43 protein-coding genes, 2 tRNA genes and 2 pseudogenes (1 of these 47 running past the window's edge) are annotated in these 57,671 nt (G+C 70.1%); 32 read left to right on the forward strand and 15 right to left on the reverse strand.

What is annotated here, in order from left to right; all coding sequences use genetic code 11:
- A pseudogene (locus WAT24_RS08990) lies at positions 1-104 on the forward strand (IS481 family transposase); the annotation flags it as partial.
- Positions 105-224: 120 nt separating this feature from the next.
- The gene (gene pgi, locus WAT24_RS08995) at positions 225-1,853 is read left to right on the forward strand and encodes a glucose-6-phosphate isomerase (protein WP_336807522.1); all 1,629 of its coding nucleotides are present in this window, start codon (positions 225-227) and stop codon (positions 1,851-1,853) included.
- A gap of 34 nt (positions 1,854-1,887) precedes the next feature.
- Here pgi and queG read toward each other — a convergent pair whose 3' ends face one another.
- Positions 1,888-2,964, reverse strand: coding sequence for a tRNA epoxyqueuosine(34) reductase QueG (queG, locus tag WAT24_RS09000; RefSeq protein ID WP_336807523.1), 1,077 nt, complete (start codon positions 2,962-2,964; stop codon positions 1,888-1,890).
- A 41-nt stretch (positions 2,965-3,005) separates the two neighbouring features.
- Here queG and WAT24_RS09005 point away from each other — a divergent pair, with 41 nt between their 5' ends.
- The 5 genes from WAT24_RS09005 (at position 3,006) to WAT24_RS09025 (ending at position 9,540) form a co-directional block, all read left to right on the forward strand.
- On the forward strand, positions 3,006-4,493 hold the full coding sequence (locus tag WAT24_RS09005; RefSeq protein ID WP_336807524.1) for an NAD(P)H-hydrate dehydratase: 1,488 nt from the start codon (positions 3,006-3,008) through the stop codon (positions 4,491-4,493).
- Entirely contained in the window at positions 4,490-4,945 is a 456-nt protein-coding gene (gene tsaE / locus WAT24_RS09010; RefSeq protein ID WP_336807525.1) for a tRNA (adenosine(37)-N6)-threonylcarbamoyltransferase complex ATPase subunit type 1 TsaE, read from the forward strand. Before WAT24_RS09005 ends, tsaE begins: the two co-directional genes overlap by 4 nt.
- 161 nt (positions 4,946-5,106) lie before the next feature.
- A complete protein-coding gene (locus WAT24_RS09015; protein WP_336807526.1) occupies positions 5,107-6,582 on the forward strand; it encodes an N-acetylmuramoyl-L-alanine amidase in 1,476 nt (491 codons plus the stop codon).
- Between the two features lie 148 nt (positions 6,583-6,730).
- On the forward strand, positions 6,731-8,536 hold the full coding sequence (gene mutL, locus WAT24_RS09020; protein WP_336807527.1) for a DNA mismatch repair endonuclease MutL: 1,806 nt from the start codon (positions 6,731-6,733) through the stop codon (positions 8,534-8,536).
- An 86-nt stretch (positions 8,537-8,622) separates the two neighbouring features.
- Positions 8,623-9,540: a DUF1684 domain-containing protein gene (locus tag WAT24_RS09025; protein ID WP_336807528.1), complete on the forward strand. Its 918-nt coding sequence runs from the start codon at positions 8,623-8,625 to the stop codon at positions 9,538-9,540.
- Between the two features lie 16 nt (positions 9,541-9,556).
- On the opposite strand, the gene WAT24_RS09030 is transcribed toward WAT24_RS09025, so the two are convergent.
- Entirely contained in the window at positions 9,557-10,339 is a 783-nt protein-coding gene (locus WAT24_RS09030) for an enoyl-CoA hydratase/isomerase family protein (RefSeq protein ID WP_336807529.1), read from the reverse strand.
- A gap of 148 nt (positions 10,340-10,487) precedes the next feature.
- Here WAT24_RS09030 and bamJ point away from each other — a divergent pair, with 148 nt between their 5' ends.
- The 3 genes and pseudogenes from bamJ to WAT24_RS09045 all read left to right on the forward strand — a co-directional run bounded on the left by bamJ (position 10,488) and on the right by WAT24_RS09045 (position 12,956).
- The gene (gene bamJ / locus WAT24_RS09035) at positions 10,488-11,195 is read left to right on the forward strand and encodes a BamJ family beta-barrel-assembly machinery protein (RefSeq protein WP_336807530.1); all 708 of its coding nucleotides are present in this window, start codon (positions 10,488-10,490) and stop codon (positions 11,193-11,195) included.
- Between the two features lie 71 nt (positions 11,196-11,266).
- A pseudogene (locus WAT24_RS09040) lies at positions 11,267-12,096 on the forward strand (NUDIX hydrolase).
- The gene (locus tag WAT24_RS09045; RefSeq protein ID WP_336807531.1) at positions 12,093-12,956 is read left to right on the forward strand and encodes a sulfurtransferase; all 864 of its coding nucleotides are present in this window, start codon (positions 12,093-12,095) and stop codon (positions 12,954-12,956) included. The pseudogene WAT24_RS09040 and the gene WAT24_RS09045 overlap by 4 nt, the downstream one beginning before the upstream one ends.
- Positions 12,957-13,054: 98 nt before the next feature.
- Here the strand turns inward: WAT24_RS09045 and WAT24_RS09050 are convergent, their stop codons facing one another.
- The 4 genes from WAT24_RS09050 to uvrA all read right to left on the reverse strand — a co-directional run bounded on the left by WAT24_RS09050 (position 13,055) and on the right by uvrA (position 18,797).
- Complete coding sequence (locus WAT24_RS09050; protein ID WP_336807532.1) at positions 13,055-13,819, reverse strand: enoyl-CoA hydratase/isomerase family protein; 765 nt, start codon at positions 13,817-13,819, stop codon at positions 13,055-13,057.
- Positions 13,820-13,833: 14 nt separating this feature from the next.
- Positions 13,834-15,291 (reverse strand): DUF4139 domain-containing protein, encoded by a 1,458-nt coding sequence (locus tag WAT24_RS09055; RefSeq protein WP_336807533.1) that lies wholly within the window; start codon positions 15,289-15,291, stop codon positions 13,834-13,836.
- Between the two features lie 84 nt (positions 15,292-15,375).
- Complete coding sequence (locus tag WAT24_RS09060) at positions 15,376-15,861, reverse strand: acyl-CoA thioesterase (RefSeq protein WP_425605284.1); 486 nt, start codon at positions 15,859-15,861, stop codon at positions 15,376-15,378.
- On the reverse strand, positions 15,858-18,797 hold the full coding sequence (uvrA, locus tag WAT24_RS09065; RefSeq protein WP_336807534.1) for an excinuclease ABC subunit UvrA: 2,940 nt from the start codon (positions 18,795-18,797) through the stop codon (positions 15,858-15,860). The genes WAT24_RS09060 and uvrA overlap by 4 nt, the downstream gene beginning before the upstream one ends.
- 133 nt (positions 18,798-18,930) lie before the next feature.
- On the opposite strand from uvrA, the gene WAT24_RS09070 reads away from it, so the two are divergent.
- The 6 genes from WAT24_RS09070 to WAT24_RS09095 all read left to right on the forward strand — a co-directional run bounded on the left by WAT24_RS09070 (position 18,931) and on the right by WAT24_RS09095 (position 23,273).
- Positions 18,931-19,443, forward strand: coding sequence for a DUF2059 domain-containing protein (locus WAT24_RS09070; protein WP_336807535.1), 513 nt, complete (start codon positions 18,931-18,933; stop codon positions 19,441-19,443).
- Between the two features lie 115 nt (positions 19,444-19,558).
- A complete protein-coding gene (gene rplU / locus WAT24_RS09075) occupies positions 19,559-19,873 on the forward strand; it encodes a 50S ribosomal protein L21 (protein ID WP_327479506.1) in 315 nt (104 codons plus the stop codon).
- 24 nt (positions 19,874-19,897) lie between these two features.
- Entirely contained in the window at positions 19,898-20,155 is a 258-nt protein-coding gene (rpmA, locus tag WAT24_RS09080) for a 50S ribosomal protein L27 (RefSeq protein ID WP_336807536.1), read from the forward strand.
- 164 nt (positions 20,156-20,319) lie between these two features.
- Positions 20,320-21,399 (forward strand): Obg family GTPase CgtA, encoded by a 1,080-nt coding sequence (gene cgtA, locus WAT24_RS09085; RefSeq protein ID WP_336807537.1) that lies wholly within the window; start codon positions 20,320-20,322, stop codon positions 21,397-21,399.
- Between the two features lie 105 nt (positions 21,400-21,504).
- On the forward strand, positions 21,505-22,545 hold the full coding sequence (locus tag WAT24_RS09090; RefSeq protein WP_336807538.1) for a glycosylasparaginase: 1,041 nt from the start codon (positions 21,505-21,507) through the stop codon (positions 22,543-22,545).
- Positions 22,545-23,273, forward strand: coding sequence for a copper homeostasis protein CutC (locus tag WAT24_RS09095; RefSeq protein ID WP_336807539.1), 729 nt, complete (start codon positions 22,545-22,547; stop codon positions 23,271-23,273). Before WAT24_RS09090 ends, WAT24_RS09095 begins: the two co-directional genes overlap by 1 nt.
- 176 nt (positions 23,274-23,449) lie before the next feature.
- Here WAT24_RS09095 and rpsT read toward each other — a convergent pair whose 3' ends face one another.
- Positions 23,450-23,713, reverse strand: coding sequence for a 30S ribosomal protein S20 (gene rpsT / locus WAT24_RS09100; RefSeq protein ID WP_336807540.1), 264 nt, complete (start codon positions 23,711-23,713; stop codon positions 23,450-23,452).
- A gap of 249 nt (positions 23,714-23,962) precedes the next feature.
- On the opposite strand from rpsT, the gene murJ reads away from it, so the two are divergent.
- The 5 genes from murJ to ispH all read left to right on the forward strand — a co-directional run bounded on the left by murJ (position 23,963) and on the right by ispH (position 31,299).
- The gene (gene murJ / locus WAT24_RS09105; protein WP_336807541.1) at positions 23,963-25,570 is read left to right on the forward strand and encodes a murein biosynthesis integral membrane protein MurJ; all 1,608 of its coding nucleotides are present in this window, start codon (positions 23,963-23,965) and stop codon (positions 25,568-25,570) included.
- A gap of 172 nt (positions 25,571-25,742) precedes the next feature.
- The gene (locus WAT24_RS09110; protein ID WP_425605285.1) at positions 25,743-26,660 is read left to right on the forward strand and encodes a bifunctional riboflavin kinase/FAD synthetase; all 918 of its coding nucleotides are present in this window, start codon (positions 25,743-25,745) and stop codon (positions 26,658-26,660) included.
- 111 nt (positions 26,661-26,771) lie between these two features.
- Positions 26,772-29,633, forward strand: a complete 2,862-nt coding sequence (gene ileS, locus WAT24_RS09115) for an isoleucine--tRNA ligase (RefSeq protein ID WP_336807543.1) — start codon at positions 26,772-26,774, stop codon at positions 29,631-29,633.
- Positions 29,634-29,773: 140 nt separating this feature from the next.
- A complete protein-coding gene (gene lspA / locus WAT24_RS09120; RefSeq protein WP_336807544.1) occupies positions 29,774-30,277 on the forward strand; it encodes a signal peptidase II in 504 nt (167 codons plus the stop codon).
- Between the two features lie 59 nt (positions 30,278-30,336).
- Positions 30,337-31,299 (forward strand): 4-hydroxy-3-methylbut-2-enyl diphosphate reductase, encoded by a 963-nt coding sequence (gene ispH, locus WAT24_RS09125; RefSeq protein WP_336807545.1) that lies wholly within the window; start codon positions 30,337-30,339, stop codon positions 31,297-31,299.
- Positions 31,300-31,352: 53 nt separating this feature from the next.
- Here ispH and WAT24_RS09130 read toward each other — a convergent pair.
- Positions 31,353-31,428 (reverse strand) — tRNA-Thr (locus tag WAT24_RS09130).
- A 212-nt stretch (positions 31,429-31,640) separates the two neighbouring features.
- Between WAT24_RS09130 and WAT24_RS09135 the strand changes: the two genes are divergently transcribed.
- The 8 genes from WAT24_RS09135 to WAT24_RS09170 all read left to right on the forward strand — a co-directional run bounded on the left by WAT24_RS09135 (position 31,641) and on the right by WAT24_RS09170 (position 42,957).
- Positions 31,641-33,533, forward strand: coding sequence for a diguanylate cyclase (locus WAT24_RS09135; RefSeq protein ID WP_336807546.1), 1,893 nt, complete (start codon positions 31,641-31,643; stop codon positions 33,531-33,533).
- Between the two features lie 128 nt (positions 33,534-33,661).
- The gene (pilV, locus tag WAT24_RS09140) at positions 33,662-34,165 is read left to right on the forward strand and encodes a type IV pilus modification protein PilV (protein WP_336807547.1); all 504 of its coding nucleotides are present in this window, start codon (positions 33,662-33,664) and stop codon (positions 34,163-34,165) included.
- A gap of 11 nt (positions 34,166-34,176) precedes the next feature.
- Positions 34,177-35,256, forward strand: coding sequence for a PilW family protein (locus WAT24_RS09145; RefSeq protein ID WP_336807548.1), 1,080 nt, complete (start codon positions 34,177-34,179; stop codon positions 35,254-35,256).
- The gene (locus WAT24_RS09150; RefSeq protein WP_336807549.1) at positions 35,253-35,930 is read left to right on the forward strand and encodes a PilX N-terminal domain-containing pilus assembly protein; all 678 of its coding nucleotides are present in this window, start codon (positions 35,253-35,255) and stop codon (positions 35,928-35,930) included. The genes WAT24_RS09145 and WAT24_RS09150 overlap by 4 nt, the downstream gene beginning before the upstream one ends.
- Before the next feature lie 20 nt (positions 35,931-35,950).
- On the forward strand, positions 35,951-41,518 hold the full coding sequence (locus WAT24_RS09155; RefSeq protein ID WP_336807668.1) for a pilus assembly protein: 5,568 nt from the start codon (positions 35,951-35,953) through the stop codon (positions 41,516-41,518).
- 10 nt (positions 41,519-41,528) lie between these two features.
- On the forward strand, positions 41,529-41,945 hold the full coding sequence (locus tag WAT24_RS09160) for a type IV pilin protein (RefSeq protein WP_336807550.1): 417 nt from the start codon (positions 41,529-41,531) through the stop codon (positions 41,943-41,945).
- A 14-nt stretch (positions 41,946-41,959) separates the two neighbouring features.
- Positions 41,960-42,373, forward strand: coding sequence for a DUF4124 domain-containing protein (locus WAT24_RS09165; RefSeq protein WP_336807551.1), 414 nt, complete (start codon positions 41,960-41,962; stop codon positions 42,371-42,373).
- Complete coding sequence (locus WAT24_RS09170; RefSeq protein WP_336807552.1) at positions 42,370-42,957, forward strand: GspH/FimT family pseudopilin; 588 nt, start codon at positions 42,370-42,372, stop codon at positions 42,955-42,957. Before WAT24_RS09165 ends, WAT24_RS09170 begins: the two co-directional genes overlap by 4 nt.
- A gap of 57 nt (positions 42,958-43,014) precedes the next feature.
- Here WAT24_RS09170 and WAT24_RS09175 read toward each other — a convergent pair.
- Positions 43,015-43,089, reverse strand: a tRNA-Val gene (locus tag WAT24_RS09175).
- A 117-nt stretch (positions 43,090-43,206) separates the two neighbouring features.
- Here WAT24_RS09175 and WAT24_RS09180 point away from each other — a divergent pair.
- Complete coding sequence (locus WAT24_RS09180) at positions 43,207-43,536, forward strand: lipid-A-disaccharide synthase N-terminal domain-containing protein (protein ID WP_336807553.1); 330 nt, start codon at positions 43,207-43,209, stop codon at positions 43,534-43,536.
- Positions 43,537-43,549: 13 nt separating this feature from the next.
- On the opposite strand, the gene metH is transcribed toward WAT24_RS09180, so the two are convergent.
- From metH to WAT24_RS09195, 3 genes are all read right to left on the reverse strand, one after another.
- Positions 43,550-46,237, reverse strand: a complete 2,688-nt coding sequence (gene metH / locus WAT24_RS09185) for a methionine synthase (RefSeq protein ID WP_425605286.1) — start codon at positions 46,235-46,237, stop codon at positions 43,550-43,552.
- Positions 46,238-46,403: 166 nt separating this feature from the next.
- A complete protein-coding gene (locus WAT24_RS09190; protein ID WP_336807555.1) occupies positions 46,404-47,477 on the reverse strand; it encodes a homocysteine S-methyltransferase family protein in 1,074 nt (357 codons plus the stop codon).
- A 28-nt stretch (positions 47,478-47,505) separates the two neighbouring features.
- Positions 47,506-48,432, reverse strand: coding sequence for an ArsR/SmtB family transcription factor (locus WAT24_RS09195; RefSeq protein WP_336807556.1), 927 nt, complete (start codon positions 48,430-48,432; stop codon positions 47,506-47,508).
- Positions 48,433-48,667: 235 nt separating this feature from the next.
- On the opposite strand from WAT24_RS09195, the gene WAT24_RS09200 reads away from it, so the two are divergent.
- On the forward strand, positions 48,668-49,828 hold the full coding sequence (locus WAT24_RS09200) for an acyl-CoA dehydrogenase family protein (RefSeq protein ID WP_336807557.1): 1,161 nt from the start codon (positions 48,668-48,670) through the stop codon (positions 49,826-49,828).
- 163 nt (positions 49,829-49,991) lie between these two features.
- On the opposite strand, the gene WAT24_RS09205 is transcribed toward WAT24_RS09200, so the two are convergent.
- From WAT24_RS09205 to WAT24_RS09215, 3 genes are all read right to left on the reverse strand, one after another.
- Positions 49,992-50,600 (reverse strand): ZIP family metal transporter, encoded by a 609-nt coding sequence (locus WAT24_RS09205; RefSeq protein WP_336807558.1) that lies wholly within the window; start codon positions 50,598-50,600, stop codon positions 49,992-49,994.
- Positions 50,601-51,079: 479 nt separating this feature from the next.
- The gene (locus tag WAT24_RS09210; RefSeq protein WP_336807559.1) at positions 51,080-54,253 is read right to left on the reverse strand and encodes a multidrug efflux RND transporter permease subunit; all 3,174 of its coding nucleotides are present in this window, start codon (positions 54,251-54,253) and stop codon (positions 51,080-51,082) included.
- Positions 54,254-54,265: 12 nt separating this feature from the next.
- Positions 54,266-55,447: an efflux RND transporter periplasmic adaptor subunit gene (locus WAT24_RS09215; RefSeq protein WP_336807560.1), complete on the reverse strand. Its 1,182-nt coding sequence runs from the start codon at positions 55,445-55,447 to the stop codon at positions 54,266-54,268.
- Between the two features lie 352 nt (positions 55,448-55,799).
- Between WAT24_RS09215 and WAT24_RS09220 the strand changes: the two genes are divergently transcribed.
- Positions 55,800-57,671 carry the beginning of an NAD-glutamate dehydrogenase gene (locus WAT24_RS09220; protein WP_336807561.1) on the forward strand. The gene runs 3,057 nt beyond the window's last position, so the window shows 1,872 of its 4,929 coding nt (coding positions 1-1,872); its start codon is at positions 55,800-55,802; the stop codon falls past the right edge of the window.

Raw genomic sequence — 57,671 nt, forward strand, 5'->3', positions numbered from 1 at the left:
CCTGGCTGCATCAATACAACTGGCACCGTCCGCATGCCAGCGTTGACTACCAGCCTCCTATCACCCGCATTGCCATGAACAACCTGGTGGGTTTACACAGCTAGACGGCCCTCACCCGGCCGTCCCTCCCGCGCGGGGAGTTCGGCGAGGCGCCGATCGTCCCACGTGCCGCTCACGTGCACTCGGCTAAGATGCAAGGCTTGTCCAAGTCAGCGCGTCTGCCCATGCCCGTCAACGTTCCGACGTACGCCTCGCTGTTCGCCGAGCACGCCCGCCGCCTTTCGCAGACCCACCTGCGCACGCTGATCCCCGACCCGGCGCGTGGCGCGCGCCTGCGCCACCGCGACGGCCCGCTGCTGCTCGACCTCAGCCGGCAGAAGCTGGACGTGCCGGCACTCGATGCGCTCGGCGCGCAACTGGAGGCCAGCGGCTGGCAGGCGGCGCGCGATGCGATGTTCGCCGGCGACGCGATCAACACCTCCGAGGGGCGTGCGGTGCTGCACACGGCGCTGCGCGCGGGCGGTTCGGCGATGCCCTCGCCGGCGCCGGTCGGGGCGCGGCGCGACATCGAGGCCACGCTGGAGCGCATCGCCGAACTGGTCGACGCCATCCACGACGGCCGACAGGAGGCGCTGGGCCTGCCCGGAACCGTGACCGACGTGGTCAACATCGGCATCGGCGGTTCCGACCTGGGCCCGCGCCTGGCCGTGGCGGCGCTGGCGCCGTTCCGCACGCCGCGCGTGCGCAGCCATTTCCTCACCAACGTGGACGGCCAGGCGGCCTACGACCTGATCCGCGCACTGGACCCCCGCACCACGCTGGTGGTGATGGTGTCCAAGACCTTCACCACCCAGGAGACCCTGCTCAACGGCAACGTGCTGCGCGGCTGGATCGGCGAGGCCTACGGCGGCGACGAACGCGCGGTGGCGCGGCATTTCCTGGCGGTCAGCGCGAACACCGAGGTGGCCGGCGGCTGGGGCGTGCCGCTGCGGCAGATCTTCCCGATGTGGGACTTCGTCGGCGGGCGCTACTCGCTGTGGTCGGCGGTCGGGCTGTCGCTGGCACTGGCGATCGGCATGCCGGGTTTCCGCGCGGTGCTGGCCGGCGGCGCGCGCATGGACGACCACTTCCGCAGCGCGCCCTGGCAGGAGAACCTGCCCGCGCTGCTGGCGCTCACCGAGATCTGGAACCGCGACGTGCTCGGCTATCCCTCGCGCGCCGTGGTGCCGTACGCGGACCTGCTCGCCGACCTGCCGAGCTACCTGCAGCAGCTGGAAATGGAAAGCCTGGGCAAGTCGGTGACGCCGCAGGGCGCGCCGGTCGGCCAGCCGACCGTGCCGGTGGTGTGGGGCAGCGTCGGCACCAACGCGCAGCATGCGTACTTCCAGGCGCTGCACCAGGGCACCGAGGTGGTGCCGCTGGACCTGATCGGCATCGTCAACCCGGCCCATCCGCTGCACGGCAACCACGACGCGCTGCTGTCGAACCTGCTCGCGCAGGCGGCTGCGCTGGCGTTGGGCAAGACCACCGAGGAGGCGCTCGCCGAGAACCCTGCCGGCGGCCCGGCGCTTGCCGCGCAGCGCACCTTCCCGGGCGACCGCCCGAGCTCGGTGATCCTGCTCGATGCGCTCACGCCCGAGAGCCTGGGCGCGCTGATCGCGCTGTACGAGCACAAGGTGTTCCTGCTCGGCCACCTGTGGGGCATCAACGCGTTCGACCAGTGGGGCGTGGAGCTGGGCAAGAGCATCGCGCGACAGATCCTGCCGGCGCTGCGCGGCGAGGCTTCCGACGTGCCGCCACTGGATGCGGCGACCTGCGCCCTGATCGACGAGATCCGCCAGCGCCGCACCTGACGCAGGGACGGGCGGGTGCGGCGCGAGCTCGCGCCTACGGAGCGGCAGGTTCGCCGTGGCGGGCGAGTGCCCAGGCCACGTGCTCGCGCACGACGGGCGAGGGATGGCGTTCCCGCGCACGCAGCGCCGCGATCACCGCCGGCGTGCCGGGCGCGTTGCCGAGCGCCACCGCGATGTTGCGCAACCAGCCCTCGTAGCCGGCGCGGCGGATCGCCATGCCCTCGGTGCGGTGCAGGAACTCCTCCTCGCTCCAGCCGAACAGCTCGACCAGCCTGGCGCCGTCCAGGCGATGCCGTGGCGCGAAATCCGGCTCGCTGGCGTCCTGCGCGAACTTGTTCCAGGGGCAAACCAGCTGGCAGTCGTCGCAGCCGAAGATGCGGTTGCCCATCGGCGCGCGCAGTTCCTCCGGGATCGAGCCCTTCAGTTCGATGGTGAGGTAGGAGATGCAGCGGCGCGCATCGAGCCGGTAGGGGCCCAGGATCGCCTGCGTCGGGCACACCTCGATGCAGCGGCTGCAGCTGCCGCAATGCGCGGTCGCCGGTGGATCCACCGGCAGCGGCAGGTCGGTGTAGAGCTCGCCCAGGAAGAAGTACGAGCCGGCGCCGCGGTTGATCAGCACCGTGTGCTTGCCGATCCAGCCCAGTCCCGCGTTGCGCGCCAGCGCCTTCTCCAGCACCGGCGCGGAGTCGACGTAGGCGCGGTAGCCGAACTCGCCCACCGAGGCGCGGATCCGTTCGGCCAGTTTCTGCAGCCGGTTGCGCATCAGCTTGTGGTAGTCGCGGCCGAGTGCGTAGCGGGCCACGTAACCGGCCTCGCCGTCGCCGAGCACCTCCCAGGCATGGCGGGTGCCGGGCGGCAGGTAGTCCATGCGCACGGAAACCACCCGCAAGGTGCCCGGTTCCAGTTCGGCCGGACGGCTGCGGCGGGTGCCGTGGCGGGCCATGTATTCCATCTCTCCGTGGTGCCCCGCATCCAGCCAGCGCTGCAGGTGCGCCTCGTCCGTGCCCAGCTCCACGCCGCTGATGCCGGCGTCGGCGAAGCCGAGCTCGCGTGCCCAGCGCTTGATGTCCGCGGCCAGGGCGGCGTAGTCGGTGGAGACGGGTACGGCCATGCCTCCCATTGTAGGCGCCGGCCCGCTCCTATAATCCGCGGATGACCGCGCCACATCGTCACGCCCTCTACACCGTCGCCCAGGTGCGCGCGCTCGACCGCGCGGCGATCGACGGGCTGGGCATTCCCGGCTACGAGCTGATGCGCCGTGCCGCCGCGGCGGCGTTCGCCGCGCTGCGCCGGCACTGGCCGCAGGTGCGGCGCATCGCGGTGCATTGCGGCCCCGGCAACAACGGCGGCGACGGCTTCCTGCTCGCGCTGCAGGCACACGAGGCCGGGTTCGAGGTGCGGGTGCTCGCGCTCGCCGACGCATCCGGCGAGGGCGACGCCGCGCGGGCGCGGGCGGCCTGCGAGCGCGGTGGCGTGGCGGTGCGGCGCTGGCGCGAAGGCGAGCCGCTGCCCGAGGCGGAGCTGCACGTCGACGCGCTGTACGGCACCGGCCTCAGCCGACCGCCGGGAGCGCCCGCATCCGCCCTGATCGAGGCGATCAACGCCAGCGGCGTGCCGATACTGGCGCTCGACGTGCCCTCCGGCCTCGACGCCGACACCGGACACTGCCCGGGTGTCGCGGTGCGGGCCGATCTCACGGTGAGTTTCATCGGTGCCAAGCGCGGCCTGCACACCGGGCAGGCGCCGGCGTGCACCGGGCGCGTGGAGCTGGCCACCTTGGGCCTGCCGGAGACGCTGTGGCAGGCCGCCGTACCGGACGCGCACCTGCTGCAACCGGCGACCTTGCCGCCGCGCCCGCGCGATGCGCACAAGGGGCGCAGCGGCCACGTGCTGGTGATCGGCGGCGACCATGGAACCGCAGGGGCGATCCGCCTGTGCGGCGAGGCGGCGCTGCGCGCCGGCGCGGGGCTGGTCAGCGTGGCGACCCGCGCCGGGCACCTGCCGGCCCTCAACGCGGCGCGCCCCGAGCTGATGGCGCATGCGGCCGACGGACCGCAGGCGCTGGAGCCGCTGCTCGCGCGCGCGACCGTGCTGGCGGTGGGGCCGGGCCTGGGGCAGGGCGCCTGGGGTCATGCGCTGTGGCTCACCGCACTGGACGCGAGCCTGCCGCTGGTGCTCGACGCCGATGGCCTCAACCTGCTGGCGCGCGAGCCGCGTCGCTTCCAGCACGACCGGCCGGTCGTGCTCACGCCGCACCCCGGCGAGGCCGCACGGCTGCTCGGTTGCGACACCGCCACGGTGGGGCGCGATCGTTTCGCCGCCGCGCGTTCGCTGGCGGACCACTTCGGCGCGGTGGTCGTGCTCAAGGGGGCCGGCTCGCTGATCGCCGCCCCGGGCGGGCGTCTGGACGTCTGTCCCTGGGGCAACCCCGGCATGGCCTCCGGTGGCATGGGCGACCTGCTCACCGGCATCATCGCCGCGCTGCTGGCGCAGGGTTGCTCTGCCTGGCAGGCGGCCGGCCTCGGTGTGGGCCTGCATGCCCGCGCGGGCGACCGTGCCGCACGCGAGGGCGAGCGCGGGTTGCTCGCCGGCGACCTGCTGGCGCCGCTGCGCCGCCTGCTGAACGGACTGGACGCATGAGCTGGACCCTTCCCGACGAAACCGCCACCGCCGCCCTGGCCCAGCGCTTCGCCGCGGCGATCCGCGGCGGCCTGGTGCTCTACCTGCATGGCGACCTCGGCGCCGGCAAGACCAGTTTCGCCCGCGCGCTGCTGACCTCCCTGGGCGCCGGCGAGCGCATCAAGAGCCCCACCTACAGCCTGGTCGAGTCCTACCGCGTCGGTGAACGCACGGCCTGGCACCTGGATCTGTACCGCATCGCCGACCCGGCGGAACTGGAGTGGCTGGGCCTGGACGCGCTGGCCGACCCGGATGCGCTGGTGCTGGTGGAATGGCCCGAGCGCGGGGCCGGGGCGCTCCCGCCCGCCGATCTCGTGCTGCACCTGGCCTACGACGGCCACGGCCGCAGCGCGCGGGCCGAGCCCCGCAATGCGCGGGGCGAGGCCGTGCTGGCCGGCCTGGCAGGCGGCTAAGTTACCGTTTCGTAAGGAAAACGTAGGTCGCGAGCTTTGGCCGGCGCCTTCGCGGCTTGGGCCCGACATCTTGAGCCGCTGTGATAAATGCGGCGCAGGTTATGGATATCCAAGGGAAAAACCCTTGCAATCGCGGTTTTGCTGGGTTTCAATGCGGCGCCATGACATGCTCGCTCGCGCGCCTGGGGGGAATCGGCCTGGTGGCTCTCGCCGCCCTGCTGTCGCTGCCCCCCGCGCAGGCGACCGACGTCCGTGCCGCGCGCGTCTGGGCCGGCCCCGACTACACCCGCGTCGTGTTCGACCTGTCCGGCCCGGCCGACTACACGCTCAGCCGCGATGGCGATACCGTGGAGCTCGACCTGCGCGGCGCCGACCTGGCGGCCGGCTTCGACGCGCCGTCCGCGCAAGGCCTCTACAAGGGCCTGGACAGCCGCCGGGCGGGCGGCATCCTGCAACTGGTGGCCCGCACCGACGCCGGCGCGCGGCCCAAGACCTTCGTGCTCAAGCCCGCCGGCGGACACGGCTACCGGCTGGTGCTGGACCTGTATCCCGGCGACGCCAGCGCCACCGCCGCGGTCGCCGACGCGCGCGACCGCAAGGGCAGCGGCACGCTGGCCAAGGTCAGGCCCCTGCACAGCGTGGGCGGGGCGGCGAAGCAGGCCGCGGCGCTGCTCGGCGGCGAGCGCAAGGTCATCGTCGCGGTCGACGCCGGCCACGGCGGCAAGGACCCCGGTTCGCACGGCCCCGGCGGCACGCTGGAGAAGAACGTGACGCTGGCGGTCGCCCGCGCCCTGGCCGACGAGATCAACCGCCAGCCAGGCATGAAGGCCGTGCTGACCCGCGACGGCGACTACTTCATTCCGCTCAAGCGGCGCTACCAGATCGCGCGCGAGCAGAACGCCGACATGTTCGTGTCGATTCACGCCGACGCCTTTACCAGCAGCGACGCGCGCGGTTCCTCGGTGTGGGTGCTCTCGCCCCGCGGCAAGACCTCGGAGGCGGCGCGCTGGCTGGCCGATCGCGAGAACGGCGCCGACCTGATCGGCGGCGTGTCGCTGGACGACAAGGACGACAGCCTGGCGGCGGTGCTGCTCGACCTGCAGCAGGGCTACGCGATGCAGGCCAGCGAGGCGATCGCCGGCAACGTGCTCAAGGCGCTGGCAAAGCTCGGGCCGACCCATCGCGGCTACGTGGAGCGCGCCAACTTCGTGGTGCTGCGCTCGCCGGACGTGCCCTCGATCCTGGTCGAGACCGCCTTCATCAGCAACCCGACCGAGGAGCGCAAGCTGCGCGACCCCGCGCACCAGCGCCAGCTGGCCGAGGCGGTGATGGGCGGCGTGCGCAACTACTTCGAGGCCACCCCGCCGCCGGGCACCTGGTTCGCGGCGCAGGCGATGCGTCGCAACGGCACGCTGGCCGAGGCGGCCGCGCCTTCGGCGACGACGGTGGCCGCGGCCGACGCCGACCAGGCGCGGGCCGACGCCAAGGTGCGCGACCTGCACCGGGTCGAGCGCGGCGAGAGCCTGGGCAGCATCGCGCGCCAGTACGGCGTCAGCGTGCGCGCCCTGAAGAGCGCCAACCGCATGGACAGCGACAGCGTGCAGGCCGGCGCGGTGTTGACCATCCCCGCCGGCTGACCTCCGCGATACGTCAGGAGCGCGCTTTGCTCGCGATGCCTCTGGCTTTCGTGGCACCGGAGTCGAGACGCATCGCCAGCAAGCTTGCTCCTGCAAGGCGTGGCGCCCGGGCATGGGCTTCCGCCCTGGCAGCCTTTAAGCTTGCGCGATGCCTGTCATCCGCCAGCTTCCTCCCGACCTCGTCAACCAGATCGCCGCCGGCGAGGTGATCGAGCGGCCGTCCTCGGTGGTCAAGGAACTGGTCGAGAACAGCCTGGATGCCGGCGCCACCCGCATCGAGGTGGACATCGAGCAGGGTGGGGCGCGGTTGATCCGCGTGCGCGACGACGGCGACGGCATCGCGCCAGACGACCTGCCGCTCGCCGTCGCCTCGCACGCGACCAGCAAGATCGGCAGTTTCGACGATCTCGAACACGTGGCCAGCATGGGCTTCCGCGGCGAGGCGCTGGCCTCGGTCGCCTCGGTGGCGCGCTTCGCGCTCACCTCGCGCACGCGCCAGGGCGAGGCCGCGTGGCGGCTGGAGGTCGACGGCGGCCGCATGCAGGCGCCGCGGCCGGCGCAGCACCCGGTCGGCACCAGCGTCGAGGTGCGCGACCTGTTCTTCAACGTGCCGGCGCGGCGGAAGTTCCTGCGCGCCGAACGCACCGAGTTCGCGCACATCGACGACCTGCTGAAATCCCTGTCGCTGGCGCGGCGCACGGTCGAGTTCCGGCTGAGCCACAACGGGCGGCCACTGCGCCTGTTCAAGGCCTGCGCGGACGACGCGGCTGCGCTGGCGCGCGTGGCCGAGGTGCTCGGCGAGGATTTCCCCTCGCAGAGCCTGCGCATCGAGCACGCGGCGGCCGGCATGCGTCTGTCCGGCTGGGTCGGCCTGCCGACCGCCTCGCGCGCGCAGGCCGACGGCCAGTATTTCTACGTCAACGGCCGGCTGGTACGCGACCGCGTGGTCGCGCACGCGGTGCGCCAGGCCTATGCCGACGTGCTGTTCCACGGCCGCCATCCCGCCTTCGTGCTGTATCTGGAGCTGGATCCGGCGGGCGTGGACGTGAACGTGCACCCGGCCAAGCACGAGGTGCGCTTCCGCGAGCAGCGGCTGGTGCACGATTTCCTGTTCCGCAGCCTGCACGAGGCGCTGGCGCAGACGCGGGCGGGGCAGGGCGTCGCCACCGTGCATGCCGAACCCGAGCCCGCCCTGGCGTCGGCGGCCGGGATGGGCTACGCCGACGCGCCCTCGTCGGCGCGCCCGGCGCAGTTCGCGCAGAGCCGGCTGAGCCTGGGCCTGCGCGACGAGCCGCTGGCCGACTACGCCGCGCTGCTGGGCGAGCCGCGCGCGGCCGCCCTGCCGCTGCCGGCCGCCGATGCCGCCGAGGCACCGCCGCTCGGCTTCGCCATCGCCCAGCTCAAGCAGATCTACATCCTCGCCGAGAATGCGCACGGCCTGGTGCTGGTGGACATGCACGCGGCGCACGAGCGCATCACCTACGAGAAGCTCAAGGCCGGCCGCGCCTGCAGCAACCTGCGTTCGCAGATGCTGCTCGTGCCGCTCAACCTGTCGGTGAGCGCGAAGGAGGCCGCGGCCGCCGAGGAACATGCCGAAGCGCTCGCCGAATGGGGCCTGGAGCTCTCCCGCAGCGGACCCTCCACGGTGGTGGTGCGTCGCATCCCGGCGCTGCTCGAAGGCGCCGACGTGAGCCAGCTCGCCCGCGACGTGCTGGCGGAACTGGCCCAGCACGGCAGCTCGCGCCGGCTGCAGGAACTGGAGAACGAGCTGCTCTCCACCATGGCCTGCCATGGCTCGGTGCGTGCCGGCCGCCGCCTGACCGTGCCGGAAATGAACGCGCTGTTGCGCGAGATGGAAGCCACCGAGCGCTCCGGCCAGTGCAACCACGGCCGCCCGACCTGGGTGCAGCTCTCGCTGGGCGAACTGGACCGGCTGTTCCTGCGCGGCCGCTGATAACCCGCAACGCGCCGCGACTGCACGGAGCAGGACCGTCGCGGGCGTCCTCTATACTCGCCCGCTCGAGCCGCCGGAGAATTTCGATGCTTCGCGCCAGCCTGCTGATCGCCGCCATGACCCTGGGAGCCGCCACCGTGCACGCCGCCGACACCACACCCTACGTCCAGCAGATCGAGCAGTGGCGCGTCGACCGCGCGGCGCGGCTCACCGCGCCGGACGGCTGGCTGAGCCTGATCGGGCTGGAATGGCTGCACGAGGGGGCCAACCGGATCGGCAGCGCGGCGGACAACGACATCGTGCTCAAGGCCGGCCCAGCCCATCTGGGCACCGTGACCGTCGGTGCGGACGGCACGGTGCGCATCGCCCTGGCGCCGCACAGCGGTGCCACCGTCGACGGCCGGGCGGTGACCGAGGCCGTGCTGGTCGACGACATGCACGCTGTGGCGGGTGCCGCGCCGGCCACGGTGCGCTTCGGCAGCGCGAGCTTCTACGTGATCGAGCGCGACGGCCGCAAGGCACTGCGCGTCAAGGACGCCGAGGCCCCCACGCGCGCGCACTTCGCCGGGATCGACTACTTCCCGATCGACCCGTCCTGGCGCATCGAGGCCGACTGGGTGCCGTTCGCGCCGCCACACAAGCTGGAAATCGGCTCGGTGATCGGCACCATCGAGGCGGTGGACGTGCCGGGCAAGGCGGTGTTCCGCCGCGACGGCCACGCCTTCGAGCTGCTGCCCTACCAGGAGGAGCCGGGCGGCGAGCTGTTCTTCGTGATCGCCGACCGCACCTCCGGCAAGGAGACCTACGGCGCCGCGCGCTTCCTGTACGCGGCGCTGCCGGCGGGTGGCCTGGCCCGGCCAGGCAAGGTGGTGCTCGACTTCAACCGCGCCTACAACCCGCCCTGCGCCTTCACGCCGTTTGCCACCTGTCCGCTGGCGCCGCCGGAGAACCGGCTGGACCTGGCGGTGACCGCGGGCGAGAAGAAGTACCGCGGCGGGCATTGAGGGGCGGGCGGCGCGCTCAACGTCCCGTGAACTGCGCCTTGCGCTTCTCCAGGAATGCGCTCGTCCCTTCGCGCATGTCCTCGGTCGCGAACGCCAGCGCGAACGCCTGGGTCTCGAACTCCAGGCCCTGGTCGAGCGGGGTCTCGCCGCCCAGCAGGACGGCATCGAGGACGCCCGCGGCCGCCAGCGGCGCCGCCGCGGCCAGCTGGTCGGCCAGCGCGTCCACGGTCGGGTCCAGCGCCTCGGGCGCGACCACGCGGTTGACCATGCCCATTTCGTAGGCGCGCTGCGCCCCGATCGGCGCCCCGGTCAGGCACAGCTCCAGGGCCGCGCCACGCCCGGCCAGGCGCAGCAGGCGCTGGGTGCCGCCGAAGCCGGGGATCAGGCCGAGGTTGATCTCCGGCTGGCCGAACTTGGCCTTCTCGCTGGCCACGCGCAGGTGGCAGGCCATGGCCAGTTCCATGCCGCCGCCCAGCGCGAAGCCCTGGATGCGCGCGATCACCGGCTTGCCCAGCCGCTCGATCGTGCTCATCAGGCGCTGCCCGGTGCGCGAGAAGGCCTGCGCCTGTACCGGCGTGTAGCCGTTCATCTCGGCGATGTCGGCGCCGGCGACGAACGCCTTCTCGCCGGCGCCGGCCAGCACCACGGCGCGCACCGCGTCGTCCTGCGCGGCCTGGGTGAAGGCCAGGGTCAGCTCGTTGAGCGTGTCGCGGTTCAGCGCGTTGAGCTTGTCGGGACGGTTGACGGTGACGATGCGCACCGCGCCGCGGTTGGCGATCTCCAGGTTGCGATAGGCCATCACGGGCGCTCCGGGAAAGGAAAACGCGCATGGTAACAGCGGGAACCTTTGCCGCCGTGCGGCGTTCTCAGGATGCGCGGTGCCCGCCTGCACGGACGGCGCAAACCGCTTAGCATCCGTCGGGTCGACAGCGAGAGGTGGACGAGGCATGGTACGAGTACGTGGTCTGGCATGGGGCATGCTGCTGGCTTGCGGCATGGCGCACGCGCAGGACCACGCCACGACCTCGGCCCAGCCCGCGCTGGACAAGCACAAGCTGTCCTACGCGATCGGCTACCAGATCGGCAGCCAGTTCGCCGGCGGCGACCCCGCCGTCGACCTGGCCACCGTGCAGAAGGCGATGCAGGACGCCTACGCGCGGCGCCATCCGGCGGTCTCGCTGCAGGAGATGCACGAGCAGTTGCAGCGGCTCGAGCAGAAGATGCACGCCGAGGCGGTGGCCGAGTTCCACCGCATCGCAGAGGCCAACGCGAAGAAGAGCGCCGCCTACCTGGCGAGCAACCGCCAGCAGCCGGGGGTGGTGCAGTTGCCCTCGGGCATCCAGTACGCGGTGCTGCAGAAGGGCAGCGGCAAGGAAAGCCCCACCGTCACCAGCACGGTGACGGTGAACTACCGTGGCATGCTGGTGGACGGCACCGAGTTCGACAGTTCCTGGGCGCACGGCGCGCCGGTCACCTTCCAGGTCGACAAGGTGATCCGCGGCTGGCAGGACGTGATCCCGCGCATGCACGTGGGCGACCGCTGGAAGGTGGTCATCCCGCCCCAGCTGGCCTACGGCGAGCGCGGCCAGCTGCCGCGGATCGGCCCCAACGAGGCGCTGGTGTTCGAGATCGAGCTGCTCGACATCAAGCACTAGCCGCGCCCGGACCGCAGGCCGGTACGGCTTCGTGCGCCACGCCGACGTCCGTATGCTCCGCATCCGCTACCATGCCGGCGATGTCCTCCCCGTACGCCCCCTCCGCCGCCCCCGCGCCGCTCACGCCCTGCGTCGGCATCTGCCGGCTGGATGCGCGCGGCTGGTGCGAGGGCTGCCTGCGTTCGGGCGAGGAGATCGCCCGCTGGCGCAGCATGGACGAGGCCGAGCGCCTGCGTTACATGCGCGAGATCCTGCCCGCGCGCGCGAGGCCGTGATGGACGGCGTGGCGGAGCCTTCGATCGAACGCCTGCTGGACGCGTTGCCGCGCGCCCTGCGGCCCCTGTCCGATCCGCCCTCCGCCCCCGGCTGGAACCACGCCCAGATGGTCGAGCTGATCGGCGAGATGCAGCGCCGGCCGGCGGCCGTGCTGATCGGCGTGCGCGAGGGCGTACAGCCGCGGCTGGTGTTCACCGTGCGCACCGCGCACCTGCAGGCGCACGCCGGCCAGGTGGCGTTCCCCGGTGGCCGCCAGGACCCGGAGGATGCCGACGCCGTGGCAACCGCGCTGCGCGAGAGCGAGGAGGAGATCGGGCTGGAACGTGCCCACGTCACGCCGCTGGGCTTCCTGGATTGCTTCGAGACGATCAGCGGCTACTGCGTCACCCCGGTGGTGGCGCGCATCGCCGAGGAAGCCGTGCTCTACCCGACGCCGGCCGAGGTGGCGGAAGTGTTCGAGGTGCCGTTCGCGTTCTTCCTTGAACCGGCCAACCTGCGCCGCTACGTGATGGATTACCGCGGCCACCCGCGGCCGATGGTCGAGTTCCTCCACGGCGGCCACCGCATCTGGGGCGCCACAGCGGCGATGCTGCTCAACTTGCTGGAACGGATGGGACACGCATGAGCCTGCACACTACCCTGATCGACGCGGCCACGCTGGCCGCCATGGCACCGGACGAGATGCTGATTGTCGACTGCCGCGCCGACCCGGCCGGCGCCGGCGCCGCCCACCCCGACAAGCCGGAGCGGGAGTACCGCGAAGCCCACATCCCGGGCGCGGTGCACGCGAGCCTGGAGCGCGACCTTTCCGACCTCGGCCGCACGGGGCAGGGACTGGGGCGCCATCCGCTGCCGCTGGAGCAGGCGTTCTCCGCCACGCTGGGCCGCTGGGGCTGGCGCCCCGGCCTTCAGGTGGTGGCCTACGACGCCGGCAGCGGCGCGCTGGCGGCCGCGCGGCTGTGGTGGCTGCTGCGCCTGGCCGGCGTGCGCGAGGTGGCCGTGCTCGACGGCGGCTTCGCCGCCTGGCGCGCGGCCGGGCTGCCGGTGGAAGCCGGCACCGTGCAGCGCACGCCGACCGAGGTGGACCTGCGTTTCGACGCCAGCCAGGCGATCACCGACCATGCCGCCCTGCACGCCGAGCCGGCGCCGGTGCTGCTGGACGCACGCGCGGCCCCACGTTACCGCGGCGACACCGAACCGCTGGACCGGGTCGCCGGCCACGTGCCGGGCGCGCTCAACCGGCCGTACGCGGACAACCTCGGCGACGACGGCCGCTTCAAGCCGCCGGCGCAGTTGTGCGAGGAATTCGCCGCCGTGCTGGGCGACACGCCGCCGGACAAGGTCGTGCACATGTGCGGCTCGGGCGTGACCGCCTGCCACAATCTGCTAGCCATGGAATACGCCGGACTGCACGGCTCGCGGCTCTACGCGCCCTCGTGGAGCGGCTGGGTGAGCGACCCGGCACGGCCGGTCGCCACCGGCTAGCGCACCGCCCCGGACAGACCTCGGCGGCCTGAAGCCTTCGTCACGGCGCGTCTGTGCCGGCATCGAGCACACCGGTACCGGGCCGGCGACCGCCGGGGTCAGCCGGCGCTCTTGGCCCTGAGCCGCGCCACCAGTCCCTGCAGCGTGGCCTGCGTCTCGGGGTGGAAGTAGGCGTCGACGAAGTGGTCCAGCGGCAGCGCGTCGACGTCGCGCCAGGCGTCACGCAGGTCGGCCCGTGCCAGTTCGCGGGTGGCGAGCATGGCCTGCCGCGGCAGCGCCAGCAGCTCGGCGAGCCAGCGCACGGCACGCGTCACCACCTGGTCCACTCCGGTCAGCTCGTCGACGAAGCCGCAGGCCAGCGCCTGTTCGGCGTCGATCATGGCGCCGGCGACCAGCAGGCGCTCGGCGCGGTAGGTGCCGACCACGCGGCGCAGCGCGAGCTGGATGCAGTCGGGCACCATCAGGCCCACCTGGACCTCGTTGAGGCCGATCCGGAACGGACCCTGGGCCATGACCCGGTAGTCGCAGAACAGCGCCAGCACGGCGCCGCCGGCCGGGCTGTGGCCGGTGATCGCGGCGACCACCGGCAGCGGCAGGTGGGCCAGGTCGGCGCACAGCGCGAACAGCTCCCGCCAGTAGGCACGCACGCCGGCACGGTCACGCTGCAGCAGTTCGGGTACGTCCACGCCGGCGGAGAACAGGCCCGGCGCGCCGGAGACCACCAGCCCGCGGGTGCCGTTGCCGGCGGCCTGGGCGATCGCCTCGCGCAGGGCGGCGACGAGTTCCATGTTCAGCGCATTGACCGGCGGGCGCGCCAGGCGGATCTCGGCGATGCCGTCGTCGTGCGGAAGGATGTCGAGCATGGCAGGTCTCCGTGTCACTGCGCCGTCACGTCGGCGGCCCAGCGGTAGCGCACTTGGTAGTCCAGCGTGGTCTTGCCGCCCGCCGGCACGTCCACCTTGAACTCCAGCAGGTCGGGCGATTGCCGCGAGGGTCGGGTCGAGGAGGACACCAGCGTCCACTCGCGCCAGCGGCTGGGGTGCTCGCGCACGGTGACCGTGCGCGTGGTCTCGCCGGCGTTGCTGAGCACGATGCGGAAGGCCTCGTCCATGCTGCGCCCGGCCCGGTCCACGCGGAATAGGGTGCGCTCGCGTTCGGCGCGCAGGTCGAAGGCGGTGCCCAAGGTGAGCCTGGCGTCGGCGCCCTTGGGCGTGTCGTCGATGCGGCCCTGGCCCAGGAACTGCGGCACGCCCGCGCGATCGGCGCCCAGCACGCGCAGGTAGCCCGCCGGCAGGCTGTCGAAGGCCTCGAAACGCAGCGTGCTTTCCACGGTGTTGCCGCCGCCGACGTTGAAGCCGGGGTCGAGCATGGGCTGCGGCGGGTTCCAGCCGCCGCCGGTCTCGTACAGCGCGGTGCGTTCGCAATCGAGGGTCCGCGGCGCGTACAGCGGCACCTGGCTGACGCTGCCGTCGGGCAGGTCGACCGGTTGCGGCAGGGTGTACAGGCGGTAGTCGGCCAGCGCGCTCTGCTGGGGCATGGCCGCGTCCTCGGCCTTGGCGTAGCCCCGCGCCATGGCCATCATCGGGCGCGGCGCCGCCGGCTTGGCGAAGCGCGGCTCGCCGGCGACCAGTTTCAGCGCCAGGTCGTGCCAGTCCCGCCCGCTGCGGTTGGCGATGCTGGCGCGCGACTCGAACTGCATGCGGCAGTTGTCACCTGGCTGCAGCGTAGCCACGTATGCCGCACGCCAGCCCAGGCCACCCGTGGGGTAGCTCAGCGTAGCGTTGGCAGGGCCGGCGCGGCTGGCGTCCAGGCGCAGGCGCAGGCTGGAACCGAGCGGAAAGTCGCCGCCCTGCGTCCGCACCGCGGCGTAGTCGCGGACCAGGGTGCTGCCGCCGCCGTCGCGCACCAGCAGGCCGTCGGCGGCGCGCAGCAGGGTGCCGCTGGCGAGCGGCTGGCCGTTCGCACCGACCACGTCGACCGGGCGACCGACCAGGCCGGCCAGTGCCGCCTCGTTGCCCTGACCGAGCAACAGGCGCTGCGAGCGCACCTGCGCGATGCCGTCGGGAAAGGCGAGCGCGATCGCCTCGGGATCGAGGTAGAGCGGCAGGTCGCCGAGGGTGACGTCCTGCATGCCGGCCTGGAGCGTGAGCGCGCGCCTTTCGCGCACCACCGCGTAGCCGTCGTCGACGCTGCCGTCGCCGTGGCCGGCGAACAGTGCGGGGCTGTCGCTGCGGTAGAGGGTCATCTCGCTGCCGGCGGCGGCGTGGGCGAGCGGGGCGGCGCACAGTGCAGCGAGGCAGGCGAGGGCGAGGGCACGGCGAGGGGGCTGGTGCATCGGCAGGCTCCATCGTGGGGTGCCGCCATCATAGAGGCATCCGCCCCGTCGGCCGGCTGAACCGGGCTCGACCGTACGGCGGACCTAGCCGTCGGCCTGCCGGATCTCGACGGCGTCGCGGATCGCCTGTGGCAGCGGCACAGGTTTGCCGGAAGCGGGATCCATCCACACCAGCACCACGTGGCCGTCGCTGTACAGGCGGTCGGCGTCCTGCGCATCGAGGATGCGGTGGGCAAGGGTGACCGAGCTGGTGCCCAGCCGTGTGCAGCCGAGCTCCACGTGCAGTTGCGCCGGCCACTCGATCGGCCGCCGGTAGTTGACCGCGCTGGCGGCGAGCACCGGCATCGACCGCTCGTCGAACCACGGTCCGGGCACGTGGCTCAACCACTGCAACCGCGCCTCCTCCAGGTAGGTGAGGTAGGTGGCGTTGTTGACGTGGTTGAAAGCGTCGAGGTCGCGCCAGCGCACGCCGATGGCGGCGGTGAACAACGGGCTGGCGCCCTCCGTCGCGGCTGCCTCGGCCGACGGTCCGATGGCGGCGCGCTTGCGGGTGGACTTGCGCGGGCTCACGAGCGCTTCTTCCGCGGCATCGGCTTGTGCTTGTCGGCCGAGGCGATGTGCTTGAGCGTGTTCTTCGCGCGCTTGCCGGCCGGCCTGGCCGGCTCGTCGGCGCGTGCGGCCGCCTTCAGGTGCGGCGCGAGGAAGCGGCCGGTGTGCGACTCGGGCGTGGCCGCCACCTCTTCCGGCGTGCCCGCCACCAGGATGCGCCCGCCGCCGGCGCCACCCTCGGGGCCGAGGTCGACGATCCAGTCGGCGGTCTTGATCACGTCGAGGTTGTGCTCGATCACCACCACGGTGTTGCCCTGGTCGACCAGCTGGTGCAGCACGTCGAGCAGTTGCTCGATGTCGTGGAAGTGCAGGCCGGTGGTGGGCTCGTCCAGGATGTAGAGGGTGCGGCCGGTGTCGCGCTTGGACAGCTCCTTGGAGAGCTTCACGCGCTGCGCCTCGCCGCCGGAGAGCGTGGTCGCGCTCTGGCCGAGCTTGATGTAGTCCAGGCCCACGGCGCGCAGGGTGTCGAGCTTGCGCGCGATCACCGGCACGTTCTCGAACAGCTTCAGCGCGTCCTCCACCGTCATGTCCAGCACGTCGGCGATGGTGTGGCCCTTGTAGTGGATCTCCAGCGTCTCGCGGTTGTAGCGCTTGCCGTGGCAGACGTCGCAGGGCACGTACACGTCGGGCAGGAAGTGCATCTCCACCTTGATCATGCCGTCGCCCTCGCAGGCCTCGCAGCGGCCGCCGCGCACGTTGAAGCTGAACCGGCCCGGCGTGTAGCCGCGCGCGCGCGCCTCGGGTACCTGCGCGAACAGTTCGCGCAGCGGCGTGAACAGGCCGGTGTAGGTCGCCGGGTTCGAGCGCGGCGTCCGACCGATCGGCGACTGGTCGATGTCGACCACCTTGTCGAACAGCTCCATGCCGCTGACCGAGGCGTACGGGGCCGGCTGTGCGCTGGCGCCATTGAGCTCGGCAGCCGCGAGGCGGAACAGCGTGTCGTTGACCAGCGTGGACTTGCCCGAGCCGGACACGCCGGTCACGCAGGTGAACAGGCCTGCGGGAATCGCCAGGTCCACATTCTTCAGGTTGTTGCCGCGCGCGCCGGTCAGGCGCAGCCAGGCATCCTCGCCGGCCGGCTTGCGCCGCTCGGTCGGCACCTCGATGCTGCGCGCGCCGCAGAGGTACTGGCCGGTCAGCGAGGCGGGCGTGGCCAGGATGTCCTTCAACGTACCCTGCGCCACCACGTCGCCGCCGTGCACGCCGGCGCCCGGGCCGATGTCCAGGATGTGGTCGGCGGCGCGGATCGCGTCCTCGTCGTGCTCGACCACGATCACCGTGTTGCCGAGGTCGCGCAGGCGCGTGAGGGTGCCGAGCAGGCGCTCGTTGTCGCGCTGGTGCAGGCCGATGGAGGGTTCGTCCAGCACGTACATGACGCCGACCAGGCCGGCGCCGATCTGGCTGGCCAGGCGGATGCGCTGGGCCTCGCCGCCGGAGAGCGTGTCGGCCTGGCGGTCCAGCGTGAGGTAGTTCAGGCCCACGTCGTTGAGGAAGGTCAGGCGCTCGCGGATCTCCTTGACGATCTTGGCCGCGATGTCGCCGCGCCAGCCGGTGAGCCTGAGCTGATCGAAGAAGGCCAGCGCATCGTCGATCGAGCGGTTGGTCAGCGCCGGCAGCGCGTGGTCGGCGACGAACACGTTGCGCGCCGAGCGGTTCAGGCGCTGGCCTTCGCAGGTGGGGCAGGGATGGTCGCTGATGTACTTGGCCAGCTCCTCGCGCACTGCGGTCGATTCGGTTTCCTTGTAGCGGCGCTCGAGGTTGGGAAGGATGCCCTCGAACGCATGCTCGCGGGTCACCCGGCCGCCGCGCTCGGTGAGGTAGCGGAAGGCGATCTTCTCCTTGCCGCTGCCGTACAGGATCGCCTGCTGGATGTGCGGCGGCAGGTCGCGCCAGCGCGTGTCGACTTCGAACCCGTAATGCGCCGCCAGCGACTGCAGCATCTGGAAGTAGTGCGGGTTGCGCCGGTCCCAGCCGCGGATCGCACCGTTGGAGAGCGGCAGCTCCGGATGGCCGACCACGCGCGCCGGGTCGAACACCTGCGTCACGCCCAGGCCGTCGCAGCTCGGGCAGGCGCCGATCGGCGAGTTGAACGAGAACAGGCGCGGCTCCAGCTCCGGCAGCGAGTAGTCGCAGACCGGGCAGGAATAGCGCGAGGAGAACAGTTGCTCGGGCGCCTTGTCGTCGTCCATGTCGACCACGATCACCAGCCCGTCGCCCAGGCGCAGCGCGGTCTCGAACGACTCGGCCAGGCGCTGCTTGAGGTCTTCACGCGGACGGAACCGATCGATCACCACCTCGATGGTGTGCTTCTGGCGCAGGGTCAGCGGCGGCACGGCATCGAGTTCGTACACCACGCCGTCGACGCGGGCACGCACGAAGCCCTGCGCGCGCAACTGGTCGAACACCTGCACGTGCTCGCCCTTGCGCTCGCGCACCACCGGCGCGAGCAGCATCCAGCGTTTTTCCGGATCCAGCGCCAGCGTGGCGTCGACCATCTGGCTGACCGTCTGGGCCTCCAGCGGGATGGCGTGGTCAGGGCAACGCGGCGTGCCCACGCGGGCGTAGAGCAGGCGCAGGTAGTCGTAGATCTCGGTGATCGTGCCGACGGTCGAGCGCGGGTTGTGCGATGTGGACTTCTGCTCGATCGAGATCGCCGGCGACAGCCCTTCGATGTGGTCGACGTCGGGCTTTTCCATCATCGACAGGAACTGGCGCGCATACGCCGAGAGCGACTCGACGTAGCGGCGTTGGCCTTCGGCGTAGATCGTGTCGAAGGCGAGCGAGGATTTGCCCGAGCCGGACAGGCCGGTGATCACGATCAGGCGATCGCGCGGCAGATCCAGGTCGATGTTCTTGAGGTTGTGCGTGCGGGCGCCGCGGATGCGTATGGTTTCCATCGCACAGGGATATGGGGAGGACCCCCCACTATACCAACCTGGCGAGGTCAGTTATTGGCGGCTATGCGTCCGTGCCCCCGCTGTGGCCCAATACGCGGCTTCCGCGTCCGGTGGCGAGGCAATGGGGCAGGACATGCGCAAGTGGATCGTACTGGGGGCCGGCCTGTTGCTGGCGGCGGGCACGGGCGGCGTGGCGGCGACCAGTCCCAAGCCGCCCAGCCAGGCACAGGTGCGCCAGCTCATCGACGCGCTGGGCGTGGGCCGCATGCTCAGCCAGATGAACACGCAGATGGCCGCGATGATGCAGCAGCAATTGCCGTGCATCCCGGCCAGCTACTGGCAGGATTTCATCGACGCCAACGGCGCGCGCGAGCTGACCGACCGCATGGTGCCGATCTACCAGCGCCATTTCACCGCGGCCGACATCCAGGGGCTGATCAAGTTCTACCGCTCGCCGCTGGGCCGCAAGGTGATCACCGAGATGCCCGCCACCATGGCCGAGGGCATGCAGCTGGGCCAGGCGTGGGGGCGCGACCGGGCCCGTGCGATGCTGGCCGAGCTGCAGAAGGACGGCCGCATCGACGAGCAGGGCCGGTGCCCGGCCACGCCGCCCGCGCCGGCGCCCGCCGGTACGGCGGCGCACTGAGCCGCGCTGCTCAATTCTTGACCAGGCCTTGACAGGCTCGCTATACTCCCGCGTTCACCACGGCCGGTTAGAGCGTGGCGACACCCAAGAGAATAACGACAGAAGGGACATTCCCATGAGTTACGCAGTCATCAAGACCGGCGGCAAGCAGTACCGCGTCCAGCAGGGCGACGTGCTGCGCGTGGAGCTGCTGGATGCCGAGGAAGGCGCCAACGTGAGCTTCGACCAGGTTCTGCTGGTCGGCTCGGGCGACTCCGTCAACGTCGGCGCGCCGACCGTTGCCGGCGCCACCGTTTCGGCCACCGTGCGTCGCCACGGCCGCGCCGACAAGGTGCGCATCATCAAGTTCCGCCGCCGCAAGCACCACAAGAAGCAGATGGGCCACCGGCAGCATTTCACCGAAGTCGAGATCACGGGCATCAACGCCTGATACAGAGCCGGAGGATTACAAGTCATGGCACACAAAAAAGGCGTAGGTTCGTCCCGCAACGGTCGCGACTCGAACCCGAAGTACCTGGGCGTGAAGGTGTACGGCGGCCAGGCCATCGAGGCCGGCAACATCATCGTCCGCCAGCGCGGCACCAAGTTCCATGCCGGCACCGGCGTGGGCCTGGGCCGTGACCACACGCTGTACGCGCTGACCGACGGCATCGTCGAGTTCAAGACGCGCGGCGAGAACAACCGCAAGTTCGTCAGCGTGGTCAAGGGCTGAGCTGCCCTTGCACCGCGGCGAAGGCCCCGCTTCGGCGGGGCTTTTGTTTTTTGTGAGGCAGGAAACGGCGAACAGGGAACGGGGAACATGCAGCTTCCCGGTTAACCTTGAGCCTGACGCTCTGCCCGTTCCCGTTCCCGTTCCCCGTTCCCGGTCTTCAAGCCATGAAATTCGTCGACGAAGCGATCATCAAAGTCCAGGCTGGCGACGGCGGCAACGGCTGCGTCAGCTTCCGGCGCGAGAAGTTCATCCCGTTCGGCGGCCCCAATGGCGGCGACGGCGGCAGCGGCGGCTCGGTGTGGCTGGTGGCCGACGAGGGCCTCAACACGCTGATCGACTTCCGCCACCAGCGCGTGTTCAAGGCGCAGCGCGGCGAGAACGGCATGGGCTCGGACATGTACGGCAAGGGCGGCGAGGACACGGTCATCCGTGTGCCGGTCGGCACCGTGGTGACCAACGTCGACACCGACGAGGTGATCGGCGACCTGACCCAGCACGGCCAGCGCCTGCTGGTGGCGCAGGGCGGCAAGGGCGGGCTGGGCAACATCCACTTCAAGAGCTCGGTCAACCGGGCGCCGCGCAAGGCCACGCCGGGCACCCCGGGCGAGGTGCGCGAACTCAAGCTGGAGCTCAGGCTGCTGGCGGACGTGGGCCTGCTCGGTTTTCCCAACGCCGGCAAGTCCACCTTCATCCGCGCCGTCTCGGCGGCCACGCCGCGCGTGGCCGACTACCCGTTCACCACGCTGCACCCCAACCTGGGCGTGGTCAGCCTGGGCACCGACCAGAGCTTCGTGATCGCGGACATTCCCGGCCTGATCGAGGGCGCCGCCGAAGGGGCCGGCCTGGGCATCCAGTTCCTGCGCCACGTTTCGCGCACGCGGCTGCTGCTGCACCTGGTCGACATCGCGCCGATCGACGGCAGCGATCCGGCCGAGCAGGTGCGTGCCATCGAGCAGGAACTGGCCAAGTTCGACCCGCAGCTGCTGGAACGTCCGCGCTGGCTGGTGCTCAACAAGGCCGACGTGCTGCCCGAGGACGAGCGCCAGGCGGTCGCCGAGGACATCGTGGCCCGGCTGGACTGGCAGGCGCCCTGGTTCCTGGTGTCGGCGATCGCCCGCGACAACACGATGGCCGTGTGCCAGCAGGTGCAGCGCTTCTTCGAGTCGCAGCGGCAGGCGCGCGCGGAACGCACGGACATGCAGCCGGGCGACGTGCGACTGCGCGACGAGGGTGGGGCGCGCTGAAGGCGCGTGGCGTGAACGGGATTCTCGGGCGCGGCTCGCCCGCCTGGCGGTAATCGCGCATCATGCGCGGGATCAGGCCCCCGGGCCGCCGTCAGAGGATCCGCCATGCCGTCCCGCCGCGACTTCCTGAAAACCTCGGTGCTGGCCGCCGGTGCGCTGGCCGCGCCACGCTTCGCGGCCGCCGCCGCTGTGCCGGCGAAGGGCGCGCTGCCGGCGTTGGCCGGCGCCCGCGTGATCTCGACCTGGGACTTCGGCGTGCCGGCCAACCAGGCGGCCTGGACGGTGCTGGCCGCCGGCGGCAAGGCGCTGGACGCCGTGGAAAAGGGCGTGCAGGTGCCCGAATCGGACCTCGGGAACCACAGCGTGGGCAAGGGCGGCTACCCCGACCGTGACGGCAAGGTCACCCTGGACGCCAGCATCATGGACGGCGACGGTCGCTGCGGCGCGGTCGCCTGCCTGGAGCGCATCGCGCACCCGATCCGCGTGGCGCGCCGCGTGATGGAGGCGACGCCGCACGTGCTGCTGGTCGGCGACGGCGCGCTGCAGTTCGCGCGCGAGCAGGGCTTCCACGAGGAGAACCTGCTCACGCCGGAGGCCGAGAAGGCCTGGCACGAATGGTTGAAGACGGCCAGGTACAAGCCCGTGGCCAACAGCGAAAACCTCGACTACCACCGCAACCTGCCGGGCGGTCCGCGCAACCACGACACCATCGGCATGCTCGCCGTGGATGCCCATGGCCACCTGGCGGGGGCCTGCACGACCAGCGGCATGGCCTGGAAGCTGCACGGGCGGGTCGGCGACAGTCCGATCATCGGTGCCGGCCTCTACGTGGACGGCGAGGTCGGCGGCGCCACCTCCACCGGCGTGGGCGAGGAAGTGATCCGCAACGCCGGCAGCTTCCTGGTGGTCGAGCTGATGCGCCAGGGACGCAGCCCGCAGGAAGCCTGCGAGGAAGCGGTGCGGCGCATCGTGAAGAAGCGGCCGGACGGCGCGCGCGAGATGCAGGTGGGCTTCATCGCGCTGCGCCGCGACGGCGCCGTGGGTGCCCATGCGATCCAGCACGGCTTCACGTACGCGGTGTGCGACGCGCGCCGGCCGGATGGCCTCTACGCCTCGCCCAGCGTGTACGCCACGAGCTTCTCCTGATGCCGCGCCCGCTGCTGGAGATCGCCGCCGGGTCGCTCGCCTCGGCGCTGGCCGCGCAGGCAGGCGGTGCCGACCGGGTGGAGCTCTGCGGCAACCTCGCCGGCGGCGGCACCACGCCTTCGTACGGTCTGATCGCCACGGTGCGCGAGCGCGTGCGCCTGCCGCTCTACGTGCTGGTCCGCCCGCGCGACGGGGACTTCCTGTACGAAGATGCCGAGCTGGAGGTCATGCTGCGTGACGTCGACGCCTGCGTGCGCCTGGGCTGCGACGGCGTGGTGATCGGTGCGCTGGACCCCGACGGCGGAATCGACCGCGCCCGCTGCGCCGCGCTGGTGGCCGCGGCGGGCACGCTGGGGGTGACCTTCCACCGCGCCTTCGACGCCGTGCGCGAACCGGCGCGCGCGCTGGAGGAGGTGATCGCCCTGGGCTGCGAGCGGGTGCTCACCTCGGGCGGGCGCGACAGCGCGCAGCACGGGGCGCCGGCGATCGCGGCGCTGGTCGCGCAGGCAGCCGGGCGCATCCGCATCATGGCCGGCGCCGGGATCCGGCCCGGCAACCTGGCCGAGGTCGCCACGCGCAGCCGCGCCGACGAATTCCATGCTTCCGCGCGCACCCGACGCGACTCGGCGATGCGCTGGCGGACGGCCATCACCGGGCTGCCGGCGGATCGGGAGGAGAGCGCCCCGGCGGTGGTGGCCGCGCTGGCGGCGGCGTTGCGCGGGCGTTGACCCGGGGAGCACCTGGCTGGGCCCTGGCCGGGCAGGCAAGGGCATCGTGAGCAAGCTCGCTCCTGTACAGCCGTTTCCTGCTCGTTCGCGATGCCTCGGGTCCGGGCCTCACGCGGGCCAAAAGAAAAGGCCGGCGTGCGCCGGCCCTTCCACCAACCCGTAGACGAGAGGCCGGCTTACGCCAGCTCGCGGATCTTCGCGTTGAGGCGGCTCTTGTGGCGAGCGGCCTTGTTCTTGTGGATCAGGCCACGCGCGGCGTAGCGGTCCATGACCGGCTGCGCGGCGGCGAAGGCTTCCACGGCGGCGGCCTTGTCCTTCGCCTCGATGGCCTTGACGACCTTCCTCAGGGCGGTGCGCACCATGGAACGGGCGCTGACGTTGCGCAGGCGGCGCTGCTCGGACTGGCGCGCGCGCTTCTTCGCGGACTTGATGTTGGCCAAGGTAGAACTCCAGAGAAGGCTTGGGTTGGAAAAAGACGCGCAATTATGCGGGCAATGCGCTGGCCGGTCAACCGTTTAGCCCGCCTGCCCGCCGACGGCCGGTGTAGGCGGGCGTCGGCGAGGTGGCGGATGGCAGGACGCCCGGCGCTGGGCGTCTCCTCGCCATGCCGCCGCCATCGGCCGCTATCTCCGCGCCCCGGCAGGCTGTCACACTAGGGGCTTTCGCCTCGCCAGGTTTCGCCCCCACGCATGAAGACCCCCAGCATGTTCCGCGGGCTGCTCTCGTTCAGCAGCATGACGATGGTGTCGCGCGTGCTCGGCCTGGTACGGGACATGGCGATCAACGCCGCCTTCGGCGCCAACGCGGCGACCGACGCGTTCTGGGTGGCGTTCCGCATTCCCAACTTCATGCGCCGGCTGTTCGCCGAGGGCTCGTTCTCGACCGCGTTCGTCCCGGTGTTCACCGAGGTGAAGGAAAAGGGCACCCACGCCGAGCTCAAGGAACTGATGGCACGGGTGTCCGGCACCCTGGGCGGCGTGCTGCTGGTGGTCACCGCGGTCGGGGTGGTCTTCGCGCCGCAGGTGACCATGCTGTTCTCGCCCGGCGCCATCGACGAGGCGCACAAGTTCACGCTCACCGTCGAGCTGCTGCGGCTGACCTTCCCCTTCCTGCTGTTCGTTTCGCTGACGGCGCTGTGCGGCGGGGCGCTGAACAGCTTCCACCGCTTCGGCCTGCCGGCGTTGACGCCGGTGATCCTCAACCTGTGCATGATTGCCGGCGCGCTGTGGCTGTCCAGGCGGCTGCAGACGCCGATCATGGCGATGGGCTGGGCGATCCTCGCCGCGGGCATCCTGCAACTGCTGTTCCAGTTGCCGGCGCTGCGCGGACTGGACCTGCTGGCGCTGCCGCGCTGGGGCTGGAGCCATCCGCTGGTGCGCCGGATCATGCGGCTGATGGTGCCCACGCTGTTCGGCTCGTCGGTGGCGCAGATCAACCTGCTGCTCGACACCGTGATCGCCTCGCTGCTGATCGCCGGCTCGCAGAGCTGGCTGTCGCAGGCGGACCGCTTCCTGGAGCTGCCGCTGGGCGTGTTCGGCGTGGCGCTGGGCACGGTGATCCTGCCCTCGCTGTCGCGCCACCACGTGGCGACCGACCGTGCAGGCTTCTCCAGGGCGCTGGACTGGGGCCTGCGCACCACGCTGCTGATCTCGGTGCCGGCGATGTTCGGCCTGATGCTGCTGGCCGAGCCGCTGGTGGCCACGCTGTTCCAGCACGGCCGCTTCGACGCGTTCGATACGCGCATGGCGACGCTTTCCATCACCGCGCTCAGCTTCGGCCTGCCGGCCTTCGCGCTGGTCAAGGTGCTGCTGCCGGCCTTCTACGCGCGGCAGGACACGCGCACGCCGGTGCGCGCGGGCGTTGCTTCGCTGGTCGCCAACATGGTGCTGAACGTGCTGTTCGTCGTGCTGCTGTTCACGCTGTGGGCCACGCCCGCGCAGAAGCAGGCGCCATGGCTGCAGGCGCTGGCCGAGGTGCCGGGCCTGCACATGGCGCTGGGCATGGCCAGCGCTCTGGCCAGCTACATCAACCTGGGGCTGCTGTGGCGCTGGCTGAAGCAGGCCGGGGTGTACGAGCGCCAGCACGGCTGGGCACGGCACCTGACGCGCCTGGCGCTGGCCTGCGCGGCCATGGTGGCCGTGCTGCTGCTGGGCCGCTGGCTGTGGCCGGACTGGACCGGCGTGCCGAGCGTGACCCGGCTGTGGCACCTGGCGGCGCTGGTTTCCGCGGGCGGCGCGACCTACGTCGCCGTATTGTTCGCCGCCGGTTTCCGCCTGCGCGACCTGCGCGGCGTGTAGGTTGCGGGCCGTACCTGCAGGAGCGAGCTGGCCCGCGATGCCCTTGCCCGATGGTGGGCGACGAAAAAGCATCGCGAGCAAGCGCTCCTACGGGGCGACAGCGGGCGCGGCGGAGGGCGGACTTCCTTATACTCGCCGGATGAGACTTTCCAGGGACGTCGCGGGGCCGTGCATGGCGCCCGCGGGCAGCGTGGTGGCGATCGGCGCCTTCGACGGCCTGCACCGGGGCCACCAGGCCCTGCTGGCCGAGGTACGCCTGCGCGCAGGCGAGCTGGATCTGGCGCCGGGCGTGGTGAGTTTCGAACCCTTGCCGCGGGCGTACTTCTCGCCGGAACCGGTGCCGCGGTTGTCGGGCGTGCGCGAGAAGCTGCGCGGCTTCGCCGCCGCCGGCATGGCGCAGGTGCTGCTACTGCGCTTCAACGCCGCGCTCACGGCGATGTCCGCGGAGGATTTCGTGCGCCGCGTGCTGGTCCATCGGATGGCGGCGCGGGAGGTCTGGGTGGGCAGCGACTTCCGTTTCGGCCACAAGCGCGCGGGCGACGTCGCGATGTTGGCGCGGATGGGCCGCGAGCTCGGCTTCGCCACCCACGTGATGCCGCCGGTGCTGCTCGAGGGCGCGCGCGTCTCGGCCACGCGCGTGCGCGGCCTGCTCGCCGCCGGCGAGTTCGCCGGCGCGGCGCCGCTGCTGGGACGGCCGTTCGTGATCGAGGGTCGCATCGAGCGCGGCAACCAGCTCGGGCGTACGCTGGGCTTTCCCACCGCCAACATCCACCTGCGCCGCCGGGTGAGTCCGGTGCTGGGCATCTTCGCCGTGCGCGTGGGCCTGGGCGAGGCACCGTGCAGCTGGCCGGGCGTGGCCTCGCTGGGGCTGCGCCCGACGGTGAACCAGGTCACCCAGCCGGTGCTGGAAGTGCACCTGTTCGATTTCGAGGGCGACCTGTACGGTCGGCGCATGGCGGTGGAGTTCGTCGCCAAGCTGCGCGAGGAGCAGAAGTTCGACGGCCTGGAGGCGCTCACCGAACAGATGCACCGCGACGCGCGCCAGGCGCGCGAGCTGCTCGGCATGAACCCGAGGCTGGCGGAGGCCTGAATCCGGGCCCGGGCACACGGGGCGCCCCTACCGCAGCGCAGCAAATTCCACTAGTTTTAGCGGTTCGCCGGCGCTTCCTGCGCGTTCGGCGCCCAAAGGGCCGTTCCCACGATGACGCACGACTACAAGAGCACGATCAACCTGCCGCAGACGGACTTCCCGATGCGCGGCGACCTGCCCAAGCGCGAGCCGGCGTGGCTGGCCGAGTGGGAGCAGGCCGACCGCTACGGGCAGATCCAGCAGCGCACGGCCGGACGCGACCGGATGTTCGTGCTGCACGACGGCCCGCCGTACGCCAACGGCTCGATCCACATCGGCCATGCGGTCAACAAGATCCTCAAGGACATGGTGGTCCGCTCCAAGCTGCTGGCCGGCTACCGCTCGCCCTACGTGCCGGGCTGGGACTGCCACGGCCTGCCGATCGAGATCGCCGTGGAGAAGAAACACGGCAAGCCGGGCGAGAAGCTCGATGCCACCGCGTTCCGCCAGAAATGCCGCGAGTACGCGCAGGAGCAGGTGGACGGACAGCGCGCCGGCTTCAAGCGGCTGGGCGTGCTCGGCGACTGGTCGCATCCCTACAAGACGATGGACTTCCGCTACGAGGCGGACATGCTGCGCGCGCTGGCGCGCATCCTCGCCAACGGCCACGTGGTGCGCGGCGCCAAGCCGGTGTACTGGTGTTTCGACTGCGGCTCGGCGCTGGCCGAGGCGGAGATCGAGTACGGCGACAAGGTGTCGCCCGCGGTCGACGTGGCCTATGACGCGGTCGACCCGGCGGCGCTGGCGGGCAAGTTCGCAGTGGACCCGGGCGACGCCGTCGTTGCCGTGCCGATCTGGACCACCACGCCCTGGACGCTGCCTTCCAGCCAGGCGGTGGCGCTGGGCGCGGAGCTGGAATACGCGCTGGTCGAAGGCCCCGCGCGCGAAGGTCGGCGCGTGTTGCTGGTGATCGCCAGCGCGCTGGTCGAGCCGGCGCTCAGGCGCTACGGCGTCGATGCCGCGCACGTGCTCGGCCATGCCAGGGGCGGCGACCTCGACGGCCTGCGGCTGCAGCATCCGTTCTACCCGCGCCACGTCCCGATCCTGCTCGGCGAGCACGTCTCCGCCGAGGACGGCACCGGCGCCGTGCACACCGCGCCCGACCACGGCGTGGAGGACTTCGTGGTCGGCCGCGAGAACGGCCTCTCCACGCTCAACTACGTCGGCCCCCGCGGGGCCTACCGCGAGGACGTACCGGCGGCCGACGGCCTCGAATTGGCCGGCCTGCACATCTGGAAGGCCAACGACGCCATCGCCGAGCTGCTGCGCGCGCGCGGCGTACTGCTGGCGCAGGCGAAGATCGAGCACAGCTACCCCAACTGCTGGCGCCACAAGACCCCGGTGATCTACCGCGCCACGCCGCAGTGGTTCATCGGCATGGAGCAGGCGCAACTGCGCGCGACCGCGATCAAGGCGATCAAGGACGTGCGCTGGGTACCCGCCTGGGGCGAGGAGCGCATCGCCGGCATGGTCGCCGGCCGCCCGGACTGGTGTATCAGCCGCCAGCGCACCTGGGGCGTGCCGATCGCGCTGTTCGTGCACAAGGCCACGCAGGCGCCGCATCCCGATTCCGTCGGGCTGCTGGAGCAGGTGGCGAAGAAGGTGGAGCAGGGCGGTGTCGACGCCTGGTACGCGCTCGATCCGGCCGAGCTGCTGGGCGAGCAGGCCGGCGACTACGAGAAGGTCACCGACATCCTCGACGTGTGGTTCGACTCGGGCGTCACCCACTTCTGCGTGCTCGGCCAGCGGCCGGAACTGCAGCAGGGCGACGCGTCGCAGTACGAGGTGATGTACCTGGAGGGCTCGGACCAGCACCGCGGCTGGTTCCAGTCCTCCCTGCTGACCGCCTCGGCGATCCATGGCCGCGCGCCCTACGACGAGGTGCTCACGCACGGCTTCACCGTCGATGCGCAGGGCCGCAAGATGTCCAAGTCGCTGGGCAACGTGGTGGCACCGCAGAAGGTGATGGACACGCTCGGCGCGGACGTGCTGCGCCTGTGGGTGGCCTCGGCGGACTACCGCAACGAGATGACCGTCTCCGACGAGATCTTGAAGCGCGTCTCGGACAGCTACCGGCGCATCCGCAACACCGCGCGCTTCCTGCTCGGCAACCTGGACGGCTTCGATCCGGCCAGGCACCTGCTGCCGGTGGAGCAGACGCTCCCGCTGGACCAGTGGGCGGCGCAGCAGGCGTTCGATGCGCAGCAGGCGATCGTCGCCGCGTACGAGCGCTACGACTACCCGGACATCGTCGCCCGCGTGCAGAACTTCTGCACCAACGAGATGGGCGCGCTGTACCTGGACATCACCAAGGACCGCCTCTACACCATGCCGACCGACAGCCACGGCCGGCGCAGCGCGCAGAGCGCGATGTTCCGCATCGCCGAGGCGCTGGTGCGCTGGCTGGCGCCGATCCTGGCGTTCACTGCCGAGGAGATCTGGCGGCACCTGCCGGGCGAACGCGGCGAAAGCGTGCTGTTCGAGACGTGGTACGAAGGCCTGGCCGCCACCCAGGGCTCGCCGGAACAGCGTCGCTGGTGGGCCGACCTGCTGGCGATCCGCGAAGCGGCCGCGCGCGTGCTCGAGGGCATGCGCAAGAGCGACCGCATCGGCGCCTCGCTCGAAGCCACTCTCGCCATCCACGCCGACCCGGCGCTGCTGGCGCGCTATGCGCCGGCCCAGGAGGAACTGCGCTTCTTCTTCATCACCTCCGAGGCCGCGCTTTCGCCGCTGTCGCCGCGTCCGGCCGAGGCCGTCAGGGTCGAGCTGGCCGAGGGCGAAGCCTGGGTGTCGGCCGGGGTGAGCGAGGCGGCCAAGTGCGTGCGCTGCTGGCATCGTCGCCCGGACGTGGGCAGCCATCCCGACCATCCGGAGCTCTGCGGCCGCTGCGTGGAGAACGTGGTGGGGCAGGGCGAGACGCGCCGCTGGTTCTGACCTTGAACGCCCCTCTCCCGCCGGAGAGGGGCTGGGGTGAGGGGCCGAGGGTGCCTCAATGCCCCGCTTCGCCCGAACCCTCACCCGCCTGCCCTTCGGGCATCCTCTCCGGGGAGGGCGGGAACTACCGTGAGATGCGCATGCGATACCCCAAACCCAACGCCTTGCCCTGGCTGCTGCTTTCCCTGCTGGTGATCGGCCTGGACCAGCTCACCAAGTGGTGGGCGCTGCACGCCTTGCAGCCAGCGGGCATGCCGCATCCGGTGATACCGGGGCTGATGAACTGGACGCTGGCCTTCAACACCGGCGCGGCGTTCAATTTCCTGGCCGACCGCACCGGCTGGCAGCGCTGGTTCTTCGTGGCGCTCGCCCTGCTGATCAGCGGCGCGCTGGTGGTCTGGCTGGCGCGTACCCCGCGCCGCGACTGGCGCACGGCAGCGCCCCTGGCGCTGATCGTCGGCGGGGCACTGGGCAACCTGGTCGACCGGTTGCACGCGGCCCAGGTGACCGACTTCATCCACGTCTACTACCGGCAGTGGAGCTATCCCGTCTTCAACGTGGCCGATTGCGGCATCACGGTGGGTGCGGTGCTGCTGATCCTGTTCGGCCTGCGCGGCGGGAAGCCGGCGGGGGACGTGCGATAATCCCCTGCCGCAGGTGCGCTGCGGTGCGTCACCGCGACTTCCCCCGATTCGGAACGCCCATGGACATCCTCCTCGCCAACCCCCGCGGTTTCTGCGCAGGCGTCGATCGCGCCATCGCGATCGTCGAGCGCGCGCTGGAGTCCTACGGCGCACCGATCTACGTGCGTCACGAGGTGGTGCACAACCGCTACGTGGTCGAGAAGCTGCGTGCCGGCGGTGCCGTGTTCGTCGAGGAGCTGCACGAAGTGCCCGACGGCGCGACGGTGATCTTCAGCGCGCACGGCGTTTCCCAGGCGGTGCGCGAGGAAGCGGCCGGACGCGGGCTCAAGGTGTTCGACGCCACCTGCCCGCTGGTCACCAAGGTGCACATGGAGGTGGCGCGGCTGGGCCGCACCGGGCGCAGCGTGGTGCTGATCGGCCATGCGGGCCATCCCGAGGTGGAAGGCACCATGGGTCAGTGGAACAGCACCAACCCGGGCGAGATCCTGCTGGTCGAGTCGGTCGGCGACGTGGCGTCGCTGGCGCCGCGCTTCCCGGAGCAGCTGTCCTATGTCACCCAGACCACGCTGTCGGTGGACGACACCAAGGCGATCATCGCCGCGTTGCGCGAGCGCTTCCCGTCCATCGAGGGGCCGCGCAAGGACGACATCTGCTACGCCACGCAGAACCGGCAGGATGCCGTGCGCCGGCTCGCCGACGCGGTCGACCTGGTGCTGGTGGTCGGCTCGGTCAACAGTTCCAACTCCAACCGGCTGCGCGAGCTGGCCGAGAAGCAGGGCGTGCGGGCCTACCTGGTCGACGGCGCCGAGCAGATCGAGCGCGCCTGGCTCGAGGGCGTCGAACGGATCGGCCTGACCGCCGGCGCCTCCGCTCCCGACAAGCTCGTGCGCGACGTGATCGCGCGACTGCAGTCCTGGGGAGCGGGCGAAGTCCGCGAGCTGGACGGCGAGGCCGAGACGATCACCTTCGCGCTGCCACGGGAGCTGCGCCTGGACGGCGACAGCGTGCCCGCCAGCCTCTGAACCACACGAACGGCAAGACAAAAGGCCCGCGATGCGGGCCTTTTTTCTTGGGCTGGTGCCGGAAATAGGATTCGAACCTACGACCTACGCATTACGAATGCGCCGCTCTACCAACTGAGCTATTCCGGCAAAGAGGCGGAAATTCTACGGATCGGCCGTGACGCGCGCAAGCGCGCGGGGCATGGCAAGCTTGGGGATCGACGGAGGCGCGGACGATTGGGGAGTGCACGCCGTTACAGTTACGACCCGACCTGCCGTTACGGGCAGGAGTACCGCCAGAGCTCGCCAGGGAAAGCGCATCCACCGGATTTCGAACTTTGCCCACACCGACGCTTCGAGCAATGCCGCGGTTCGCGCTGATCCTGTTGCTGTGCCTCGCCACGGGGCGCGTGTTCGGCGCAGTGCCGCCTGCCGACCAGGCGGCGGCGTTCGATCGCCTGGCAGGGCAGCTGGAGCGCGGCGAGATCGCCCCCGACACGCGGGCCGGCACGCTCAAGGTGCTGGCGCAGATCAAGAGCCTGGTTCCTGCCGGCGACCCGCGGCGAGAGCTCCGCTACGAGTACCTCTACTGCGTGCTCGGCCTGAATGGCCCGCCGGAAGAGGGCATCGCCTATGCGGAGAAGGGCCTGCAGGCGGCCCGGCGCATCGGCTACGTCGAGGCGGAGGTCAACTTCCATTTCTGCCGCGGCTCCAACCAGGAGGCGCTCACCACGCCCCGGGACGCGCTGGCCGACTACGAAGCCGGCATCGAGCTGGCGCGCAGGCACGAGAACCAGCGTCTGGTCGCCGACGGGCTGACCTGGCGCGGCAGCGTGCAATCGCTGCTGGGGGAGCATGCGCTGGCGCTGGTGGATTTCCTCGAGGCGCAGAAGTTCTACGAAAGCGTGGGTGCACCCAGCGAAAGCGAGCAGAACCTGTTCAACATCGCGGTGGCCTACCGCCGGCTGGGCGAGGAGACCCAGGCGCGTGACTACCTGGGCAAGCTGCTGGCCATCGGCGAACAACGGCACGACCGCCAGCAGCAACTGGCGGCCCACATGCAACTGGGTTTCCTCGACAGCGAATCGGGCGACCAGCCGGCGGCCCAGCAGCACTTCCGCAAGGCGCTGGCGTTGGCGCGGGCGACCGACAGCCAGTGGCAGGCGGCTGGCATCCACCTCGGCCTGGCCCAGACCTACAACCTGCAGGGGCACTACGCGAAGGCGCTCGCCGAGCTGGCGCTGGCCAAGCCGGGATTCGAGCGCATGGGGGACCGCTCCAATCGTGACATGGTGCTGCTGCAGACCGCCGAGGCCCATGCAGGGCTGGGCCAGCACGCGCAGGCGCTCGACGAGTTCGCGCAGGCGGAAAAGCTGCTGCAGCAGAGCGGCAACCTGCGTTACCTGGCCGAGCTGCTCGATGCCCGCGCACGCAGTTACGAGGCGCTCGGCCGCCTCGGCGCGGAGGCGGCCGACCTGCGCCGTCTGGTGAAGGTGCACAAGGCGCTGGACCGCAAGGCGCACTCTGACCACGCCACGCTCATGAACTACCAGTTCCAGACGGCGCAGCGCGAGCAGGAGAACCGGCGGCTGGCCGCCGACCGGGCGCTGAAGGAGCAGCAGCTCCAGTCGCTGGAGCGCGTGCGCCGCTGGCAGCGGCTGGCACTGGTGCTCGGCGGCGTACTCATGCTGTTGCTGCTGTGGCTCGCCGCACGCGAGTTCCGCCGAGCGCGCAGGTTGCACCGCATGGCGATGACCGACTCGCTGACCGGCATCGCCAACCGCCGCCGCATCGAGGAGCTCGCGCGCCAGGCCCTGGCCGAGGCGCGTGCCCAGGGCGCGCCGCTCAGCGTCGTGGTCCTGGACGTGGACCATTTCAAGGCGGTGAACGATGCCTTCGGCCACGCCGTGGGCGACCAGGTGCTGGTGCGCGTCGCCCAGGCCTGCCGGCAGGTGCTGCGCCCACAGGACATGGTCGGGCGCCTGGGCGGCGAGGAGTTCCTCATCGTGCTGCCGGGCACCTCGCTGGATGCCGCCATGCCGATCGCCGAACGGCTGCGGCGCGCGGTGGAGACCTTGCCGCTGGCGAACCTGGCGCCCGGACTGGAGATCACCGCCAGCCTCGGTGCAGCGGAGGTCGAGCACGAGGTGGACGACCTGCCGGAGCTGGTGCGCCGGGCCGATACCGCCATGTATCGCGCCAAGGACGCCGGCCGCAACCGCAGCGAGGCCCTGACCCGCGCCCTGACGGTGTGACCCAGTCCACATCCGGATGCGGCCGCAGCGCCGCTCGTCGGAAAATTGGCGCCTTTCGTCAGCGCGGCCATGGTGTCGGCGGCATGCTGGCCTATGCTTGCGTCGGCTCAATCCGGGAGGGGGCTGGAATGAATCGTCATGCACCGCGCGGCCAGCGCGGCATATCGCTGATCGAGGTGATGGTCGCGATCGTCGTGTTCGGCGTGGGCATGCTCGGCCTGGCCCTGCTGCAGACCAAGGGCGCGCAGTTCACCAAGGAATCCGGGTCCCGCACCAACGCGATCATCCAGGCCCGCAGCCTGGCCGACGCGATGCGCGCCAACCCGCTGGGCGTCGACCCGGCCGACGGCAGCAGCAGCTACTACCTGTATGACGGCTCGGTCGCCCCCGACCCGGCCGCGTGCGCCAGCAACGCGCCGTGCTTCCGCGCCAAGACCGACCTGAAAGAGTGGCTGGACCGCATCGGAACCGGCACCATTGGCGCGGTCGGCGCGCCCGCCGCACGGGTCAGCCGCGACGCGACCCTGGGCACCTTCACCGTCACGGTCTCCTGGAACGGGCTGGACCTCAACGGCGACAAGCAGCTCACCGCCGCCGACAACGGCACCTACAGCTTCAGCTTCCTGCCATGAGGAGCCCGCGCATGCCCGGGATGCGTCGCCGTGCCGCCGGCTTCTCGCTGGTGGAAATGATGATCGCGGTGGTGCTGGGCCTGATCGTGGTCGCCGGCCTGATCCAGGTCTTGCTCGCCAACCGCAAGTCCTACCAGTTGCAGCAGGGCGCCAACATCCTGCAGCAGAACGTGCGCTTCGCCTCCGACCGCATCGGCTGGTCGCTGCGCATGGCCGACTTCTGGGGCGGCAACAAGGGTGCCTCGGTCACCGGCAGCCCGGGGGTCACCGCGCGCGGCGACTGCACGCAGGCATGGATCCTGGATACGCAGCACGGCGTCTACGGCTACGAGGGCGGCGCCACCTTCCCGATCGACTCCTGCGTGGACAACGCCGACTACGTGAAGGGCTCGGACGTGCTGGTCACGCGCTACGTGGATGCCGACGGCATGGATCCGGCGGCCAGCAGCACGATCTCCGCCGCGCCCAAGCAGGTCTACCTGGTCTCGGCGGTCGGCCAGCAGGCCGCGCTGTTCCTCGGTAGCGACAGCGTGCCCACCACGCCGCCGGCCGCCTCGATCGGCCGCTACGTCTACCCCTACCACCTGGACATGTACTACCTGCGCCCGTGCAGCGATCCGAGCGGCGGCACCGACGCCAGCCACTGCGACGCCGCCGACGACGACGGCAACCCGATCCCCACGCTCATGCGCATGCGGCTGGACAGCAGCGGCGCGCTGAGCGAGGAGCCGCTGGTCGAGGGCATCGAGCAGTTGCAGTTCCGGTACGGCATCACCGGCACCGACCCGAGCCAGATCGTGCCGACGAACTACAAGGACGCCTCGGCGATGACCGCCGATGAATGGTCGCGCGTGGTCTCGGTCAGCGTGGGGCTGGTCGCGCTCTCGTCCCAGCGTGACATCTCGATGCCGCACCTGGGCACGTACGCCGTGGGCAACTGCACCTACGAGATCAGGCAGGGCTCGACCGTGACCACCGGCTGCCCCGATTTCACCGTGACCGGCAGCAAGCCCTGGCAGTTCGCCCGCTCGCAGCTGGTCCAGCAGGTGCAGCTGCGCAACCGCTTCCGCACGCTGGTGGCTACCGAATGACTACGCTCATGACCCGCTCGCGCCAGCAAGGCATCGCGCTGTTCGTCGGCCTCGTGTTCCTGGTCGTGCTCTCGCTGGTGGCGGTGATCGCCATGCGCGGCACGCTGATGGAAATGCGCCTGGTGACCAATGTCGCCCGCCAGGAACAGGCATTCGAAACCTCCGAGACCTTGCGCGCGGTGCCGATCTCGGTGTTTGACGAACACGTGTTCCAGCGCGGCTGGCCGGTGCAGCTGGGCGGCACGCTGCCGGACGACGATTTCACCTTCGAGCTGGCCAACCAGATGCTCACCGCGTTCAAGAACGGCCTGCAGACCACCTGCTCGGGCGAGCTCGACGTGTTCTACGGCAACCTGGAGCCGAGCTGCGGCTCGCTGCCGGCGGAGAACCGCTACGACACCTCCACCTGGCATCCGGACCTGATCCTGTCGATGTGCGACGTCACCAGCAGCAGCTGCTCGCGCAACGTGTCGGCCACGATCTCGATCGTGCCGGACGGTACCGTGCTGGCGGAGGGTTCGGGCGGCGCGCAGGCGGCGGGTTACCGCGGTATCGGCGGTGGCGCCGCCGCCGGCGGCGGCAGCATGTTCTTCGAAGTGATGAGCGTCGGCACCGTCCCGGGCAACGGGCGTGCCGTGACCATGGCGCAGTACCGCCAGGCCATCCGCAACTGATGCGGGCAGGGGACTTGAATATGCGATTCGGCAGGCTTTTCCTGAACGTCGTCGGGCTGGCGCTGGTGACCGTCGCCGCGGGCATCGGCTACGTGCCCCCGGCCCATGCCGCGAGCGCAACGGCCGGCGTCGGGCTGGACACCCCCATCTCGACCACCAGCGACGGCGGCGCGGCCACCGCGGACAACTACACCGCCTATCCGCTGCTCAACATCGGCTCGGTGCCGCCGCTGGTCATGCTGGTGATGTCGCGCGACGAGCAGCTCTACATCAAGGCCTACACCGACTACACCGACCTGGACGGCGACGGCGTCATCGACCGCACCTACCAGAACCGATTCGATTACTCGGGCTACTTCGACCCGAACCTCTGCTACGCCTACGCCAGCGGCCAGTTCAAGGCCACGCTGGATGCCACCAACCACCAGTGCGACGGCACGACCTGGAGCGGCAACTTCCTGAACTGGGCGAGCATGAGCCGCATCGACGTGCTGCGCCAGGTGCTCTACGGCGGCAACCGCTACGTCGACGATCCGGACCGCACCGTGCTGGAGCGCTCCTACATCCCCAGCGACCTGCACGCCTGGGCCAAGGTCTACACCGGCTCGGACCTCAACCTGTACACGCCGTACACCACCACCCAGGCCGCCGGCGGCCTCTCGATGTGCAACGTGTCGCCGACGCCCTCGAGCGAGCCGCAGTTGCGGGTGGCCAAGGGCGCCTTCTACAACTGGGCCTCGACCGCGCGCCAGCAGTGCATGTGGCGCGAGGATGCGCTGGCCGCCTACGCCACGCCCGATTCGTCCCAGCCGCTGGGCTACCGGGTGCCCGCCGACCTCAACCCCTACGATGACGCTTCCGCGAACAGCGACAGGCTGGCGACGCTCACCATGCGCGTGGAGGTCTGCGATCCGTCGCCGACCGCCACCGTGCGCGAAAGCTTCTGCAAGGACTACGTCGAGCCCACCTCGACCGGCTCCATCACCCACTGGAAGCCGTGGGGTCTGTTGCAGCGCTACGGCCAGAACGGCGCGATGCGCTTCGGCCTGATCACCGGCAGCTACACCGCGCCGCGCGCCGGTGGCGTACTCCGCCGCAACATCGGCCTGTTCGCCGGCAACACCGCCGGCGTGGCCTGCACCTACAGCCCCTCGACCGGCAAGGTCGACGAGGTCAACCTGCAGACCGGCCAGTTCTGCAACCAGGGGGATGGCAACGAGGGCATCATCAACACGTTGCGCCGCTTCCGCATCACCTCCTGGGACCCGTCCAAGGACAACTACACCGACTGCCCCACCTACGGCATCCTGGCGCGCGACGTGTCCGGCGCCAACGGCCACCTGATCGACCCGGGCTCCACCAGCGGCAACGCCTACGCCTGCAAGGATTCCGGCAACCCGCTGGCCGAGATGTACGCCGAGGCGCTGCGCTACATCAAGGGCACCACGGCCGCCGGCGGCGACGTGCCGACCGGCCTGTTCACCAAGGGGGGCTCGCTGCTGGGCATCCCTTCGGCCAACTGGCTGGATCCCTATCGCAAGCCTGAAGACGGCGGCAACGCGTATTGCGCCAGTTGCAGCATCGTGATGATCACCACCGGGCTGGACTCGTTCGACAGCGACGAGATCCCGACCGTCGGGCTCTCCATGGAGGCGGGACCGGCAACCACCCAGGTCGGCCAGCTGGAAGGCCTCGACACGACCGTGGTGGCCGGTCAGCCGCTCAAGTACCTGGTCGGCCGGCAGGGGCCGCTCGACTCGACCACCTATCAGGATGTCTGCGCGCCGCATGCGGTCACCAATCTGAACCAGACCTTCGGCATCTGCCCCGACGTGCCCTCGCTGGAGGGTGGGTACCAGTTGGCCGGCCTGGCGTACAAGGCCTGGACCACCGACCTGCGGCCCGACCTCACCGGCGAGCAGAAGGTGCAGACCTACGCCATCGCGCTGGCCGAGACCCTGCCCACCTTCGAGGTCCCGGTCGCCACCAACAACACGCAGTACGACCTGATCTCGATCACCCCGGACTGCCAGGCGAACAACAACGGAACGGCCAAGCTCAACAGCTCGTCGGGCTGGCGCAGCTGCTACCTGGGCAACCTGGTGGTCGGCCGACAGACCTCCGCCAACCTCTCCCAGAGCGACTGGCTGAAGGTCGTCAGCGGCACGGCGCCGAGCAACCCCGGCACCTGCGGCACCAGCACGACCGGGCCGTGCCACGTGTTCGGCCTGCCCACGCAGTCGGACGCCCACGGCCCGGTGACCGGCAGTTTCCTGGTGGTGTGGGAAGACTCGCAGTGGGGCAACGACCACGACCAGGACCTGATCGAGATGCTCAGCTTCTGCCGTGGCTCGGCGTGCAGCTACGACGGCAACAAGGACGGCGTGCCCGACATCTGCGAAGGCACCACCTCCAACTCCTGCAACGGCGGCAACATCCCCAAGAACGACCAGCAGATGCTGGTGCGGACCGAGGTGCTCGCCGCCTACGCGGGCAACGCCCTGCAGACCGGCTACACCGCGGGCGGCGCCTACAACGCCGGCAACGGCCAGCAGATGCCGGGCGCCACCTTCACGGTACTCAGGCCGGGTGGCACCGACGGCAGCCTGCTGTACGGCAGCATCGGCGGCGCCACCTCCTGGGGGGCACCGTCGGTGGAGAAGCTCTCGACCGGTCCGGCCGAGCAGGTCGTGCTGCCCAACCCCCTGTTCTATGCGGCCAAGTACGGCGGCTTCTCCGACCAGAATGGCGACAAGAAGCCCGACCAGAAGTCCTCGCCCGAGTGGGATGCCATCGTCAACGACACGGGCGCCGACGGCAGCGACGGCCAGCCGGACAACTACTTCCTGGTACGCAACCCTGCGCAGCTGGCCAACCGCCTCGCGCGCACCTTCGATGCCATCCTCAAGCGCGCCGGGTCGGGTACCGCGGCGGCGGTCGTCGCCAACAGCGCCAAGGGCGTAGGTTTGGTCTACCAGGCGCTCTACCAGGCCGAGCGCAAGGACTCGAACGACCGCAAGGCGGCATGGAACGGCACGCTCAACGGCCTGTGGACGGACAGCTACGGCCGCCTGCGCGAGAACGGCAACGGCCTGGACGCCGACGGCAACGCCGTGCTGGACGGCTACGACGTCGATCCCGTCGTGGAGTTCTATTTCGACCCGAACGACAACCAGACCAAGTTCCACCGCGAGGTGATGCCGGCCAACGCGGACGGCTCGCCCGTGACCGTGTTCGACAAGAGCAAGGCGATCATCACCGATCACGGGCTGGACGAACTGCAGACGGTCTGGAGCGCGCAGAAGCAGCTGTGGTCCACCTCGCTCAACACCGGCGTGAACGCGTCCGACTTCACCAGCAGCAATCGCACCTACGCCACCACCAGCACGTCCGGGCGCTACATCTTCACCTGGATCGACGCCAATCATAACGGCGTGGTGGACAGCGGCGAGCAGCAGCCGTTCGTGTTCAGCGGCACCAGCGCCGGCAGCGGCTTCTACGGCGACAAGAAGGTGACCGGAAGCAGCACCACCTACAGCGGCAACTTCCGCTACCTCAACACCCAGGATCCGTACGTGGCCAAGCGCGTCGTCGCCTGGATCCGCGGCTACGAGGTGCCCGACACCGACAGCAAGGGCACCAAGCTTTGGCGTTCGCGCACGGTGGACTACAACAACGACGGCACGCTGCGGGTGCTGCGCCTGGGCGACATCGTCGACTCCACCCCGGTGGTGGTCGGTACACCCTCGGAGGCCTTCGACCTGCTGTACGGCGACACCAGCTACGGCCGGTTCCGCGACCACTACCGCGCGCGCCGCCAGGTGATCTACGTGGGTGCCAACGACGGCATGCTGCATGCCTTCAACGCCGGCTTCTACAACTCGCGCGAGCAGAAGCTGCAGCGCCAGCCGACCGACGGCACTTCGGTGACCAACGATCCGCTCGGCGGGGAGATGTGGGCCTACGTGCCGGGCAACCTGCTGCCGCACCTGCGCTGGCTGGCCGACCCCAACTACAAGCACAATTTCTACGTCGACGGCAGCCCGATCGCGCAGGACGTCAAGATCTTCTCCAACGACACCGACCATCCGGAGGGGTGGGGCACGGTGTTGATCGTGCCGTTCCGCTTCGGCGGCGGGCCGATCTCGGTGGATACCTCCACCGATGCCACCCGGCCCGCGCGGCAGAACTCGTTCTCCGCCTACGCGGTACTGGACGTGACCAACCCGGAGAAGCCGCCGGTGCTGCTGGCGGAGCTCACCAATACCTCCCTGTCGGACGCGACGGCCGCCTGCGACAGCAACACCGCGTGGCACCTGCCCTCGTGCGTGGACATCACCAAGGTGGTCGACACCTATACCTCGTCCATTCCGGCGGCGGCAATGTTCCGCGACAGCACCTCGGGCAGCCCGAACAAGTTCTTCCTGTTCACCGGCTCGGGCACCACCGACAACGGCGGCGTGGGAACCACCGAGGGCGGCAATGCCGCGGCCTCGACCTCGCTGAAGATCCGCGTCTACGACATGATGAACTGGGCGGGCGTCACGCCGTCCGCGACGCCGGCCAAGGTGTTCGATTTCAAGACGATCGGCGCGCCGTCCGACGGCAGCGACCCGACCCCGGGTGCGGCGAGCTTCGCCGGCGACCTGATCGCCTCGGACTTCAACCTCGACGGTCGGTCCGAAGGCCTGTACTTCGGCAGCGTGAAGGACAACGGCAGCAGCGGCTTCGGCGGCTCGCTGTGGAAGCTGAACTTCATGAACGGCGGAACGCAGGATCCCGATCCGGCCAACTGGACGTCGCAGCGGATACTGTCGGATCTGAACCGCCCGGTGACCGTGCGCCCGACGGTGGGACGCAACGACCGCGGCGCGCCGATGGTGTTCTTCGGCACCGGCCGCGCCTACACCAAGTTCGACCTGGCCTCCACGCAGCAGCAGAAGATCGTGGGGCTGATCGACACCTCGCTGCTGTCCAGCACCGACACCCAGTACAAGGCGCTGCCGCTGTCGATGTCCGACCTGGTGGACGTGACCGGCGTGGCGGTCAACACCGACAGCACGGTGACCAACGGCGGCACGGATGCCAGCGGCAACGCCCTGGACACGTTCGACAAACTGCTCGGCAGCTTCGACAGCGCCTCGCGTCTGGGCTGGTATCTGAACCTCACGGCGCCGACCGGCACCGACACCACGCCGTCCGAACGCGTGGTCAGCTCGCAGAGCCTGCTCGGCGGCGTGCTGCTGACCACCACCTTCTTCCCCGGCACCGACACCTGCACGGACGTGGGCCGCGGCGCGCTGTACGGGCTCAACTACAAGAGCGGCACCGCCAGCCCCACGCTCGCCTTCTTCGGTACCTCGGCCGGGACCGGCGCCGGTGCCGGCAAGCAGGTGGTCAACCGTTCCACCGACATGGGGCCGGGCCTGCCGGCGCCGCCCAGCCTGCACATCGGCGAGGGTACCGGCCAGCGCAAGTTGACCGCCTGCGTGCAGACTTCGACCGGTGCCATCATCTGCAAGGAGATCACCACGCTGAAGTCGGTGCTGAGCAGCGAGATCTCCTGGCACGAACCCCTGGACAAGTAAGGACAACGGCATGCGCAGGCAGCAGGGCTTTTCGCTGATCGAGCTGATGGTCGTGGTCGTCATCGTCGCCATCCTGGCGGCGGTGGCCGTCCCGGCCTACCGCAACTACGTCACGCGCTCGCACCGCGTCGATGCCCAGCGCGCGCTGACCGATCTGGCAGCGCGCCAGGAGCGTTACCTCTACAGCAACAATACCTACACGAAGAACCTGAGCGATCTGGGCGCCAGCAGTTCCATGGCAGGCAGCTACTACACCGTCGCCATCGACCCGGCCAAAACCTCGACCACCGCCTTCAGCGTGGTGGCCACCGCCGTCGGCACGCAGCAGCGGGACGACAAGTCGTGCCAGACGCTGTCCCTCGACCAGGCCGGCCGCCAGGGTTCGACCGGATCCACTACCAACGACCCCAAGTGCTGGGGGCGCTGAGCATGCGTGGCGGGATGCTGCTCCTCGGCGTGCTGCTGGCTTGCTCGGCTGCCGCGGCGTCGGCGCAGGACACCTACTACAAGTGGACCGACGCTTCCGGCACCGTGCACTTCAGCGCCACGCCGCCTGCCGGGCAGCGGGCCGAGGCGGTCAAGGTCGGCGGCACCGGCGCCGCCCGGGTCGCGCCCGGACAGCCGCCGGCGGCGGCCGGGTCGGCGCAGCAGTTCGAACAGGCGACCGCCGCATACCGGCGGCAGTCCTGCGAAGCCGCGCGCAACGACCTCAAGGTGTTGTCGCAGGGGCGCATGGTGGTGAGCGGCGACAGTCCGGACGTCGCCACCAAGCTCGACGCCGAGCAACGTGAACAGGCCAGGCTGCGAGCGCAGCAGCGCGTCTCGCAGTTCTGCGACAACGGGGGCAAGCCATGATCGAGCCGAAGCGCGCGCGTTCTCGCGGTTTCACCCTGATCGAACTGCTGGTGGCGATCGTGGTGCTGGCGATCCTGGCCGGCATCGCGCTGCCCAATTTCCGCGACTTCATGCGCCGCAGCGCCGTCACCTCGCAGGCCAACGCCGTGCTGGCCGATCTGCAGTACGCCCGCGCCGATGCCGCCACGCGGCACGTGATCGGCATGATGTGCGCGAGCACCAACGGCACCGCGTGCACCGGCACGAACGCCTTCGAGAACGGCTGGGTGGTGTACCGGGAAACCGCGCCGGGCCCCACGGCGAGCTTCGGCAGCGGCGACGAAGTGCTGCGCGTGGCCCCTTCCACGCGGGACGTCAGCATCCGGCTGGTCAACGGCACCGGTGCCGCCGTCACCTCGGTCGGCTTCAACCAGGAAGGCTCGGTCCTCGGCAACCAGGCGCTGAGCTTCCTGGTCTGCCCGCTGCCCGCCGGTGCGACCGTGGGCGAAAGCACCGATCGCGTCCCGGGCGCCGAGGTGCTGCTTTCGGCTTCCGGGCGCCCCTCGGTGCGCCGGATCGCCCCGGGCGGCAGCTGCGGCAGCTGACCGCGCCCGACGGGAAAAAGAAAAACCCGGCACGAGGCCGGGTTTTTCGTATCCGGATGGTGGGCGGTGCAAGGATCGAACTTGCGACACCTGCCGTGTGAAGGCAGTGCTCTACCGCTGAGCTAACCGCCCGCCGGGAGCGCGCAACTATACGGACTCGCCCGATGGCGGTCAAGCACGGGTGAAGGCGCGGGAGAGGCCGGTGGGGCCGTTGCTACAATCGCCCGATTCCCTGCCGACGATGCCACCATGCACGAGACGCTCACCCACCTGCACCTGGTCACGATCACGCCGTGGAAGCTGATCGGCTATCTCGGCACCTTCCTGTTCACCGCGCGCTGGTTCGTGCAGTTCTACGCGACCAAGAAGCAGAAGAAGGTCGTGGTGCCGATGATGTTCTGGTACCTGTCGGTGAGCGGCAGCCTGCTCACCCTGGTCTACTTCATCTGGGGCAAGAACGACTCGGTGGGCATCATCCAGACCGCGTTCCCGATGTTCGTCTCGGTCTACAACGTGTTCGCGCACCTGCGCCAGCGCCGGGCGGAAACGGTGGTGCCGGGCGGCTCGGACAACCCCTGACCGCCCGGCCCGGTCACTCCGGATCGTAGTCCAGGTTGGCGGCGAGCCAGCGCTCGGCCTGCTCGCGCGTCCAGCCCTTGCGCCTGGCGTAGTCGTCCACCTGTTCGCGGGTGAGGCGCCCCACCACGAAGTACTGGCTTTCCGGATGGGCGAAGTACCAGCCCGACACGGCGGCGGCAGGGTACATGGAGAAGCCCTCGGTCAGCTCGATGCCGGCGTTGGCGGTCGCGTCGAGCAGGCGGAACAGGGTGGTCTTCTCGGTGTGGTCGGGGCAGGCCGGATAACCCGGCGCAGGCCGGATGCCACGGTACTTCTCGGCGATCAATGCCGCGTTGTCGAGCGCCTCGTCCGGCGCGTAGCCCCAGAATTCGCGCCGCACACGCTCGTGCATGCGCTCGGCGAAGGCCTCGGCGAGGCGGTCGGCCAGGGCCTTGAGCAGGATCGCCGAATAATCGTCGTGGTCGGCCTGGAACCGCTCCAGGTGTTTCCCGATGCCAAGGCCCGCGGTCACCGCGAAGCCGCCGATCCAGTCGCGCTTGCCGTGCTCCTTCGGCACGACGAAGTCGGCCAGGCACAGGTTGGGGCGCTCGACCGGCTTGTCGGCCTGCTGGCGCAGATGGTGAAGCACCACCGTCTCCCCGGAAGGGAGGTGCAGTTCGATGTCGTCGCCTACGCTGGTGGCCGGCCAGAAGCCGATCACCGCGCGGGCAGTGAGCCACTTCTCCGCGACGACGCGGTCGAGCATGCGCTGCGCGTCGGCGAACAGCTCGCTGGCCTGCCGCCCGACCACCTCGTCGTCGAGGATGGCCGGGTAGTGGCCGGCCAGCTCCCAGGTCTGGAAGAACGGCGTCCAGTCGATGTAGGCGCGCAGCTCGGCCAGGTCGTAGTCGTCGAACACGGTGAGGCCGGGCCGGGCCGGCCGGGGCGGCTCGTAGGCCGCCCAGTCGCAGGTGAAGCGCTGCGCGCGCGCCTTCTCCAGCGGCACCAGCTGCTTGCCCGGGCCGCGGTTGCGGTGCCGCTCGCGGATCTCGGCGTATTCGGCGCGGATCTTCGCCATGAAGGCGTCGACCAGTTCCCGGCTGACCAGCGACTGCGCCACGCCGACCGCACGCGAGGCATCCTTCACCCACACGGTGGGCGCCTTGTAGTGCGGCTCGATCCGGAGCGCGGTATGCGCGCGCGAAGTGGTGGCGCCGCCGATCAGCAGGGGAATGCGGAAGTCCTGCCGCTGCATCTCGCGTGCGACCTGGCTCATCTCCTCCAGCGAGGGCGTGATCAGGCCGGACAGGCCGATCAGGTCGGCGCCTTCCTCGCGCGCCGTGTCCAGGATCTTCTGCGCCGGCACCATCACGCCGAGGTCGACCACCTCGAAGTTGTTGCACCGGAGCACCACGCCGACGATGTTCTTTCCGATGTCGTGCACGTCGCCCTTGACCGTCGCCATCACGATCTTGCCGTTGGACTTGCCGGTGTCGCCCGTGCGCGCCTTCTCGGCCTCGATGTAGGGCAGCAGGTAGGCCACGGCCTTCTTCATCACGCGGGCGGACTTGACCACCTGCGGCAGGAACATCTTGCCGGCGCCGAACAGGTCGCCGACCACGTTCATGCCGTCCATCAGCGGGCCTTCGATCACGTCCAGCGGACGCGCGCACTGCCGGCGCGCCTCCTCGGTGTCCTCCACCACGTACTGGTCGATGCCGTGCACCAGCGCGTGCGCCAGGCGTTCGCGCACCGGCTTGTCGCGCCAGGCGAGGTTCTCGACCGCCGCCTCGCCCTTGCGCGCCTTGTACCGCTCGGCGATCTCCAGCAGGCGCTCGGTGGCGTCGGCGCGGCGATTGAGCACCACGTCCTCGACGCGCCCCCGAAGCTCCGGGTCCAGGTCGTCGTAGATCGCCAGCGCGCCGGCGTTGACAATGCCCATGTCCATGCCGGCACGGATGGCGTGGTAGAGGAACACCGAATGGATCGCCTCGCGCACCACGTTGTTGCCGCGGAACGCGAAGGAGACGTTGGAGACGCCTCCGGACACGTGGCAGGCCGGAAAGCGGCGCCGCAGTTCGCGGGTGGCCTCGATGAAGTCCACCGCGTAGTTGTTGTGTTCCTCGATGCCCGTGGCGATGGCGAACACGTTCGGATCGAAGATGATGTCCTCGGGCGCGAAATCCAGTTCGCGCACGAGCAGCTCGTAGGCGCGCGTGCAGATGGCCACCTTGCGCTCGCAGGTGTCGGCCTGGCCCTGCTCGTCGAAGGCCATCACCACCACGGCCGCGCCGTATTGCTGCACCTTGCGCGCGTGCTCGAGGAACACCGCCTCGCCTTCCTTCAGCGAGATCGAGTTCACCACGCCCTTGCCCTGCAGGCAGCGCAGGCCGGCCTCGATCACGCTCCACTTGGACGAGTCCACCATCACCGGCACGCGCGCGATGTCGGGCTCGGCCGCGATCAGGTTGAGGAAGCGGATCATCGCCGCTTCCGAATCGATCAGGCCCTCGTCCATGTTGACGTCGATGATCTGCGCGCCGTTGGCGACCTGCTGGCGGGCCACCTCGACGGCTTCCTCGTAGCGCTCTTCCTTGATCAGCTTCTTGAACTGGGCCGATCCGGTGACGTTGGTGCGTTCGCCCACGTTGACGAACAGCAGGTCGGGCGTGATGACCAGCGGTTCGAGGCCGGACAGGCGGGTGTAGCGGATGGTGGTCATGCTTTTGCGGCTTCTGCTCCCTCTGCCTGTCGGGGAGAGGGCTGGAGTGAGGGGGAGGGGTTTGCGGGAAGGGTCGATAGAGCGGGCCGGGATGCCGGGACATCGCCAGGCTGGCCTCTCACCCCGAGCCTCTCCCCGGAGCGGAGAGGGGGCTGCGCCGAGGCGCTCATGCAGCCTCCTGTTCGGCGCTGGGCAGCCGTCGTGGCGCACAGCCACGCACCGCCTCGGCGATCGCCGAGATGTGCGCAGGGGTGGTGCCGCAGCAACCGCCGACCAGGTTGAGTAGCCCGTCGCGGGCGAAGCCCCCGATCACCGAGGCCATCTGCGCGGGCGTCTCGTCGTACTCGCCGAAGGCGTTGGGCAGGCCGGCGTTGGGGTGTGCGCTCACGTAGCACTCGGCGATCTGCGCCAGCATCTGCACGTGCGGGCGCAGGTCGGCGGCGCCGAGCGCGCAGTTGAGGCCCACGGCGAGCGGCCGCGCGTGGCGCACCGAGTACCAGAACGCTTCGGCGGTCTGGCCCGACAGCGTGCGGCCGGAGCGGTCGGTGATGGTGCCGGAGATCATCACCGGCACGCGCGCGCCGCGTTCGCGGAACAGTTCCGCCAGCGCGAACAGCGCGGCCTTGGCGTTGAGCGTGTCGAAGATGGTCTCGACCATGACAATGTCCGCGCCGCCGTCGACCAGGCCGCGCGCGGACTCGCCGTAGTTGGCGGCCAGCTCCTCGAAGCTCACGTTGCGGAAACCGGGGTCGTTCACGTCGGGCGAAAGCGAGGCGGTGCGGCTGGTCGGCCCGAGCACGCCGATGGCGAAGCGCGGCCTGGCCGGATCCTTCGCCTCGAACGCATCGCAGGCGGCGCGCGCCAGGCGGGCGCCTTCCAGGTTGAGCTCGTAGGCCAGGTGCTCCAGCCGGTAGTCGGCCTGGCTGATCCGGGTCGCATTGAAGGTGTTGGTCTCGATCAGGTCCGCGCCGGCCTCGAGGTAGGCCTCGTGCACGCCGCGGATCAGTTCCGGCCGGGTCAGGCTCAGCAGATCATTGTTGCCCTTGAGGTCGCAGCCTCCGGCGTGCGCGTGCGCGCGGTCGTGCCCGTGCGCGAAGCGCTCGCCGCGGAAGCCCGCCTCGTCCAGCGCGTGACCTTGCAGCATGGTGCCCATCGCGCCGTCGAGGATCAGGATGCGCTCGCGCAAGGCCTGCTCGAGGCGGGCGACGCGCTGGGGGTGGAGCCAGGGAAGAATGCTCATGGGGAGTCCGGCATGCGTGGTGTCTCGCTCAGGGTTTGCGCGCCAGCAGGCTGATCACCTCGAAATGCGGCGCCTTGCGCTCGCGGCTCAGGCGTACGCAGCTGGACACGGTGAGCCCCGCCGCGGTCGCGAAGCGCGACAGCTCCTCGCGGGTGAACCCCAGGTTGCGGTGATCGAACGGGGCGACTGCGGCGCGGTGATCGTGCCTGCCCAGGGTGACCGCCAGCAGGCGTCCGCCGCTGCGCAGCACGCGCGCCGCCTCGGCCACCGCCTGCGCCGGGCGCTCGGCGTAGGTGAGGGCATGCAGCATCAGCACCAGGTCGAAGCGGCGCTTGCCCAGTTCCAGCGCGTGCATGTCGCCCTGGCGTAGCTCCACGTTGGGGAAGGCCTTCAGGCGCTGTGCCGCGGCGGCCACCACGCGCTCGCTGGAGTCGACGCACACGATCGAGCGCGCATGCGGCGCCAGCAATTCCGCGGTGATCCCGTCGCCCGAGGCGATGTCGAGCACGTCGCCGGTCTCCAGCAACTGCAGCAGCGAGCGGGCGAGGGTCTCCCAGGTGCGACCGGGTGAGTAGTGGCGCTCCATGTCGCCGGCGACGGTGTCGGCCCAGCCCTCGGCGCGCGCGCGGTTGGCGAGCACGGCCGGCAGGCGGGCGGCATCCTCGCGCAGCAGCGCGTCGTCGATGCTCTCGCGCAGCGAGGCGAGCAGCGCGTGCGGGTGCGAGCCGCCCTCGTTGTTGGCCCGGTAGTAGGCCGACACGCCGGCGCGGCGATCGCGCACCAGGTCCGCTTCCTTCAGCTTGGCCAGGTGGGTGGACACGCGCGGCTGCGCCAGGTGCAGCACCTGGGCGAGCTCGGCCACGGTCAGTTCCTCGCGTTCCAGCAGAGCGAGCAGGCGGACGCGGGTCGGGTCGGCCAGCAGGCGCAGGACGCCGGAGGCAGTTGCCAGATCCATTTCCATCCCTTTATCGCGATGCGAAGATGGATAGGCTAGGCGGCGCGGCGGAGGGCGTCAAGGGCGGCGTGGCCGACTCCGGTCAGGTAGGAGCGAGCTTGCTCGCAATCCGCTTGTCCGTACGGGCGACGGGGCAAAAGGTATCGCGAGCAGGCCCGCTCCTACCCTGGGCGCGGCGGCCGGGTCGCATGTGATCGGCTAAACTAGCGGGCTTCGCCAAGTCTTGGAGCCGCCCATGGATTTCCGTTTCACCGAAGACCAGTTGTCGATCCAGTCGATTGCCCGCGACTTCGCGCAGAAGCGCATTGCGCCGGTGGCCGCCGAACTGGACGCCAAGGGCGAGTTTCCGCTGGAGAACATCCGCGAGATGGGCCAGCTCGGCCTGATGGGCATCGAGGTGCCCACCGAGTACGGCGGCGCCGGCATGGACCCGATTGCCTACGTGCTGGCGATGATCGAGATCGCCGCGGCCGACGCCGCCACCTCGACCATCATGTCGGTGAACAACTCGCTGTTCTGCAACGGCATCCTCAAGCACGGCACCGAGGAGCAGAAGCAGACCTTCGTGCGCGCGATCGCCTCGGGCGAGGCCATCGGTGCCTATGCGCTGACCGAGCCGCAGTCCGGTTCCGACGCTTCCAACATGCATACCCGCGCGGTGAAGAACGCCGACGGCGACTGGGTGATCAACGGCAAGAAGAGCTGGATCACCTCCGGTCCGGTGGCGCGCTACATCGTGCTGTTCGCGATCACCACGCCGGGGGTGGGCGCCAAGGGCGTGTCCGCCTTCATCATCGACACGCAGAAGAAGGGCTTCCACGCCGGCAAGACCGAACCCAAGCTCGGCATCCGCGCCTCGGCCACCTGCGAGATCGAGTTCAACGACTACGTCTGCCCGAAGGAGAACATGCTCGGGCAGGAAGGCAAGGGTTTCGCCATCGCCATGGGCGTGCTGGATGCCGGGCGCATCGGCATCGCCTCGCAGGCGGTGGGCATCGCCCGCGCGGCCTATGAAGCGACCTTGCAGTGGTCGCGCGACCGCAAGGCCTTCGGCTCGCCGATCGGCACCTTCCAGATGACCCAGGCCAAGATCGCCGACATGAAGTGCAAGCTCGACGCCGCCACGCTGCTCACGCTGCGCGCGGCCTGGGCCAAGGGCGAGGCGGAGCGGACCGGCGGGCGCTTCGGCACCGAGGCGGCGATCGCCAAGCTCACCGCGTCGGAGGCGGCGATGTGGATCACCCACCAGGCGGTGCAGATCCACGGCGGCATGGGCTACTCGAAGGAGATGCCGCTGGAGCGCTACTTCCGCGACGCCAAGATCACCGAGATCTACGAGGGCACCAGCGAGATCCAGCGCATCGTCATCGCCCGCAACGAGACCGGCCTGCGCTGAGCGCCGCGCCTTCCATGCCTTCTCCCCTGCGTGGGAAAGGGCGTGTGAAGGAGTCGTACCGGATGATGAGGCGAATGGGGCTGCCATCTTCGGCGCGGTCGCCCCTGGAAGGCCGGCTCGGTGAGTGCCGGCCGGCTCGCCCGCATCTCGGCGCTGCGCAGCTTCAGCCGGCCGGGGTCGCCATGTCCAGAAGCAGCAGGGCGATGAATCCAGCGAAGAACAGCGCCGTCATCCACGGCGCCTCGGGCACTTCGTGCGCCTCCACCAGCAGTTCCTCGGTGACCAGATAGAGGAGCGTCGCCGCGGCCAGCGCCAGCACGGCCTCCATCCATCGATCGCTCAGGCCAGCCAGCAGCAGGTTGCCCGCCACCGCGCCGGCCATCGGCAGAAGGGCCAGGACCATGGTGCTGACGATGCTGCGAGTCCGACTCGCGCCGGCACGCGCCAGCGAGGCGGCCGTCGCCAGGCCCAGCGACACCATCTCGATCGCGAGTGCGACCGTCACCAGGGCGCCTTCCCGCGCGCCGGCGGCGAAGGCGATCCCGATCAGCAGGCCGTCGATCAGGACATCGGTGCCCACGACGAGCGTCATGCCGATCGGGCTGTGGCTCACCTTTTCCATGCGGCAGCCGGCGATGCGCAGGCCGAGCATCAACAGTACGCCCGCGGCGAAGCCGCCCAGTACGGCCAGCGGTGCGCGCCGATGCATGATGTCGGGCAGGATCTCCACGGCCAGCGCCGAGAACACCACCCCCGCCGCGAAGTGCTGCATCGCGCTTCCCAGCCGTGACGAGGTCGGCCTCCAGGCACCGAACAAGCCACCGCCCGCCATCGCAAGGAACGGCGCCAACGCATACAGCAGAACCGTTCCGAGCATGAGGCTCCCGTTCGTTCGTTGCCAGGGAAGCTCACCAACGACGCCGTGGGCGCAGTGTCAATGACATCCTGAAAGGCGACCCGAGCAGCAGCGCTGGCCGCTTCCTTCGCCGGAGGCGCACCCACAGTTCGATCGCGGCGGTCACCACGAGCGTCGGTGGTGCGCAAGAACTCGTGCCGGCAGTGAGAGACCCGCTGGGTCGGTGACGAACCACGTTCGCGCGGCGAGATGAAGCCGGGGGCACGCGAACGGCTCAGCCGCTGCGTTGTGGTCGACGGCAACAAGCAGCGCCTCGTGTGGAGGGGCTGCTGCCAATCCTGTGAGCATCATCGGCAAAGCCCGGGCGCGCATGCCCGGGCTTTGCCGGCCAGGCGTCAGTGCCCGCGACGCGGGTCCGAATCGAAGGTATGCGGACCTTCGAGTCCCGGTCGCGCCGGACCGTCCCCGTCGAGCCGGTCGCCGAGCAGGCGGCGCACCACCACGTAGAACACCGGGATCAGCAGCAGGCCCAGGAAGGTGGCGAACAGCATGCCGCCGATCACGCCGGTGCCGATGGCGTGGCGGGCGTTGGCGCCGGCGCCGGTGGAGACGAACAGCGGGAACACGCCCAGGATGAACGCGAGCGAGGTCATCAGGATCGGCCGCAACCGCAGCCGCGCCGCCTCGATCACGCCCTCGCGCAGCGTCCGGCCGTGCGCCTGCTGCTCCACCGCGAACTCCACGATCAGGATGGCGTTCTTGGCCGCCAGGCCGATCACCGTGATCAGGCCGATCTTGAAGTAGATGTCGTTGGGCAGGCCGCGCACCAGCGTGAACACCACCGCGCCGAGCAGGCCGAGCGGCAGCACCAGCAGCACCGACACCGGGATCGACCAGCTCTCGTACAGCGCGGCCAGCGCCAGGAACACGATCAGGATCGACAGCACCATCAGCAGCGTGGCGGTGTTGCCGGAGAGGATCTCCTGGTAGGACTGGCCGGTCCAGTCGAAGCCGTAGCCCTGCGGCAGGTCGTTGGTGACGATCTTCTCCATCTCCGCCATGGCCTCGCCCGAGGCGTGCCCCGGCGCCGGCGAGCCGACGATCTCCACCGCCGCGTAGCCGTTGTAGCGGGTCAGCGAGGGCGAGCCCATCTGCCAGTCGGTGTGCACCACGTTGGACAGCGGGATCATCTCCGGCGTGCCGTAGGCGGTGGTCTGCGTGCTGGGCGTGAAGAAGTGCTGCAGCGCATCCGGGCTCATGCGGTAGGGCGCATCCGCCTGCATGATCACGCGCTTGACGCGGCCCGCGTAGGTGAAGTCGTTGACGTACACCGGCGCCAGCATCAGGCCGATCGCGTTGTAGATGTCGCTCACCGACAGGCCCATCGACTGGGCCTGCACGCGATCCACGTCCAGGTGCAGCTGCGGCGAATCCTCCAGCGCGTTCGGCCGCACGCCGGTCAGCAGCGGGTCCTGGCTGGCCTTGCCCAGCAGCGTGTTGCGCGCCTGGGTCAGGGCGGCGCGGCCCAGGCCGGCGCGGTCCTGCAGGTACATGTCGAAGCCGCCGAACTGGCCCAGGCCCTGCACCGTGGGGATGTTGACCACGAAGATGCGCGCATCGCGGATCTGGAACAGCGCCTGGTTCGCGCGCTGGATGAACTCCGCCGCGGTGACGTCGCGCTCGGACCAGTCCTTGAGCTTGATGAACGCCATGCCGGCGTTCTCGCCCGAACCGATGAAGCTGAAGCCGGTCACCTGCAGCACGGTGTCCACCGCCGGATCCTTGTGCAGGATCGTCAGCATGCGCTCCATCACCTCGTGGGTGCGCTGCTTGGTGGCGCCGGGCGGCAGCTGGATCACCGACATGGCGTAGCCCTGGTCCTCCTCCGGCAGGAAGCTGCCGGGCAGGCGGGTGTAGAGGAAGCCGGCCAGCACCGCGATCAGCACGAACACCAGCATCCAGCGCGGTGCATGGCGCACCGCGCCGCCGACGTGGCCGGTGTAGGTGCGCGTGGTCCACGCGAACAGATCGTTGAACTTGCGGAAGACGAGGTTCTTCTTCTTGTGGTGTTCGGGCTTGAGGAAGCTCGCGCACAGCGCCGGCGTGAAGGACAGCGCCAGGAAGGCCGAGAAACCCATCGACACCGCGATGGTCAGCGCGAACTGGCGGTAGATGATGCCGGTGGCGCCCGGTTGCAGCGCCGAGGGCACGAACACCGCGGTCAGCACCACCGTGATCGCCACCACGGCGCCGGTGATCTGTCCCATCGCCTTCTGCGTGGCCTGCTTCGGCGGCAGGTTCTCCTCGGTCATGATGCGTTCGACGTTCTCGATCACCACGATCGCGTCGTCCACCACGATGCCGATGGCCAGCACCATGCCGAACAGGGTCAGCTGGTTGATGGTGAAGCCCAGCACCAGCATGCCCAGGAAGGTGCCCAGCAGGGCCACAGGGATCACCAGCGTGGGAATGATGGTGGCCCGGATGTTCTGCAGGAACAGCAGCATCACCAGGAACACCAGGATGATCGCCTCCACCAGGGTGTGCACGACCTCGTCGATGGAGATGCGCACGAAGGTGGTGCTGTCGTACGGGCTGAACCAGCTCACGCCGGGCGGGAAGCTCGGTGCCAGTTCGTCCATCTTGCCGCGCACGGCGGTGGCCACGTTGAGCGCATTGGCGCCGGGCAGCAGCTGGATCGCGAAGGCGCCGATCGGCTTGCCGTCGACGCTGGTGTCGAAGCCGTAGCTGCCCGGGCCGAAGCTGATCCGGGCCACGTCGCCGAGCTTCACCGTGGTGCCGTCGGGATTGGCGCGCAAAATGATGTTGGCGAACTGCTCGGGCGTGGTGAAGCGGCCCTCGGTGGATACCGTGGCCATGAAGCCCTGGCCCGGCAGCGCCGGGTCGGCACCGATCGAGCCGGCCGCGAACTGCACGTTCTGCGCGCGGATCGCCGCCAGCACCTCGCTGGCCGACATGCTGTAGCCGTGCAGCTTGTCCGGGTCGAGCCAGATGCGCATGGCGTACTCGGAGCCGAACTGGTTGGTGCTGCCTACGCCCGGCACGCGCGAGATCTGGTCCAGTACCTGCGAACCGACGATGTCGTTGAGGCGGTCACGGTCGATGTTCGGATTGTCCGACTTCAGCGCCACCACCATCAGGAAGCCGGCGTTGGCCTTGGCCACCACGACGCCCTGCTGGGTCACCTCCGAGGGCAGGCGCGGCGTCGCCAGCGCGACCTTGTTCTGCACCTGCACCTGGGCGATGTCCGGGTCGGTGCCGCTCTCGAAGGTCAGCGTGATGCTGGCGCGGCCGTTGGCGCTGGAGGAGGAGCTGAAGTAGAGCAGGTGGTCGATTCCGGTGAGCTGCTGCTCGATCACCTGGGTGACCGCCTTTTCGGTGGTCTCCGCGCTGGCGCCGGGATAGTTGGCGTTCACCGTCACCGAGGGCGGTGCGATGTTCGGATAGGACTCCACGCCCAGGTTGAGGATGGCCAGCACGCCGCCAAGCGAGATCAGGATGGCCACCACCCAGGCGAAGATCGGGCGGTTGATGAAGAAACTCGGCATGGTCGGACTCCGTTACCTGCCGGCCGCCGGCGCGCCGGCGGCCGGGGCCTTGCCCGGCGCCTGCGGCTGCCACGGGGTGGCCTTGGCGGGTGCGCCTTCCTTCACGTTCTGCACGCCGGAGACGATCACCTGCTCGCCGGCCTTCAGACCGCTGGTGACGATCCAGTCGCCGCCGTCCATCGCGCTGGCGTCGACGTCGCGGCGCGCGACCTTGCCGTCGGCGCCGACGGTGTAGACATAGGCACCCACGGTGTCGCGCAGCACCGCCGCCTGGGGCACCAGGAACACGTTGTGGCGCTGGCCTAGGGAGGCGTCCATGGTCACGTACATGCCCGGCAGCAGCAGGTGCTGCGGGTTGGGGATGCGCGCGCGCAGCTGCACCGCACCGGTGGCCGGGTCGACCGAGGTGGAGGAGAAGTCGACCGTGCCCGGTTCGGGGTAGACGCTGCCGTCGGGGAGCTTCACCCGCACCTTGGTGCTGTCGTTGCCGGCCAGCGACACGTTGCCGTTGCCCTGCGCCTGGCGCAGCTGGGCCAGCTCCGCCACGCTGAGGGTGAAGTTCACGTACAGCGGGTCGATCTGTTCCACGGTGGTGAGCAGGGTGGCGTCGCCCTGGCCGACCAGTGCGCCTTCGGTGACCTGCTGCTGGCCGGCGCGACCGTCGATCGGCGAGCGCACCTCGGCGTAGCCCAGGTTGATCTGTGCCGACTTGAGGTTGGCGCGCGCCTGCTGCACGGCGGCGGCGGCACTGCGCTCGGCGGCCAGCGCGTTGTCCAGGTCGGCCTTGGAGACGTAGCCCTTCGGCGCCAGCTCGCGTGCGCGCTGCGCGTTGATCCTGGCGTTGGTGTAGCTGGCCTGCGCCTGCGCCAGCGCGGCCTGCGCGGCTCCGACGGCGGCCTTCAGCGGCGCCGGGTCGATCTCGAACAGCAATTGTCCCTGCTTGACGTCGGTGCCTTCCTCGTAGGTGCGCTTGAGCAGCACGCCGGGCACGCGCGCGCGCACGTCGGCACGGCGGAACGCCGACAGGCGGCCGACCAGCTCCTTGGTGAGCGGCGCGTTCTGCGCCTTGAGCGTGATCACCCCCACCTCGGGCGGCGGCATCTGCGGCGGCCCCTGTTCCTTGCCCTTGCCGCACGCGGCCAGGGCGAGCAGGCCAAGGCACAGTGCGTACGTGCGCAGTGTCGTGGTCTTCATGCGGACTCCAGTTCTTCTTTTTCGTGATCGGGGGGGCGGCGAAGCGGGCGAGCATACGGACGGCCGGGACGCGGACCCAGTGCCGTTGGTCGTGCAGCGCCGGCCGGAACGGGGGCTCCGGCGACATGCAACGCGCAACTATACCGACCAGTTTACATTTTGCCAGCGGCCACGGCCACGGTCTTCGCAGGTCGGCCCTCATGCATGCGACGAACGGGATGGGCGCGAATCGACGCTTTCCCGCGCCTGCGTGGTCGCTTCCGGTGGATTCACCCTGACGCGCGGCGTATCCTTTTCGGGCTCTACGCCCCACCCATGCATGACACCCCGTTTCCACCAGCCAGCAGATGCCATGAATGCCATTCGCGCGAACAGCGACAGTCCGATTCCATCGGCAGTTTTCGAGGAACTGAAAAAAAGCGGCTTTCCGACCCGGCGCCTTGAAGAGGCGCAATTTTTTATCGGGGCCTTTTTCGCGCGGATGGCGCACAGCGACGTGGACCTGCACACGCCGGCCGAATGGGCGGCGCTGATCGCCAGCCTGCTGGAATTCCTGCAACAGCGCACGCCGGGCACCGCCAAGGTGCGCGTGCTCAATCCCGAACGCGGTCATGCCGGGCGCAGCCTGATCGAGGTCGTCACCGACGACATGCCGTTCCTGGTCGACACGGTCAGCATGATCGCCTCGGCGGAGCTGCAGATCCACGGCGTGATCCACCCGGTGGTCAAGGTACTGCGCGACAGTGACGGGCGGCTGCAGCGCCTCGGCGACGAGGCCGGGCAGCCGGAGTCGGTGATGCACTTCGAGGTCGACCGGGTCGCCGACGAGGCGGCGCAGGCGCACCTGAAGAAGCAGGTGGAAGTGGCGCTGGACGACGTGCGCGCGGCCGTCGCCGACTGGAGTGCGATGCGCGAGAAGGCGCTGGCGATTGCCGCCGACCTGCCGCAGCGCAAGCTCCCGCTGGAGGCGCAGGCGGTGCACGAGGCCGCCGACTTCCTGCGCTGGCTGGCCGACGACAACTTCACCTTCCTGGGTTTCCGCGAATACGAGGTGACCGAAGCCGACGGCGAGGAAGTCCTGCGGGCCCTCAACGATTCGGGCCTGGGCATCCTGCGCGGCAGCGAGCGCTCGGTGGCGCCGCGGTCGCTGCGCAGCCTGGTCGCCTCGGAACTGCCGCAGTCGGGCGCCACCGACGCGATCATCCTGACCAAGACCAACGCGCGCTCGCACGTGCACCGCCCCGGCTACATGGACTACGTGGGCGTGCTGCGCTTCGACGCCAACGGCAAGCCGGTGGCCGAGCAGCGCTTCCTCGGCCTGTTCACCTCCAACGCCTACATGGCGCGGCCGCAGGACGTGCCGCTGGTGCGCCAGAAGGTGGAGGCGGTGCTGTGCCGTTCGGGCCTCAAGCGCGACTCCTACTCGGGCAAGTCGCTGCGTCACATCCTGGAGACGCTGCCGCGCGACGAGCTGTTCCAGAGCAGCGAGGACGAGCTGTTCGCCGACGCCTGCGGCATCCTCGAACTGCGCCAGCGCGCCCGCACGCGGCTGTTCGTGCGCCGCGACCGCTACGGCCGGTTCTACACCTGCCTGGTGTACGTGCCGCGCGAGCGGTTCAACACCACGGTGCGCGAGCGCATCGAGCAGCTGTTGCGCGACGCGCTGCACGGCGAGCGCGTCGACTCGGCGGTGCTGATGGGCGAGGCCGCGCTGGCGCGCCTGCACGTGGTGGTGCGCCCGCGTATCGGCGACCGCGCGGACTACGACGCCGCCGCGCTGGAACAGGCGGTGGCCGCGATCGTGCGCAACTGGCACGACGACGTGCGCGACGCGCTGGTGCGGGCGCGTGGCGACCACGACGGCGTGGTACTGGCCAACCGCTACGTCAAGGCGCTGCCGGCCGGCTACGTGGACGAGGTGAGTCCGGACGTCGCCGCCGAGGACGTGCACGAGCTGTCGCTGCTGGAAGGCGACGACGCGGTGCGGATGTCCTTCTATCACCCGCCGCAGCGGCCGGACGAACTGCGCTTCAAGGTGTACCGCTCCGGCAGCGATATCGCCTTGTCGGAGGTGCTGCCGCAGCTGGAGAACCTGGGACTGCGCGTGCTCACCGAGCACGTCTACGACGTGCGCACCGGCGGCACGCCGCTGTTCATCCAGGACTTCGAGGTGCAGCCGGTCGGCGACCTGACCTTCACCGTGGAGCAGGTCGGCTCGCTGTTC

It is taken from the genome of Fulvimonas yonginensis (genome assembly GCF_037137055.1).
Taxonomy (GTDB): domain Bacteria; phylum Pseudomonadota; class Gammaproteobacteria; order Xanthomonadales; family Rhodanobacteraceae; genus Frateuria_A; species Frateuria_A yonginensis.

Excerpts from the sequence above, each read along its gene's own strand:
- pgi (WP_336807522.1), top strand. The coding sequence starts at position 225 with ATGCCCGTCAACGTTCCGACGTACGCCTCGCTGTTCGCCGAGCACGCC.
- queG (WP_336807523.1), bottom strand. The coding sequence starts at position 2,964 with ATGGCCGTACCCGTCTCCACCGACTACGCCGCCCTGGCCGCGGACATC.
- WAT24_RS09005 (WP_336807524.1), top strand. The coding sequence starts at position 3,006 with ATGACCGCGCCACATCGTCACGCCCTCTACACCGTCGCCCAGGTGCGC.
- tsaE (WP_336807525.1), top strand. The coding sequence starts at position 4,490 with ATGAGCTGGACCCTTCCCGACGAAACCGCCACCGCCGCCCTGGCCCAG.
- WAT24_RS09015 (WP_336807526.1), top strand. The coding sequence starts at position 5,107 with ATGACATGCTCGCTCGCGCGCCTGGGGGGAATCGGCCTGGTGGCTCTC.
- mutL (WP_336807527.1), top strand. The coding sequence starts at position 6,731 with ATGCCTGTCATCCGCCAGCTTCCTCCCGACCTCGTCAACCAGATCGCC.
- WAT24_RS09025 (WP_336807528.1), top strand. The coding sequence starts at position 8,623 with ATGCTTCGCGCCAGCCTGCTGATCGCCGCCATGACCCTGGGAGCCGCC.
- WAT24_RS09030 (WP_336807529.1), bottom strand. The coding sequence starts at position 10,339 with ATGGCCTATCGCAACCTGGAGATCGCCAACCGCGGCGCGGTGCGCATC.
- bamJ (WP_336807530.1), top strand. The coding sequence starts at position 10,488 with ATGGTACGAGTACGTGGTCTGGCATGGGGCATGCTGCTGGCTTGCGGC.
- WAT24_RS09045 (WP_336807531.1), top strand. The coding sequence starts at position 12,093 with ATGAGCCTGCACACTACCCTGATCGACGCGGCCACGCTGGCCGCCATG.
- WAT24_RS09050 (WP_336807532.1), bottom strand. The coding sequence starts at position 13,819 with ATGCTCGACATCCTTCCGCACGACGACGGCATCGCCGAGATCCGCCTG.
- WAT24_RS09055 (WP_336807533.1), bottom strand. The coding sequence starts at position 15,291 with ATGCACCAGCCCCCTCGCCGTGCCCTCGCCCTCGCCTGCCTCGCTGCA.
- uvrA (WP_336807534.1), bottom strand. The coding sequence starts at position 18,797 with ATGGAAACCATACGCATCCGCGGCGCCCGCACGCACAACCTCAAGAAC.
- WAT24_RS09070 (WP_336807535.1), top strand. The coding sequence starts at position 18,931 with ATGCGCAAGTGGATCGTACTGGGGGCCGGCCTGTTGCTGGCGGCGGGC.
- rplU (WP_327479506.1), top strand. The coding sequence starts at position 19,559 with ATGAGTTACGCAGTCATCAAGACCGGCGGCAAGCAGTACCGCGTCCAG.
- rpmA (WP_336807536.1), top strand. The coding sequence starts at position 19,898 with ATGGCACACAAAAAAGGCGTAGGTTCGTCCCGCAACGGTCGCGACTCG.
- cgtA (WP_336807537.1), top strand. The coding sequence starts at position 20,320 with ATGAAATTCGTCGACGAAGCGATCATCAAAGTCCAGGCTGGCGACGGC.
- WAT24_RS09090 (WP_336807538.1), top strand. The coding sequence starts at position 21,505 with ATGCCGTCCCGCCGCGACTTCCTGAAAACCTCGGTGCTGGCCGCCGGT.
- WAT24_RS09095 (WP_336807539.1), top strand. The coding sequence starts at position 22,545 with ATGCCGCGCCCGCTGCTGGAGATCGCCGCCGGGTCGCTCGCCTCGGCG.
- murJ (WP_336807541.1), top strand. The coding sequence starts at position 23,963 with ATGAAGACCCCCAGCATGTTCCGCGGGCTGCTCTCGTTCAGCAGCATG.
- WAT24_RS09110 (WP_425605285.1), top strand. The coding sequence starts at position 25,743 with ATGGCGCCCGCGGGCAGCGTGGTGGCGATCGGCGCCTTCGACGGCCTG.
- ileS (WP_336807543.1), top strand. The coding sequence starts at position 26,772 with ATGACGCACGACTACAAGAGCACGATCAACCTGCCGCAGACGGACTTC.
- lspA (WP_336807544.1), top strand. The coding sequence starts at position 29,774 with ATGCGATACCCCAAACCCAACGCCTTGCCCTGGCTGCTGCTTTCCCTG.
- ispH (WP_336807545.1), top strand. The coding sequence starts at position 30,337 with ATGGACATCCTCCTCGCCAACCCCCGCGGTTTCTGCGCAGGCGTCGAT.
- WAT24_RS09135 (WP_336807546.1), top strand. The coding sequence starts at position 31,641 with ATGCCGCGGTTCGCGCTGATCCTGTTGCTGTGCCTCGCCACGGGGCGC.
- pilV (WP_336807547.1), top strand. The coding sequence starts at position 33,662 with ATGAATCGTCATGCACCGCGCGGCCAGCGCGGCATATCGCTGATCGAG.
- WAT24_RS09145 (WP_336807548.1), top strand. The coding sequence starts at position 34,177 with ATGCCCGGGATGCGTCGCCGTGCCGCCGGCTTCTCGCTGGTGGAAATG.
- WAT24_RS09150 (WP_336807549.1), top strand. The coding sequence starts at position 35,253 with ATGACTACGCTCATGACCCGCTCGCGCCAGCAAGGCATCGCGCTGTTC.
- WAT24_RS09155 (WP_336807668.1), top strand. The coding sequence starts at position 35,951 with ATGCGATTCGGCAGGCTTTTCCTGAACGTCGTCGGGCTGGCGCTGGTG.
- WAT24_RS09160 (WP_336807550.1), top strand. The coding sequence starts at position 41,529 with ATGCGCAGGCAGCAGGGCTTTTCGCTGATCGAGCTGATGGTCGTGGTC.
- WAT24_RS09165 (WP_336807551.1), top strand. The coding sequence starts at position 41,960 with ATGCTGCTCCTCGGCGTGCTGCTGGCTTGCTCGGCTGCCGCGGCGTCG.
- WAT24_RS09170 (WP_336807552.1), top strand. The coding sequence starts at position 42,370 with ATGATCGAGCCGAAGCGCGCGCGTTCTCGCGGTTTCACCCTGATCGAA.
- WAT24_RS09180 (WP_336807553.1), top strand. The coding sequence starts at position 43,207 with ATGCACGAGACGCTCACCCACCTGCACCTGGTCACGATCACGCCGTGG.
- metH (WP_425605286.1), bottom strand. The coding sequence starts at position 46,237 with ATGACCACCATCCGCTACACCCGCCTGTCCGGCCTCGAACCGCTGGTC.
- WAT24_RS09190 (WP_336807555.1), bottom strand. The coding sequence starts at position 47,477 with ATGAGCATTCTTCCCTGGCTCCACCCCCAGCGCGTCGCCCGCCTCGAG.
- WAT24_RS09195 (WP_336807556.1), bottom strand. The coding sequence starts at position 48,432 with ATGGATCTGGCAACTGCCTCCGGCGTCCTGCGCCTGCTGGCCGACCCG.
- WAT24_RS09200 (WP_336807557.1), top strand. The coding sequence starts at position 48,668 with ATGGATTTCCGTTTCACCGAAGACCAGTTGTCGATCCAGTCGATTGCC.
- WAT24_RS09205 (WP_336807558.1), bottom strand. The coding sequence starts at position 50,600 with ATGCAGCACTTCGCGGCGGGGGTGGTGTTCTCGGCGCTGGCCGTGGAG.
- WAT24_RS09210 (WP_336807559.1), bottom strand. The coding sequence starts at position 54,253 with ATGCCGAGTTTCTTCATCAACCGCCCGATCTTCGCCTGGGTGGTGGCC.
- WAT24_RS09215 (WP_336807560.1), bottom strand. The coding sequence starts at position 55,447 with ATGAAGACCACGACACTGCGCACGTACGCACTGTGCCTTGGCCTGCTC.